This is a genomic window from Agrobacterium rubi TR3 = NBRC 13261 (assembly GCF_000739935.1).
GTDB lineage: Bacteria > Pseudomonadota > Alphaproteobacteria > Rhizobiales > Rhizobiaceae > Agrobacterium > Agrobacterium rubi.
The window spans coordinates 57672-115342 of sequence record NZ_BBJU01000004.1 but is presented as its reverse complement, the minus strand read 5'-3'; the positions used below and the strand labels follow the sequence as shown (position 1 = coordinate 115342).

Here is a 57671-nt window from a genome sequence, read left to right as displayed (position 1 = left end):
ACACGCTCGACCTGCCCTTCTGGCTGATGAAGCTGGAGGAATTCACCGAGGTGCTCTATCGCGGACGCAAGGCCGTGGCGGAAGAACTCGACGTTCTGCGCGATCTGATACCGGAGGCAAAGCGTGCCTTTCGCGGTGCGGAGAATTCCATCATGCGCCGCGCCTCGGAAAAATCCTCCCTGACAGCGGATACCCCCATTCCCTACCGAATCGCGGATCTGCTCGCACTGATCGATGAGCGCATCGGTCGGCTGGAAGGGCGTGATGAAAAGCCTGCACTGCGCAATCTCAAAATGCGCATCATGTCAGCCATCAACGATCCGCGTTACCATTTCATGTTTTCCAACAGCACCATCAGCGACACGATCATGGAAACGGTCGCGTATATTTTCCGCGTGCCGGGCGAAGGCAAGCCGATCTCGGTGTTTCAGCTGGCGGGCATCCCTTCGGAAGTGGTGAACTCGGTCGCGTCCGTTTTATGCCGCATGGCCTTCGAACTGGCGCTGTGGAGCCAAGGAGCCATCCACACGCTCGTCGTTTGCGAAGAAGCGCACCGTTATGTTCCCGCAGATCCCGCGCTCGGCTTTTTCCCGACCCGTCAGGCCATCGCCCGCATCGCCAAGGAAGGCCGTAAATACGGCGTGTCGCTGGGCATCATCACCCAACGTCCGGGCGAGCTGGACCAGACGATCCTGTCGCAATGCTCCACAGTTTTCGCTATGCGGCTTTCCAACGAAAACGACCAGGAGATCATCCGCTCGGCCATCCCCAATTCGTCGGTCTCCACCACCAGCTTTTTGTCCTCCATCGGCAATGGCGAGGCCATCGCGTTCGGTGAGGCGATCAACGTGCCGATGCGCATACGCTTCAACCGCGTGCCGGTTCACATCCTGCCGAAGGCCAATGGCGTTTCACATTCGGCCCTGGAAGATACACCCGATACGGTGGACCTTCGCTCCATCGTCAAGCGCATGCGCGCCGTCACCGGCCCCGATATCTCCGGTTTCCGCCAAAGCTACGACGCGAAGATCGCGCAGGACGCCGACGAGGAAGAATTCGAAAGCTGGAAGCGCGAATTCCACGAAAGCACCGGTACAGAGCCTTACCGCCCGGAAATGCTGCCGCGAAGCTCGGTGTTCTCAGCAAAGGCGCAGATGCCCGCAAACGCCGCGCCGACACGTGAGAGCTTGTTGAAGAAGCCGCTGAGCAGCCTGTACCGCAAGGATTGAGAGTTTGCTGCGCCCTACGGCACAACCCTCTCCCAATCGTCACCCATCTGATTGCGAAACCATGTCATCTGCCGCTTGGCATATTGCCGGGTGGCGGCCGCAGCCTTTTCGATGACCTCGGCCTCCCCCATCCGCCCCGCCAGCATCTCCGCAATCTGCGAAACGCCGATAGCTTTCATTGCCGTAGAATCCGGCGGCAGATCGAGCGCTAGAAGCGCCTTCACCTCTTCCACGGCCCCGCTCTGCATCATCCCGGCAAACCGCCTGTTGATGCGGTCATGCAGCACAGCGCGATCTGGCAGCACCACGAATTTCCGGGCGCGCGTCGGGTCGATGATCACAGGACCGCTGGCATTCTGAAATGTACGAATGGATTGCCCGGTTGCTTCCAAAACCTCAAGCGCCCGAACAATCCGCTGCCCGTCGGTGGGCTTTAGGCTAGATGTCGTCTGAGGGTCCCGAGCCGCTAATTCATCATACAGCCCCAATGATCCCTCTTCGAGCAACCGTGATCGGTAACGCTCGCGGATATCGGTGGGGATGGTCGGCATATCGGAAAGGCCACCCGTCAGCGCCTTGAAATAGAGCCCCGTCCCGCCGACGATGACCGGATGACGCCCCTCGCTGCGCAATATTTCCAGAAGCGCCGTGATCTCGCGCAGCCACTCACCCGTCGAGTAAAGCTGCGACGCCGGAACGTGGCCGTAGAGGTGGTGCGACACGCCTTCCATTTCTTTTGCCGAGGGGCGCGCGGTCAATACCTGCAACGTGTCGTAGACCTGCATGCTGTCGGCATTGATGACGACGCCGCCTCTGTCGCGCGCCAAGCGAAGCGCAAGCGCGGACTTGCCGCTTGCCGTCGGGCCGGTTATCAGGGTCGCATCGAATTCGTCATCAAGGTTGCTCATCATGGCTCTCGTTGCCACGCTTATCGCCAATCCGTCAAATCCTGTTCTGAATTCCACCATCGCAGAAAGCGCCGCCAAGGCGCTCGACGCGTCCGGCCTCTACTGGCTGGCGGATAGCATTGCCTGCGATCTGGTGCTGCGCGATGGCACGGATGTGGCTTCGGCAGAACGCGTGCTACGGATGGCCATCGTCGACAGACCCATCGACATCGCCATTCAGGATCAGGACAAGCGTCGCAAGAAAATCCTGATCGCCGATATGGATTCCACCATGATCCAACAGGAATGCATAGACGAGCTGGCCGCTGAAGTGGGTCTGAAGGACGAAGTTTCCACCATCACCGCCCGTGCCATGAATGGCGAGATCGCCTTCGAGCCCGCTTTGCGTGAGCGCGTGGCGCTGCTCAAGGGCCTGCCGATTTCGGTCGTGGACGATGTCATCGAAAAGCGCGTGACGCTCACCCCAGGTGGCATGGAACTCATCGCCACCATGAAGGCTAAAGGACATTACACCGCACTCGTATCCGGCGGCTTCACCGTCTTTACCAGTCGCATCGCCGCAACCCTCGGCTTCGATGAAAACCGCGCCAACATTCTGGGCGAAAAAGACGGCCTTCTCGACGGCACCGTGGCCGAACCCATTCTGGGCAAACAGGCCAAGATCGACGCCCTCAACTATATCGCTACAAAGCTGGGTCTTTCCCCGGAAGATGCCATGGCCGTGGGTGACGGCGCCAACGATCTCGGCATGCTGCATCTGGCCGGTTCTGGTGTTGCGCTGCATGCCAAGCCTGCGGTTGCCGCGGAGGCCAAAATCCGCATCGACCATAGTGACCTGACTGCCCTTCTCTACCTCCAGGGCTACAGAAAGTCCGACTTCGTTACACCATGATTGTCAGCGGAACACCAAGACTGATCCTTCGGGACTGGAAAGACACCGATCGCGAACTGTTTCGCGAGGTCAATTCCGATCCCGATGTCATGGAATTCTTTCCGCATAAGCGCAGCCACGCGGAATCAGACGCTGCGCTGAAGCACGTCAACGAGATGATCCATGCCACCGGATACGGATTTTATGCGGTCGAACTGCGCGAAACCGGCGAGCCCATCGGGTTCTGCGGCATCGCGCCCGCCAATCTGGAGGGCATATTTCCGCTCGGCACAATGGAAATCGGCTGGCGGCTGGCTGCCCGCTTCTGGGGCAACGGCTATGCCACCGAAGCTGCAAAGTCGCTGCTATCAATGGCATTCGATGAGAAAAAACTGCCGGAAATCGTGTCCTTTGCCGTAAAGGACAATTTGCGCTCGGTGGCCGTCATGAAGCGCATCGGGCTTATCCGCGCGCCGTCTCGCGATTTCTTGCACCCCCGCGTGCCGAACACCCACCCCCACCTCAAGCCGCACGTAACCTACGCGCTGACGCTGGAGCGATGGCAGGGTAAGTGATCCGGTTGGGAGCTTGTGTAAAAACTGCGAGATGATGTCCCGCTAGGCGACGCTAAGCGTCGTCCTCACCCTTATCGAGCTTGCCCTGATCGAGCGCGCGGTCGGCTTTGTCGTTCAATGCGGAGGTGAGGTTCTTTTCAGCCTTGGTTCGGCCAAAAGTCAGGCGGTTTTGCTCCGCCTGTTTGTCTTTTTCGGTACGTGCCTTCTGTTTGCGAAACTGGCGCAGATTTACGACATCGCCTGTCACGACCATCTCCCGTCTGCGCCAATCGCTTCAGACCATCACTTGTTTTTGCGGAAAGCGTCCAGAGAAACGACCGAACCGGCCTTCTTCTCTTCGTCCGGCTTGTCGTCGCTCGACGCGACCTTGTTTTCGGCAGGTGCTGGATATGCGGTGATTTCCGCTTCCACGACCTCTTCCTCTTCCGCCAAGGGAACATCGAATTCGAGTTCGAAATTCACCGAAGGATCGTAGAAGCCTCTGATGGCATTGAACGGCACGACTAGCTTCTCAGGCGTATCGGAGAAGGACAGGCCGATTTCGAACTGCGTATCGGTGACCTTCATGTCCCAGAACTGATGCTGGATGACGATGGTCATCTGCTCGGCATATTTCGCCTTCAGATGCTGCGAGATGCGCACGCCAGGTGCGCCGGTCAAAAAGGTGATGAAGAAATGATGGTCGCCGGGCAGCCTCGCCGTAGCAGCGACTTCGCTCAATACCTTGCGAATAACGCCGCGAAGGGCATCCTGTGCGAGAATGTCGTAACGGATATGATCCTGCCCCATACGGTCCTGTCTTTCCTTATGCATACGTATTTTATCGTATTATACGCAATGTCTTATACCGCAGCAACGGAAAAGCCCTGCTTGCCGCGAGTCATTTCACCTTATAGCCAATTGCGCCGAAATGGAGAAGGTGGAGGTTTCTGTTGCCAGGTACCTCCGAACCCCGCCTTACGGGGCTAACCGTAAGGGCTTAAGTCGGAATTCCCACACCGCCATTAGGCAGCGAGAGCGTATTCCTTAGCGTTGTTGTCATTTGCAACTACACTTGTGACCCGATAACGGCGGTATCATGCCGAGCAAAAGTTCGATCTTTACACCCTTGTCGATCCTATTTCGCCCCCATCAAAAGCCGGCCTTTGCAAGGTCCGCCGGTTTTTGGTGGAGGCGCCGGGTACCGCCCCCGGGTCCAATAGGCTTATTCCATCGACCGTTTATCGCCATAGCCGGATTTGCACCCGGCACGGCTCATATAGGCGCTTCGCGCGGCGGAGAAAAGGGGCTGGATGACATTTCGATGAAAGGTTGCGCGCAATTCTTGACGAGACTGCGGAGTTGTCACATCCTGCTTTATAAGAGGAACCTTAATTTAACGACGCAGCACTTGGGAGGATAGACCATGACGGACCATCTCGCAGATGTGAAAATATACGATGCCAATGCCGACGAAGCGGTGGTGAGCAAAATCGTCAGCCATCTCGGCATTGCCTTGCGCAATCGTGATTCGGCGCTCGTCTCCTCGTCAGATCCCGAAGAGTTGGCGCGAGTGAAAACGAACTGGTGCGGCAAAAAGCTCGGTGTCTCAGGTGCCCATGCCGATAAGGCCGTGGAGGACACGGTTGCGGCGATGAAAGGTGACAGAACGAAATCACGCGTGACATTCTATTACCTCGTGGCGAAACACCTCGGGAAACTGGAAACGCTCTGATTTCTGTGGGCCACTCTGGCACCTCACTGGTTCCGCCGTCGCAAACGCCCTATAATACGGCCTGTTTAGAATCGGCGGCGGACCACCATGAAGCAATATCTCGACCTTCTTCGGCATGTGATGGATACGGGCAGCGACCGTGGCGACCGCACCGGCACTGGCACGCGCTCCGTTTTCGGTTACCAGATGCGCTTCGATCTGTCGGAAGGCTTTCCCGTTCTCACTACCAAGAAGCTGCATCTGCGCTCCATCATCCATGAACTGCTCTGGTTCCTCAAGGGCGATACCAACATCGCCTATCTCAAGGAAAACGGCGTTTCCATCTGGGATGAGTGGGCCGACGAGAACGGCAATCTCGGCCCCGTCTATGGCGCGCAGTGGCGCTCATGGCCTGCCCCAGATGGCCGCCATATCGACCAGATCGCGCTTTTGATCGAGAGCCTCAAGACCAATCCCAATTCCCGCCGCCATATCGTATCGGCCTGGAACCCGGCACTGGTGGACGACATGGCGCTACCGCCCTGCCATTGCCTGTTCCAGTTTTATGTCGCGGATGGCAAACTGTCCTGCCAACTCTATCAGCGCTCGGCCGATATCTTCCTCGGCGTGCCCTTCAACATCGCCTCCTATGCGCTTCTGACCCTGATGGTCGCACAGGTCACAGGATTGAAGCCCGGTGATTTCGTCCATACGCTGGGTGACGCACATATCTACGCCAACCATTTCGAGCAGGCCAAACTGCAAATGCAACGCACGCCGAAAGCGCTGCCGACCATGCGCCTGAACCCTGCCGTCACCAGCCTCTTCGACTTCACCTTCGACGATTTCACGCTGGAGAATTACGAGGCCGACGCCTCCATCAAAGCACCGATTGCCGTATGACGCAGCCGCGCATCACCCTTATCGCCGCCGTTGCGGAAAACGGCGTCATCGGCCGCGATCTCGACATGCCTTGGAAACTATCGTCGGACCTGAAGCGCTTCAAGGCGCTGACCATGGGCAAGCCGATGATCATGGGGCGCAAGACGTTTCTGTCGGTGGGTGAGCGTCCCCTGCCCGGTCGTCCGCACATCATCATCAGCCGCAACCCGGATTATCGCCCCGATGGCGTCGATGTGGTTTCGTCGCTGGAGGATGCGATCTCGCTTGCCCGAGAGAAGGCCCGCGCCCTTGGCATGGACGAGATTTTTGTGGCTGGCGGCGGCGAGATTTACCGCCAGGCCATGCCCTTTGCCGATCAACTTTCCGTCACCCATGTCGAGGTGTCACTGGACGGCGATACTTTTTTCCCGGACATCGATCCGACGGTCTTTCTGAAAACCGAGGAAACGCCTTTGCCAGCGGGGGAAAAGGACAATTACGCGGTCAGATTTGCAACTTACCGTCGACATCACGGCGATCAGTGAACTATTTACCGTGATTGGGTATTAAGTTACCGCCTCTGCGTTGAAACGCACCGCTCTCCTACTTATAACTGAGACCACAGTCCCGCCTGATATGCGCGAGCATGATCAAGAGGGAGCGGGAGAGTTTTTTTAGCATAAGAGGTATGAATGCCCTGGAGCAATCAGAATGGCGGCGGCGGCCCTTGGGGCGGCGGCGGTAATAGCGGTGGCGGTGGAGGAAACAACCAGGGGGGACCTTGGGGTCAGGGACCAAACCGTCCGCGTGGCGGAGGCGGTGGAGGCGGCGGCAATGGTGGCCCACCGGATATCGAAGAGATCATCCGTCGCAGCCAGGACCGTTTCAAGAACTTGCTTCCGGGTGGAATCAACGGTGGCGTGGTTGCCATCCTCGCTCTCGTCATTCTCGCTTTTGTCGGTATCCAGTCCGTCTACACCGTTCGTCCGGACGAACTGGGCGTGGAAACACGCTTTGGCAAGCCCAAGGATGCGGTATCGACAGAAGGCCTGCATGTCATGCTGTGGCCGGTCGAATCCGTTGAAATCGTCAAGATCAGTCAGCAACAGCTGAACATCGGCGTCCGGTCGAACGCCAGCACAACGAGTTCTGCCGCCACGGGCGTTATGCTGACGGGCGACCAGAACATCGTCAACGTGCAGTTCTCCGTTCTCTATACGATAACCGATCCGAAGTCGTTCCTGTTCAACGTCGAAGCACCGAGCGAGACATTGCAGCAGGTTGCCGAAAGCGCAATGCGCGAGATCGTCGGTCGTCGTCCGGCCCAAGATATTTTCCGCGACAATCGCCAGCAGATTGCCATGGAAGTTCAGACAATCATCCAGAGCACGATGGACGGATATGGCGCCGGTGTCGCCGTCAATGCCGTTTCCATCGAAGATGCAGCCCCGCCGCGCGAAGTGGCCGATGCGTTCGACGAAGTTCAGCGTGCCGAACAGGACGAAGATCGCTTCGTCTCAGAAGCCAACCAGTATGCCAACCAGAAGCTTGGTGCAGCACGTGGTCAGGCCGCGCAGATCGTTGAAGAGGCGAATGGTTACAAGAGCCGCGTCGTCAACGAGGCAAGCGGTGAAGCACAGCGCTTCATCTCCATCTACGACCAATACAGCAGTGCCCCGGAAGTGACCCGTCAACGCATGTTCATCGAAACCATGGAGCAGGTCCTGAAAGGGTCCAACAAGGTCATCATCGACGAAAAGCAGGGCGTGATGCCGTATCTGCCTCTCAACGAGATCATGCGCAACAATCCGACTGTCGCACCACGGGGAGGCAACTGATATGACCAATCGTCTCACAGCCCTTCTCGTCGGCCTCGCTATCGTTCTGTTCTTCCTTTACAGCTCGATGTATATCGTCACGCCGCGTCAGCAGGCCGTCGTTCTGCGGTTCAACCAGATCCACGACGTCAAGAGCGATCCGGGCGTCTACTTCAAGATGCCATTCGCGTTCATGCAGTTTGATCGGGTGCAATATGTCGAAAACCGTGCACGTCGTCTCGATTACGAAAATATTCGAGCCCAGGTGTCCGGTGGTAAGTTCTACGAAGTGGACGCTTTCCTCGTCTATCGCATAACCGACGCACGTCGCTTCCTCGCGGCTGCGAGTGGTGTCCAGCAGGTCGCTGAAGATCGCCTGCGCACGCGCTTCAACTCTTCGCTTCGTCGTGTCTACGGTCTGCGTGGCTTCGAGTCCGCTCTGTCGGACGCACGTGCATCCATGATGCAGGAAGTGCGCGATGATTTGCGCCCGGATGCGGAAGCGCTGGGTCTGAGCATCGTCGACGTGCGCATCCGCCGGACCGATTTGAGCCAGGATGTTTCGCTCGACACGTTCAAGCGCATGCGCTCCGAGCGTTTGGCGGAAGCGGAATTGATCCGTGCCCGTGGTAACGAAGAAGCACAGCGTCGTCGCGCTATTGCCGACCGCCAGGTCGTCGAGCTCGAATCCGACGCGCGTCGCCAGTCGGAAGTGCTGCGCGGTGAAGGCGATGCCGAGCGTAACCGCATCTTTGGTGAAGCCTTCCAGCGCGACCCGAGCTTCTTCGAGTTCTACCGCTCGATGGGCGCTTATACGACAGCGTTGACCGGCACGGGCACAACGCTAGTCCTGTCTCCGGACTCGCCGTTCTTCCGTTATTTCAACGATATCAACGGCGCATCCCCACGGCCCACGCCGCCAGCAGCCCCAGCGGCTGCACCGGCAAACTGAATGCCATAAGACAATAAAAGGGCCGGTGGAAACATCGGCCCTTTTCTATTTAGCACTGGCAAACCAGCAGCTCAGTCCTGCATATGAGATCGATTTCTCAAACTGCGGAGACTGCGTTGAACATTACCGAAATTCCATTCGGCACAACCGATTGGTCGCTGATCGAGCCCACCCAACATGCCGGTGAAACCGGGACCGCCACCTGGCGCACCCAGCACTTCGGCAGTATCCGTGTTCGCATGGTGCAATACACGCCTGGCTATCTTGCCGACCACTGGTGTACCAAGGGTCACATCCTGCTGTGCCTAGAAGGTGAGCTGAGCACAGAACTCGAAGATGGTCGCAACTTTCTGCTCAAAGCCGGCATGAGCTATCAGGTCGCAGATAACGCAGAGCCGCATCGCTCGTCCACCTCGGTCGGCGCCAAGCTGTTTGTCGTTGATTGAGCGAAGTGCTTGCGCCGCGGCATCTTTGCTGTACGGCTTCGATTATCGTGGATGATGAGTGGATTTATGCGTCATTCACGAAAAGGTATTTTTACACTTCATCATTCCGCCTTATGCTTGGCTAGTTTACAGAACGCCATGTTTTGCAAGACGCGAGGACGCCGTATGCCCGTTTCTACTCTTTCGCCTTTCCGCAGCAGCATCGCCGCCATGGCAGGACTTGCCATCGTCGCAGGCGGGCTTGTTCCGGCAAGTGCCAGAGCACAAAGCGTCGGCCCGGCATCGGTCGCCGATCTGGCCGCACCGCTGCTGGATGCGGTGGTCAACATCTCCACCTCGCAGAGTGTCAAGGCGGAAGGCAAAGGCCCAACCCCTCCCCGCATTCCTGATGGCTCGCCCTTCCAGGAATTCTTCAAGGATTACTTCGACAATCAGGATTCCGAAGGCGGCGGCAAGGTCAGTTCGCTCGGTTCCGGCTTCGTCATAGACCCCGCCGGTTACGTGGTGACGAACAACCACGTCATCGAAGGTGCCGACGATATCGAAGTGATTTTCCCTAACGGCAACAAGCTGAAGGCCAAGCTGGTCGGCACCGATACCAAAACCGATCTTTCCGTGCTGAAAGTGGAGCCGAAAGCGCCGCTGAAAGCCGTGAAGTTCGGCGATTCCCGCGCCATGCGCATCGGTGACTGGGTGATGGCCATCGGTAATCCGTTCGGGCTTGGTGGCTCGCTGACAGTGGGTGTCGTGTCTGCACGTGGGCGCAACATCAATGCCGGCCCCTACGACAACTTCATTCAGACGGATGCGGCGATCAACAAGGGCAATTCCGGCGGCCCGCTATTCAACATGAAGGGCGAGGTCATCGGCATCAACACCGCGATCATTTCGCCCAGCGGCGGCTCCATCGGCATCGGCTTTTCCGTGCCGACCGAACTTGCGCAAAACATCGTGCAGCAACTGATCGAGTTCGGCGAGACCCGCCGCGGGTGGCTCGGCGTTCGCGTGCAGCCTGTCACCGACGATATCGCCGCAAGCCTTGGCATGGATCGCACGCGCGGCGCGCTGATCTCGGGCGTCGTGAAAGGTGGCCCGGTCGAGAACGGACCGATCCAGTCGGGTGATGTCGTGTTGACCTTCGACGGAAAGCCCATTCAGGAAATGCGCGATCTGCCGCGTGTCGTGGCTGAAAGCCCTGTGGGCAAGGAAGTCGATGTCGTCGTCCTTCGTGATGGCAAGGAGCAGACCGTGAAGGTCAAACTCGGCCAGTTGCAGGATAGTGCTGAACAACAGCAGCCGGGCGCAGGCAGCGAAGAGACGATGCCTGAGGATGGTGAAGGCGGCGAAATGGTCGAGCCGAACGAAAATGGCGGCACCGAACAGGACCCGCAGGCACCGGACCAGCGCGAAGCTGCTCAGACCGTTCTGGGAATGAATCTGGTCGCGTTGACAGCTGAGTTGCGCACCGAAAAAGGCATTGCCGACAGCGTCGAGGGTGTCTTGGTTTCAAGCATCGAGCCCGGCTCTGTCGCAGAGCAAAAGGGCATCAAGGAAGGCGACGTGATCGTCGAGGTCGGCCAGGACTTCATGGAGGTCCCAGGTGACGTTCTCGTGCGCGTCAACGGACTGAAATCTGCCGGCCGCAAGAACGCCCATATGATGGTTGCAGACGCCAAGGGCAACCTGCGCTTCGTCGCCGTTCCCCTGGAATAGTCTGAACGCGATTGTCTAAGGGACAGGTCGTTATCTGTGGTAACCTCCAGGCCCGTTATCGCGATCAAGGCAGAGCCGCGAGCTCGGGCAAGTGTGCTCTGAAACCAGCCGCACAAGGGGCCAATCGCTCCGATCAAGAGATTTTGCGCGGGCGGAACTTACCCGCGACAAGCGGCGTTAAGAGATGCCAGCATGTTTAAAGAAATTCAAAATCATAAGCTTACGCGCATTACATGAATCCGGCCGGCAGCGCGTTGAATCAGTTTGGAAAGACACAAATTTGATCCGCAAGCACTCCACAACGCTCCATGGGCACCGGACCAGCATCTCCCTCGAAGACGCGTTTTGGGATGAGCTTCGCACCATTGCCGAAAAACGAAAAATGAGCTTCGCCGCCCTTCTCGCCGAAATCGACGACAACCGCCCCGACGGCAGCAACCTGTCTTCCTCTTTGCGTGTCTATGTGCTGAATTGGTTGAAGAGCCAATCATAAGTGGAACGTTATCTGCCACGAAAGTCGTGACATTTTGCGGAAGCAATAAAGAAGGCTGGCGGCACCGCCACAATGACTGTATTTGAAGGCGCGTCTCACGATTTCTTTCTCAAGCCAGAGACAGTGCAGGCACGCGAGGCCTACAGGCTGGCCATTCAGTTCCTGATGTCGAGACTGAAAAACTGACCAACGAACCACACAAAGGCGCTGGATGAGTGACTTTATGCCACTCACCCCGTGCACTTTGTTCTCAAAAATACCTAGCGGATATTCTCTTCCGTCGGCGGTACCGTCAGCACGGGGCCAGGCTGCGGCTTGGGTTGCGCATCTTGCTGGCGCTGCAATCTGTCTTGCTCGGCTTTTTCGGCTTGAAGGCGCTCTTGGGCGAGATTGCGCAAGCGCTCTTCTTCCTGTTTGCGGGCCTGCTCTGCGGCGGCAGCGCGGTCTTTTTCGGCTTGACGTTCTGCTGCCGTGAACCGGAAGAGCGCGACTTCGCGGCGCAAACGTTGCTTTTCCATGATGCTGGCCTGCAAGGCTTCGACCCTACGCCGTTCTCGCTCAAAGGCGCGCAGCGACAGATATCCCGTCAGACCCGACACATCGGTGGTGAGGGCCGGTTGCGCAAATGGGCCGGTATAGTTGAGGCGAACGGATGGTGTCGCACCTGCTAGCTCTTCGGTGCCTGCGTTAAACACAAGGTCGATGCCGCCGGTCAGCGTCGTGTTTGCGAGATCCAGAATGAGATTCCCATCCAAAGCCAATTGCGGCGTCTTTGCTATCACATTCTGCATGCGCAGACTGCCATCGCTCACGGTGAATGGCATGGCCACTTCACCAAGCTGGATGTCACCCTGCCACAGATGGGCGTCCACAAGCGGGCGAACCTTGGCCGCATCGATCGTGCCTTGAAGTCCGTTCGCCGCCTGAAGCCAAGGCTGGAACGCGGCCTGGTTCAGCCCGCGCAGCACAAGACCGCCCGTGCGGATTTCCCCGGAGCCGCCTGCCGACGACAGCAGTTCGCTGACGCTCTTGCCGGTCGCCTCAGCCGTCAGATCCATAGCAAAGCGGCCGCTGGCGACAGGCGTCTGCCCGCTCTTCCACATGACGGTGTCAGGATTGACGCCAGACACTGCGATCTTGGTGCGGAAGATACCAGCACCCTCACCTGTCGACATCGAGAGGCGACCGGAAACCTTGCCGCCCATCCAGTCACCGCTCATATTGTCCAGAGACAGCATGCCGTTTGACTGGTTTAGCGTAAATGTCGTGCCCGTGACCGTGCCGTAAGCACCGGTTTCGAAATTGGCAGCTTTGACCGCAAGTGATGCTTCGAGCTTGGGAAATGCTGGAAGAGACACCGGCTTGGCGCTGAGAGCGCCGGATTCGGGATCGATCACAGGGCCGTAGATCGTATCCCCCAGCCAGGCCAGCTCGACCGTCTTGACGGAGAGATCGCCCGTGATCTTATGCGGTTGGGCAAGCAATGCAGACAGCGTGCCGGACACGGGATTTCCGCCCGCCTGCCCGGCTAGGTTGGCCAGCGTGGCCTTTTCCTTGTCTACGGTGAGAGATGCCGTGCCCTTGGCAGACATGCCGCCACCCAGTTGCGGCAACCCGACAGCATTCATGATAAGATAGGGCTCGATGTCGGCACTTTCCAGCGAGACATCCGCCGTGCCCTGCCCAAAACTCGCCGCCGCCAGCGAAAAGCTGCCATTGGCGGAAAAATGGGTGCGTTCGGTGGAAAAGCGGAAGTCCGTCTGCACCGGCGAACCCAGCGTGCCATTGAGCTTGAGCGACAGCAATCCTTCGCCATCAGCATCGAAGGGCAACGGATCAAGCCCGGCCTGGCCGAACAGGATCGCCGTAGACTGGTTCTTGAGAACGGCCTCCAGCGTTAGTGCCTTGTCTTCCGTGTTGGACAACACATCGGGAAGCTTTGCAACGGCTGAAACACGGCTGCCGTTGATGGTGCCGGAGATGGCCGCATTCGCCCCGCCATTGCTGCTATCAACCGAGAGATCAACGGCAATATCGGAATTGGCATACCAGGGCGCGCTCGCGACCAGCCGGTCGACCAGCGGGTGATGCGGCAGTTTCTGACGCAGCAAATTAAAGACCGGCTGCATGTCTGCGGCATGAAGATTGACGGTGCCCTTGCCGACAAAGTCCGAGAACAGGCCCTTGACCTGCCCCTTGGCCCGCACCTCTGCCCCGGCAATATCGCCCGCCGTCATGCTATCGAGAGCAAGAACACCATCCGTCAGCGTAAAGGCGGTTTCCACCCGGTTGGCGGTGACACCGGCCATGTTGAAACGATCTGCCTTGAACTTGGCGGCGATGCGATGATCGAGAACCGAGCTGCCAACCTGATCACCAAGCGCCAGTCCGCCCAGCGCTTTCAGGGCGTCCAGATCGATCTCGTCACCGGACAGCTCGATATCGATACTGGCGCCCTTGGCTTCCGCCTGGCGTACCAGACGACCCCGCAAGGACGCCTGCCCGATCGCCAGTTCCAGATTATCGAAACGCTGCGCCTGCGTCGTCAACGATACCGTGGAGGAGAACCCGGCGGCGTTCAGTTGCCGTATTGCCGGATCGACGGTGCCGGACAGCCAGTTGGCAAGGCCGGACGGCTGGTTGGAGGCGACCAGCAGATCGCCGTTGAACGCCGGGCCATTGGTCAGCGTCAAAGACCCCTTGGCTTCCAGTTGCGTCCGTCCGGGCAGCACTGCCACCGCATTTTCCACCTGCCATCCAGCACCGTTCGGCCGCACATCGAGACGGATATCGCGGATGGTGGTGTCGTCAGACACCAGAGCGGGAAGCCGGATGCTGGCTTTACCGGGAACCTGCGGCACGGGAATACGGGCAATGAGGCTGGCGAAGGCTTCGATGCGCTGGCGAAGGGACACCGTTGGGACGCGGGATGTTTTGCCCGTCTGGGCAGGGGCTGGCGCAAAACGGTTGAAATCGATCTGCTGGCCATCGGCCGTCAACAGAAACTCTGGCGCCGTTCCCGTATCGAGCGTGGCCTCTCCCGTCACGATATAGGGATTTTCCGCCCCGCCCAATTCCATGCGGTAGCTCGGTACACGCAAGCGTCCATTGGTCAGCTCGAAGCTGCCCCGGGTGCGCGGCGCGGTAAACAGGGATTGGCTGGCCTGCTGCTTCTGCTTGTCGTCCTGGCGGAAGTTGAAGGCGAAGGAACCGCTATAGACAGGTCGTCCTTCGGTCGCTGCAATCGCGCCATCCAGATCGATCTCGACCGGATGTTCATCTGGCAGCATGCGAAGACGAAGGCCCATGCGCCCTGCATTGGCTTCCGGCTCACCGCTGGAAAGAGAAAACGACCCCGCGTGACCATCGACCGCCGCGCGGCCATCCGCCCGCCAGGGACCGGCAAGCGACTTTGCCGACATATCGGCGGTCAGACCCGTAACGGTCCGGTTGCGACCGGATTGTTCATCGATGAACTCGATCTGCCCGCCTTCGATGCTGACATTTTCCAGTACGACGGTCTTTGCTGGAATGACGGCGCGGCTTCCGCGCGTCCAGTCCAGCGTTCCATCTTTCAACAGCCGGATCTTTGCCTTCGGCTCTTCGATGCGCATATCGAAGATACGGGCCTCGCCTGATAGAAAAGGCGCAAGTTCCGCATCCATGGAGAAGCGGGCGACTTGAATTTGCGGTGATCCATCGGCATCCGTACCAGCGCGCACGTCATGCAGCGTCACGGACGGGAACGGCAGAAGCCGCGCTTCGACGCGGCCATGCACGACGACTTTCTTGCCGATGATACGGCTTGCCTGATCTTCGAAGTTACGTCGAAAATCGGTCCAGTCGATGAAATAGGGAATGAGCAGCGCTGCAAACAGCGCTACGACCAGAAGTCCGCCCAGAAAAACCAATATGCGTCCGAGCACGACCCGACGTCTCCCTTAACTGACGATGAAAACTATCTTTTTTTCCCGACAGAGCAAGCATCATTTCGGCGTCAAAGATAGTCGCTTATACGTTATCGACGCGAAAAAGCTTACCCGGATTGAAAATATTATCCGGATCAAGTGACCGCTTGATGGCAACCATCGTATCCAGCGCCCCACCAACCTCTTCTGCCAGAAAGCTCATCTTGCCCTGGCCGATGCCATGTTCGCCGGTGCAGGTGCCATCCATGGCAATCGCGCGCCGGTTCAACCGAGCAACAAAGGCTTCGGTGGCGGCAACACTTGCTGCGTCTTTTCCGTCGAACAGGACCAGCACGTGGAAGTTCCCGTCACCCGCATGGCCGACGATGGGTGCCAGCATGGTGTTGTCGATAATGTCCTGCTGCGTCTCGGTGACACATTCTGCAAAGCGGGAAATCGGCACGCAGACATCCGTCGAGAGAGCATCGAGATGCGGCGCAAGCGCCTTGGACGCCCAATAGGCATCATGACGCGCCTTCCACAGCTTGGCACGCTCCTGCGCATCGCCAGTCCAGTGAAATTCGCCGCCGCCGCACTCGTCAACGATCTCGGAAAACTGCTGGGACTGAAGTGCGGTGGTCTCTTCCGTGCCGTGAAATTCCAGAAACAGCGTCGGCTTCTCTTCATAGGACAGGCCGGAATAGGCGTTGCAGGCACGTATCTGAACCGCGTCGAGAAGTTCGATACGCGCGACCGGAATGCCCATCTGCACCGTTATGATAACGGCATCGCAGGCCTGCTTGACCGTATCAAAGGTACAAATACCCCCGGCGATCTTCTCTGGAATGCCCTGGAGGCGCAACGTCACGGAGGTGATCAGCCCGAGCGTGCCTTCCGCGCCGACGAAAAGCCGTGTCAGATCGTATCCCGCAGACGATTTGCGTGCGCGTTGACCCGTACTGATCTCCTCGCCATTGGCCGTCACCACCGTCAGCGCCAGCACATTGTCCTTCATCGTCCCGTAGCGAACCGCGTTGGTGCCAGATGCGCGCGTGGAGGCCATGCCGCCAATCGAGGCATTGGCACCGGGATCGATGGGGAAGAACAGGCCTGTGTCGCGCAGATAGGTGTTCAGCTGTTCGCGCGTCACACCCGGCTCCACCGTGACATCGAGGTCTTCGGCATGAACGGAAATGATGCGGTTCATGCGACTGAAATCGACCGATATGCCACCCCTGGGGGCGTTGACCTGGCCTTCGAGTGAGGAGCCGACGCCAAAGCCGATCACGGGAACCTTGTGCGTGGCACAGGCCTTGACCACGGCTTTGACGTCATCGGTGGTGTCGGCAAAAACCACGCCATCGGGCAGTTGCGTGGTCAAATATGTCGTGGTGTGCGCATGCTGCTCGCGAAAAGACTGACCGGTCTGAAGCTTCTCACCCAGTTGCTGTTTCAGACTATCGAGAACGGCAGCAATACCCGCCTCGTTTCTCGTACCAGACACAACATCCTTCAAAGCCATGATCGTCTCCACTACACTGCAAACCGGACTCACCTGTCACGGCAAGCCCGGTTGGTATGTGACACGACTTTCCGTTTGTCCAGCACTGCCGTTTCGCGAACGGGAGGCTTGTTAGTACGTCATTCCGCCGCCAGCAGCGGCTTGTCTTCCTCGATGGCCCGGCGGCGAATGGCCGTTTCCAATTCGCGGTGTAAACGTATTTCGGCATCTGCCTGCGGCTTGGCAAAGCGCGCAAGCAGGAGGTAGGACACAGGCGTGATATACAGCGTGATCAGTGTCGCAAAACCCAAGCCGCCGACGATGACCCAGCCGAGCGCGATACGCGCTTCCGCGCCCGCACCTTGCGCCAGGACCAGCGGCACACCGCCCAGAATGGTCGCGATCATGGTCATCATCACGGGGCGCAGGCGAATGCTGCACGCCTTGTCGATCGCTTCGCGCACCGTTGCTCCCTGGTCGCGCAGGTGATTGGCAAATTCGACGATCAGAATACCGTTCTTGGCCATTACGCCCACCAGAAGCACAAGGCCGATCTGGCTGTAAACATTGAGGCTGGAGCCGGTAAAGAGCAATGCGATAACGGCGCAGGCCAGACCCAGCGGCACCGTCGACATGATGATAACGGAACTCAGAATGCTTTCGAACTGGGCTGCCAGAACCAGGAAGATGATGGCGATGGCAAAGCCAAAGGTCAGCAACATGCCGCTGGAATTTTCCTGTAATGTGGCGGCTTCGCCAAGCGGCAACAGACGCGCGCCTGCGGGCATGACGGCTTTGGCCATCTCGTTCACGCGGGTAACGGCTTCACCCAGCGAAACACCCTCCTTCAGGTTCGCCGTGAAGCCAACCGACGGCAATTGCTGTTCGCGATTGAGCTGCGGCGAAACGGCAGTTTCCTTCAAGGATGCGATGATCGACATCGGCACCATCCGCCCATCCTTGGCCTTGAGGAAGATGTTTTCCAGATCGGTCGGATCGTTGATCGGACGCGTGGACGACAGCAGCCGCACAGGGATAGCATCGCCATCCACGAAGACATCGACAATGGAGCGGCCTTCGAGAAGCGACTGCATGGCAGTCGAAAGCCCGGTGATGTCGATCCCCAGATCGGATGCCCGCTCGCGATTGATGGAAACGGACAATTGTGCCTGGTTGGGCTCGTTTTCGAAACGAGGCGTGTCGAACAGGCCGCTTTCTTCCATGGCCAGCAAAAGCTTCTGCGTGGATTCCGTCAGCGCCGCATAATTGGTGCCGATCATAGCCATGCTAAGACCGTTACCAGCGCCGCGAATGCGCAAGCTGTTGGGCTGTGACGCCGAGGCGCGAAGTCCGGGCACTGTTTGCGCCGCCACGTTGATGTCCTGCGCAATCTGGTTCTGCGTGCGCTCACGATCCGCCCATGCAGCAAGCGTCAGCACCACGAAGCCGGTGTTGGACGACCCGTTCATGCCGGTAATGGAGTAGATATTCTGGATTTCGCCGCTATCGCGAAGCGGCTGCAGGTTTTCCTCGATGCGCTGCAATTGGTCGCGCGTATATTCAAGGCTGACGCCCTGCGGAGCCGTGACACGCAACGTCACCGAAGAGCGGTCTTCGCGCGGCGTCAATTCGTTCTGCACCATGCCGAAGGCAATCCACGACACGCCGGCAAAAGCCAGTGCCACGATCACGACGACCAGCGGATTGTTAAGACAGGCAGACAGCGTGCTCTTGTAGGTCGAGGCGAACACGTTGCCGAACCAAGCCAGCGGCCCTGTCTGCTCCTTAACGCCGTTTTTCAACATGCGCGAGGCCAGCATTGGGCACAGCGTCAGCGCCACGATGGAAGACAGGCCGACGGCAAAGGCCAGCACGAAACCAAATTCACGGAAAAGACCGCCGAGCTGACCGGGCAGGAAGGACAGTGGAATAAACACGGCGGCAAGCGTTGCCGTCGTTGCGATCACCGCAAAGAAAACCTCCTGCGTGCCCAGGACGGCAGCGGCACGCGGTCCCATCCCTTCGGAGCGTCGGCGCACGATATTTTCCAGCACGACGATCGCATCATCCACCACCAGACCCGTGGCCAGAACGATGGCAAGCAGCGTCAGGATGTTGATCGAAAAACCAACCATGTAGATGGCAACGATCGTGCCGATCAGGGCCACCGGCATAGTGATCGCCGGAATCAGCGTCGCGCGCCAGTCGCGGAAGAAGAGATAGAGCACGACAACGACGATGAGCGCAGAAAGGCCCAGCGCCAGCTCCACCTCATGCAACGCGCCTTCGATGAATACGGCGTCATCGCTGGTAATCACGATGCGGGTGTTTTCAGGCAGGTTGGGCGCCATTGCCGCGACAGCTGCTTTCACGCCGGTCGATATGTTCAACGTGTTGGACTGCGCCTGGCGGATGACGCCGAGGCCCACACCCTGCACACCGTTGGACCGCAGGGACGTTGTTTCGTCATCCGCGCCCAGCATGACGCTTGCCACATCGCGAAGACGCACGCGGTCCTTAACGATAAGATTTTCGAATTCGGCAGGCGTCGTCAGGCTGGCAGTGGCGCGAACCACGATGTCCTGCGTCGAGCTTTTGAGCGATCCCGCGGGAACATCAAGTGCGGCCGTGCCAAGCGCATTTGCCACATCCGTTACCGTCAGGCCGCGGCTTGCAAGCGCGCCTTGATCGAGATCGATGCGGAAGACTTTCTCCTGGTCACCGTAAAGCTCGACATCGGCCACGCCATCCACGGCGGCCAGACGGTCGATGATCTCGTCATCGACCAGATTGGTCAGGTCTTCCATGCTGAGACTGGAGGAAGTGACGGCCAGACGCATAATCGGCTGACTATCGGAATCGGCCTTGATGATCTGCGGTTCGTCGGCATCATCAGGCATTTCGTTGGCGATGCGGCCGATGGCATCGCGCACATCGTTCGAGGCTACAGCAATATCGACCTTGTCGTTGAATTCCATCGTCACGCGGCTGGTGCCGAACTGCGATGCAGAGGAGATGGATTTGACGCCGCTCACCCGTGCGACGGCGCCTTCGATGGTCTGCGTTACTTCCTGGTCGATGGTCTGCGGCGATGCGCCGTCGTAGGTGGTACGGACGGTGATGACAGGACGGTCGACATCCGGCAATTCGCGCACATCGACGCCCACCAGTGCGGCCAGACCGGCGACCACGAGAAGCGTGTTGATCACCGCTGCCAGAATGGGACGACGGACGAAAAGTGCCGTGAAGGCCAGTTTGGAATCGGTTCCGCTCGGTGGCGTCTGCTCGGTCATCGGCTGGCGACCTCCGGTGTCTTCTTTTGACCAGCCGTGCGAACCGCCCCACCCTCACGCACACGCTGCAAACCTTCGATGACGATGGGATCATCCTGTGCAAGCTCAGCTTTGACCAACACGGAATCCGGGTTGCGCTGCACGACCTGAACACGGACCTTATGCGCCTTGTCATCCGTGACGCGCCAAACATAGGAGCCTTCGGCATCCCATTGAACAGCCAGAGGATCGACGGAAGGGTAGTTTTCGCCGGTAAAGCCCATAGTGACGGCAAAGGACATGCCTGCACGCAGGTCGTCCTTGGCATTGTCGAACACCGCACGAACGCGAATGGTGCGACTTGCCTCATCGACGCGGTTGTCGATGGCTTCGACCTTACCCTTGAAGGTCTCGCCGGGACGTGAAATCGACGTTGCCTCCACCGGCATGCCGACCTTGATGGCCGTGGTGAAGCGCTCCGGTGCCCAGAAATTGACGAGGATTTTCGAACGGTCGTCGATGCTGACGATGCTGGTCTGCGTCGTTGCGTTGTCACCGATGTTGATGGCAACGATACCGGCGATGCCATCGATGGGTGCCAGGATATCGCGGCGCTTGAAATTCAGCTCAGCGGTGCTGACGGCAAGCTTCGCGGATTCTTCCGCAATCTGCGCATCGAGCACATCCAACCGGGCAACGGATCGCAGATTCCTATAGGAGGTCGATTTCTCGACGGCACTGCGCAAGGACACCTGCGCCTTTTCGCGCTCGATGATCTGCTCGTCGTCATCCAACCGTGCCAGTACGTCACCCTTTTTGACGCTCTGGCCTGAAGACACGAGGATTTCGGAAATCAGCCCGGACGCCTGCGGTGTGACCACCACCGACTGGATGGCCTCACCATTGCCGATAGCGTTCAACCGGTCGTTGACAGTGCCTGTCTTGACAGGCGCAATGGAAACCAGCGTCGCATTGTTGCCGCGCGAACCGCTCTGCCCGCGCCCTGCACCGGCGGCGGGGGCACCAGCAGATTGGGCTGCAGGTTGTTCAGCGCTCGCAAGCCCGACTTTGGCAAGCATATTTTTGCCATCGGGCGACATGAACGCCCATAGACAAACCCCAGCGCCCACAACAGCCAGACTGACACCGACCTGCTTCCAAAGCTGCATATAGTTCTCCGACGTGAAACGCTTCGTTACCGCATATCTTGAGATTGCGGCCCCTTTTATAGTTGGCAGCAGTATCCTTGCTTGCCTTAAACAACGCAACGCACAAATCCGTTTCTTACATAATGGTGATTTGCGACGTTTTTCTAACGCTCGCCGCATCTTGCAACTTCACGTAGCCATGCCGTTGGTTACTGACGCAACGCTTATATAGAAAATGCCTTGGAATAGGCACTTTGGCAGTTGATACCGGAATAAAAGCAGAACACGGTTCTGGCCTTTCCATGCCGAATCACTACATTGGGCCGCATGAGCAACAGTTTCGACGATATGCCGTTCTTCGATGAAGAACCTTCCGAGCCACGCCGCCAGGCCGCAGTCCCTCCTGCTGCCGGTGGTCTGGGCATTGCTGCGCAGGCCATGGCAGCGCGCGATCAAGGCCGTGCCGCGCCCGATTATCTGGCGGGTCTCAACCCGGAACAGCGCGAAGCGGTCGAAACTCTGGAAGGACCCGTTCTGGTTCTGGCAGGTGCTGGCACCGGCAAGACGCGCGTTTTGACCACCCGCATCGCCCACATTCTGGCGACGGGCCGCGTCTACCCCAGCCAGATTCTCGCGGTAACCTTCACCAACAAGGCCGCGCGGGAAATGAAGGAACGCATCGGCGTCCTGGTCGGTGGCGCTGTCGAGGGCATGCCGTGGCTCGGCACCTTCCACTCCATCGGCGTCAAACTGCTGCGTCGCCATGCCGAACTGATGGGCTTGAAATCCGATTTCACCATTCTCGATACCGATGATGTGGTGCGGCTGCTCAAGCAGCTCATTCAGGCCGAAGGTCTCGATGACAAGCGCTGGCCCGCCAAGCAGTTTGCAGGCATGATCGATGGCTGGAAGAACAAGGGGCTGACACCGCCGGAAATTCCCGAAGGCGACAGTCGCGCTTTTGCCAATGGCAAGGGCCGTGAACTGTACGCTGCCTATCAGGCCCGTCTGAAAACGCTGAACGCGTGTGATTTCGGCGACCTTTTGCTGCACCCCATCACGATCTTCCGCAACCACCCGGATATTCTGAAAGAGTATCACCAGAAATTCCGCTACATTCTGGTGGACGAGTATCAGGACACGAACACCTGCCAATATATGTGGCTCAGGCTTTTGGCGCAGCGGCCCAAGGGCCAGCCGCAGAACGTCTGCTGCGTAGGTGACGACGACCAGTCGATCTATGGCTGGCGCGGTGCCGAAGTGGACAATATCCTGCGCTTCGACAAGGATTTCGTCGGTGCGAAGGTCATCAAGCTGGAGCGCAATTATCGCTCTACCGAACATATTCTGGGTGCTGCCGGTCATCTGATCGCCCACAATGAAGGCCGTCTCGGCAAGACACTGTTTACGGATCGCAGCGAACCGGACGACGAAAAAGTCGTGGTTCACGCCGCCTGGGATTCGGAAGAGGAAGCCCGTGCCGTTGGCGAGGAAATCGAACAGCTTCAACGCACCAAGCATCCGCTCAACAATATGGCCATCCTCGTGCGCGCCTCGTTCCAGATGCGCGAGTTCGAAGACCGCTTCGTCACGCTTGGCCTCAACTACCGCGTCATCGGCGGTCCGCGATTCTACGAGCGGCTCGAAATCCGGGATGCGCTGGCCTATTTCCGCCTCGTCTGCCAATCTGCCGACGATCTGGCGTTCGAGCGCATCATCAACACGCCAAAGCGCGGCTTGGGTGACACGACGGTGCGTAACCTGCATGATTACGCCCGCGCCCGCGATATCCCGATGCTGGCTGCCGCCGCCGACATCATCGAAACCGACGAATTGAAGCCGAAAGCACGCAAGGCACTGTTCGATGTCGTCCAGGATTTCCGCCGCTGGCAGAACCTGCTTGAAAACACCGAACACACGGTGCTGGCCGAACAAATTCTCGATGAAAGCGGCTACACCGCCATGTGGCAGGCGGATAAGACCGCCGAAGGTCCGGGCAGGCTTGAAAACCTGAAAGAACTCATCCGCTCCATGGAAGCGTACGAGAGCATGCGCAGCTTCCTTGAGCATGTCGCGCTTGTGATGGACACCGAAAAGAACGCGGAACTGGACGCCGTCTCGATCATGACGCTGCACTCTGCCAAGGGTCTGGAATTCGAAACCGTCTTCCTGCCCGGCTGGGAAGAAGGCCTCTTCCCGCACCAGCGTTCCCTCGACGAAGGCGGACGCTCAGGTCTGGAAGAAGAGCGCCGCTTGGCCTATGTCGGCATTACCCGCGCAAAACGCCGCTGCCACATCTGGTTCGTGTCCAACCGTCGCATTCATGGACTGTGGCAGGCCACCATCCCATCGCGCTTTCTGGAAGAACTGCCGCCCAACCATGTCGAGGTCTCGGCCTCGGAGAGCAGCTACGGTGGTTATGGCGGACGCGGCGGCTACGGCCAGTCCCGCTTCGATGCAGCGGACCCCTTTACCAACAATTACTCCACACCCGGCTGGAAGCGCGCGCAAGCCAACAAATCAGACGCCACCCGCGACAATTGGGGCAGCCGCTCCGGCCATTCCGTCGACAGGATCGGCTACGGCGAAAGCGGCCCGAAAAGCCGCACCATCGACGGAGAGTTGGTGGCAAAGTCCGTTGCCGACACGCCCTCGAAATTCTTCATCGGCGATCGGGTCTTCCACATGAAGTTCGGAAACGGCAACGTCGCCGCCATCGAAGGCAACAAACTGACGATCGACTTCGACCGCGCCGGGCAGAAACGGGTGCTGGATGGGTTTGTGGAGCGGGCGGAAAAGTCGGGCTGACGGAAATCGGGCCTGCCTGCTGACGCATTAAAGCCAACGCCTAGCATGTCTGCGTGGGCGCTGTATTTTTAAACAACCGGTCATTACTGCGCTATTGGTGTCTCGCCCGGCGTAAAGCCGATCAGGTAGACAGCAGCCACGATGATGGCCAGAATGAAAATCGAGATGACGAAAATTGTCATGCGGTTCAGGGGTTTGCGAGTCGTTTTCTTCATGGCGGGATAACAACCGAAGCCGGATTTGGTTCCGATAAAATGCTGCGGTGCGGAAAATCCGGGGTCATGCTTCAACGAAAATCATTTTCGCTTCAAACACATATCGACTACAGCTGAATCATATCCTCAGCATTCGGCGCATCATGACCAACAACACCCCCACCGGCCTCAACCCGCTCCACATCGTTGCGGCCTTCGCAAGCGGCTGCCTCTTGACCTTGATGGTGCATTTCAACGGCATGCTTGCCCATTACGGCAATGCGCTATTTTCATCCTGGACGGCACACGGCACCGGAACCGTCGCCGCCCTCCTCTATCTCGCTATTCTCTACAGAAAGCCCGTGGGAGAAAAGCCGAAGCGGCCGAAGGCGCCGGTCTGGGCCTATTGCGGTGGAGTCTTCGGGGCTGCCATCGTGATGCTGACATCGACTGCCGTCAATTCACCGCTGGCTTTGTCAGGCACCATTGCGCTTGGGCTTGGCGGTCAGGTGATCTTCAGTCTGCTGGCAGACCTTTGGGGGTTGTTCGGCCTGCCGAAACGCCGGCCTGATGTGACCGATCTCTGCGCGGTGGCACTCATTCTTGGCGGCAGCGCGCTCATCATTCTCGTGGGGAGATCGGCATGACGCTCTGGATTGCCATGGCCTTTGCGGGTGGCGTGTTCGTCTCGGTCAGCCGCCAGATCAACGGTCGCCTCAGCCTGTCGAATTCGCCACTGATCGCATCCTTCTGGAACCATATCGTCGGGTTTATAGTGCTGACATCGCTGGGGCTGCTGCTGGGCGGGCTGTGGCCGGAGGGTGTAGCCGATGCGCCGTGGTACGCCTTTATCGGCGGCCCCATCGGCGTCGTCTTCATTGCCTCGGGAAGCTGGCTCATTCCGCGCATCGGTGCGGTCAACACGGCCCTTCTGGTCATCAGCGGTCAGATGGTGTCCGGTGTGGTGCTCGATCTCTTCAGCGAGCAGCCACCGACATTATGGGCCAGTGCTGCAGGTATTCTGCTGATATTGTGTGGAATGGTGCTGACGCAGCGCAAGAGATAATCTGCGTTACGAATCCGTGCCGCGGTTGGCGAACATGCCAAACAGCGTCTTGCCATTGCCCTTCGTTGCGCCACCCGCCGTCATCGCAGGACGTCCGGCAAGCTTCGGCACCACAACGATACGCTTGACTTCGCCGCGCTTGAAGGCCGCCAGGAAGCGCGTGTAATCCTTGAACACAACGCAGCCGTTGGACTCGCCACGGCGGGCCAGCATGTAGGTATGAGCCAGAAGACCGTTACGGCCATGTGGATTGACGCCACTTTCCGGCGTCAGGCGAATGGCCTCAACACCGTGGAACAGCGACTCGCGCATCGTCAGCTTGTAGGTCGATGGAGGCGTGGCACCGCGCATTTTGACATGCACGAAATCCGGGTTGTCTCGCATCTTGCCGATGCCCGAATGGGCTTCCAACTTCTCGCCGCTTGGCAGATGAACAACGCCTGCGGAAATATCATAGATAGCCGTGCCATTGCCGCGATCTGGCCAGGGAACGGCATCCATCTTGGTTTCGCGCATCGGATTATCAGGCCGCGCGAAAGCTACCATATTGGTTGCCGGACGCTGCTGAACAGGTGCAGGCACGGGTGCAGGCGTCGGCGTAGCCGCCAATTGCTTCTCTACCAGAGATGGGGCAGCTGGACGCGGTGTCGGCTCGACATCTACTGCGCGCGCGATTTCCGGACGGAAGCTCGGCAGCGGAACGGTTTCCGGCAGCAGATCGATCTCGTTATCGGCTGTGGCCTGTGGTTTGCCAAGCGCGACTTCAAAGGCCGGGTGTTCCTTTGCCTGCGTTTCCAGCATGGCAAGTTCCGGATTGTCCGTTTCGCGACCCAGCGCCGAATCAACGATGGCAGATGGACGCAGAGCGGCCAGTGCCTGGACCGTCGCCTGCCCCTTGGCATTGATGGCGGCAGCTGCGCCGAAGCGGTCAGCAAACGCCTTGGCACCGATATGGTGCTCTGCCGCAAGACGGGTGCCTTTCAGGCTGCTCTGTCCATGGTCGGACAGGCGCGAAAATTTGCGGATATGAACGTTGCGCTCGGCTGCATCGGCCGAAGCCTGTCCCAGCCCGTCCAGATGCGCAACCAGCCTCGTGTCGAAGGGTTGCGTACCGTGCGAGGCTTGCGCCATGCCATGAAGCGAAGCAAATGCCGTGATGGCACACACGCTTGCAACCACTCCCCCGCTGATGAGAGCGGGAAGCCCACGCAGGCCTGAAGCCTGACGTTTCTTGCTGGGGGAAGCGCGGCCAACGCGCGTATCTTTATAAGCCACGACTGATGACGCCATGATACTCGTTACTCGAACCGTTTACGCAAAACCGGGACATTCCGGCGACAGTGTGTATGCCCAAAAAGCGACGCACGATGTGCGACGACTTTGGTGCAGACAGGTTCGAAGCATGACGAATTATGGTAACCAAAGTCTTTACAAGTCCCCTGAAAACGCAGTTCTTTGAAGCTTGCATGCTTTTCTCTTGGTCTCTACCGCCGATCGGCCACGCCAAAGAAGACGTGGACGCTTGGTTCAAGAGACTGACGAGACATTTCGATTTGGATATACGTGATTCCCCACCGACACTTGCTCCCCTAAATGTCGAGTTTGCCGAAAATTAGCTACAATTAAGGCGGCTTTGCGGCAGAGTTGACGCTACGTGACATCCGCGTGGATTTGCACTTGATAGCAGGCCTTCGGCTTGGCATCCTTCCGGTATCAAGTGGGAGAGAAAAAATGAAGGCGCTGCTGTTGATCGACATCCAGAACGGGTTCTGCCCGGGCGGACATCTTGCCGTAGCGGATGGAGACAAGATCGTCCCGATAGCCAATGCGCTGATCGAAAACGGCGGCTACGATCTCATCGTCGCCTCGCAGGATTGGCACCCGGCAAATCACGGCAGCTTTGCCTCCCAGCACCCCGGCAAACAACCCTTCGAGATGGGCGAATTGTCCGGCAAGCCCCAGGTTCTGTGGCCGGACCATTGCGTACAGGAAACCCCGGACGCCGAATTCCACCCGGACCTGAACACGGATGCCTTCGATTATGTCCAGCAAAAAGGTGAAAATCCTGCCGTGGATAGCTATTCCGCCTTTCGCGACAACGACCAGTTCGCCACGACAGGCCTTGCCGACTATCTGGAACGGCAAGGTGTGACGGTGCTGGATGTGTGTGGACTTGCAACGGACTATTGCGTCAGCTTCTCGGTCCTCGACGCGGTGGAAATGCTGCCGGACGTGAAGGTCCGCTTCATCGAGGACGCCAGCCGCGGCATTGATCCCGAAGGCATTCGAAAAGCCATTGCCGCGATGCGCGCCAAAGGCGTTGCCGTCGTCAACAGCAGCGATATTCTCAACGATTGAATTGCGATCCGCCCGGCTGTCCCGAGCGGATCGCGATCTCGACAGATACCGGTCGGACTGCTTACCTGCTGCCGATCAGGGCTCTTTGACCGATCGGATGCGTGATTGGCGTCATACGGCTGGCAAGCATTGAGCATATCCACAGCGTGACCAAGGCGACGAGAAGCCACGTTGCGACCGAGAACTGGTTGGCCATGACCGTTTCAAGACCGGTACCGTAAAACAGGTTCCAGAAGCCGAGATAGGCGATCATCGTCACGAAGAGCGCGCCACCGTAGCGGATCGGTATGCGAAGCGCGCGCTCCATCACAGGCCGATGCGACAGGCTGAGGATATCGCCGAGACGACCGTTACCCTTGGCAATCACAACCATCAGCGCGCAGATGATCGGGAAGTGCCCGACCAGATCAGTGCGACCGAAATCGAAGACGGCGGCGGTGAAGATGAAGAGCAGGACGAAGGCAGACAGGCGCGAAGAGACCTTTCCGCCCAGAACCAGCATCACAGCTGCTCCGAACTCCAGCCATCCGGCAAAGGCCAGAAACATCTCCGGCGTCATGCCCATGGTCAGATGTGGATACTCGTGCAGGAGGGGGATGGACCAGTTGGCAAACGCCCATTTCTCGATGGACGCCCACATCAGCGTCACCGCCATGGCACCGACGAGCATGTTGAGCCGCTGCGCCGCAAGCCACTGGGCGACAGGCTGGCTGGAATGGGCAGCACTGATCCCGATCAGATAGGCAGCGACTCCCATGAACAACGGATAGTCCATCAGATGATAGAGCCCATACTGTCCGGTGGCCGCGATCCACAGACCGAGAAGACCGATGCCCGTGACCCAGCTCGTGCGGGAAAACAGACAGAACCCGGCGAGACCAAGCTGCAACCACTGCACAGCGGGATTGTGCGCGACAAGTTCGGGCGTGAGCCAGATGGGCGATGGCAGCAACCAAAGCCATGACAACCAGACACCGACCACCAGCCGCATGATGGTATCGGCAGGAAGATCTATTCTGGAAATGACGGCGTGCAAAACGCTGGCAGGACGGGGAAACTCCGAAAGTCGGTCGATGGCAATGCATGCCCACACGGCGGGAATGCTGAGAAATAGCCCCAGGAGCCAGGGCCACATCTCCATGAAATGGCTGGGCGAGATGGGCGTATCAGCGATATTATAGGGCTGGAACCATTTGACATGAGCCTGCGCGATGGACGGCAAGGTCAGGGCGAGCGCAAACGATGTCAGACATAGGCTGGCTGGCCTGCATCGCAAGCCGAAAATACGGGAACGCAACATGTTTCACCTGCTAAAAAAAATGAACAAAAAATAAAAAGGTAAAAAATAAACGCCATAACGGCATGGGTATCTTGAAGTGTATTTTTTATTATTGCAACCAAAAAATGGAGCACTATCTCGGCCCGCCTAGCACCGTGGCACAGACCGCTCAAGCAGATCGATATCGGCGGCTGCATATTCCATGCGCTGAAGCACCGCCTCATGCGCGTCACGCAGACCCTTGTTGTAGAATACAGGCCCGATGACCTCGGCCAGATGGTCCACCAGCATATCGACCTGAAGCGCCCCGATATCGACATCCAGTTCATCGGTGAGAAAACTGCGCAGCGCTAAGACCACATCGGCCTTTTGCTGCTTTTCCAGCTTCAAATCTTTCATTGCAACCTCCTTGGGCTGCGGAAAACCTAATCGATACGTCAATGAAATCAATCCAACCTATTCCAGCAATTCGTTTGTCAGATGCGGTCAAGGACGCTAGGAGCAGGATCAAATTCGGAGCGTCTAACATATGTCAGATACGACCTTTCGGTCCGGCCTTAAACGCGGCCTACCCGTTGCCCTTGCCGTCTTGCCCTTTGGCGCCCTGTTTGGCGCAGTAGCCATTGATAATGGCCTGAGCATTTTCGAGGCGACCTTAATGAGCGGCCTTATTTACGCTGGCGCAAGCCAGCTTGTGGGTATCGAGCTGTTCAACCAAAACCTGCCCGCATGGCTGGTGGTGTTGTCGATCTTTGCCGTGAACTTTCGCCATGTCCTTTATTCGGCAGCGATGGTGCGCATCGTGCCGGAATGGTCGTTTGCGAAAAAAGCCGTCGGTTTCTTTTTCCTGGTCGATCCGCAATTTGCCGAATCTGTCAGGCTGAAAGAAACACAGGGAAGTGTCAGTTTCGCCTGCTATATCGGCTATGCCTTCGTCGTTTACGTCCTGTGGATGATCTCAACCGTTCTCGGCGCATCGCTCGGCAATCTGATCGGCGATCCGAAGGCCGCGGGTTTCGATGTGCTGCTGCCCGTCTATTTCATGGGCATGGTTTTAGGTTTTCGCACACGCGCCAACTTCTACCCCGTCATGTTGGCCAGTGCGGTGGGCGCCATCCTCGCCTTCCATTTCGTCGGCTCGCCATGGCATGTCAGCATCGGCGCGATGGCTGGCATCCTCGTTGCCGTCATCCTTCCGCCCGCTCGCAGCGATGATCAACCTGCGGTCTTGAACGAGGAGGTGGTGCGATGAACCCGTTCTTCGATCCGCAAACGCTGTTCATCATCTTTGCCGGTGCCGTCGCGACCTACATCACCCGTGTCGGCGGCTATGTGTTGATGACGCGCATGAAAACCATCCCTCCCCGCGTCGAGGCTGGCCTCAACGCCGTGCCGGTGGCGGTGCTGACGACCCTCGTCGCACCCGCCTTTTTCGAAGGCGGGTACGAGGTGAAGCTGGCGATGATTTTCGCGCTGGTGGTGGGCTTGCGCTTCCCCGGCCTGATCATGCTGGCATCAGGCTGGGCGCTTGTCGTGGCGATGCGGTATTTCTCTATCGCGTAAGCGGTTCGGTAGCGGCGGTCAGCCACTGCCGGACATCCGCATCCGCAATCAGCGGCGTCAGCTTTTCCCGAACCTGCGCATGGTAGGCGTTCAGCCAGTCCAGTTCCTCATCGGTCAACAGAGGCACGACGATAAGGCGCCGGTCAACGGGGCACCATGTCAGCGTTTCGAACGACAGCATCGGCAAATCACCGCCATCGATTATCTCCGCTTCCCGCACATAGACGAGGTTTTCGATGCGAATACCGAATGCGCCGGGGCGATAATAACCCGGCTCGTTCGACAGGATCATGCCGGGCAGAATTTCCTGCTGCGAGACGCGGGAAATGCGCTGCGGTCCCTCATGCACGGAAAGATAAGAGCCGACGCCGTGGCCTGTGCCATGCGCATAATCCGCACCCGCCTTCCACAGCGCGATACGCGCCAGCGGATCGAGATCACAGCCGCGCGTGCCGACCGGGAAGCGTGCAACGCTGATGGCGATGAAACCTTTCAGCACCAGCGTGAAGAAACGCTTCTGCTCGTCCGGCACAGTGCCGATGGCGACGGTGCGTGTGATATCCGTCGTGCCGTTGATATATTGCGCACCGGAATCGACCAGGAACATTTCGCCATCGTTCAATGTGCGGTCGCTATCGGTGGTGACGCGGTAATGCATGATGGCTGCGTTTTCGCCCGCGCCGGAAATCGTATCGAAAGAGATATCTTTCAGCGGGTTCTGCAACGTCTGCCCGACCCGCGCCCGTACGGCCTCGAGTGCCGTGACGGCTTTGATTTCGGTCATCGTGCCGGGCTTTTGTTCGTCCAGCCACGCCAGAAACTCCACCATGGCAGCGCCATCCTGCACGTGTGCTGCAGCCGAACCGGTGATTTCCGCTTCGTTTTTGCAGGCACGTGGCAGCTTGACCGGATCAACCGCTTCCACCACCTGCCCACCGGCTTCTGTGATGGAAAGCGTCAGCGCCACCGGCGTGACATCGACATCGGTCAGAATGCGTCCCGCCGCACTGGCAATCGCATGCAGACGCGCTGCAATCTCGCTTGGCGGCAACAGCGTCGCAAGCGGCGCGAGATAGGCCTTCACCTCCTCGCCGATCTTGCGTTCATCCACAAACAGATCGGCGCTGCCATCGGCATAGATGATGGCGCGCGCCAACGGATGCGGCGTGTGCGGCACGTCATTGCCGCGAATGTTGAATGTCCAGGCGATGGAAGACGGATCGGTCATGAGCACCGCATTGGCTTTGCGCGCTGACACGACTTCGCCAATGGTCGTGATCTTTAGCTGCGCAGGAATGCTCGTGACAGTGTCCGGCTGAATCGTGACCGGCTCCAGCGGTTCGGCCGGGCGATCTTCCCACAGCGGATCAAGCGGATTGCTCTCCAGAAGAACGACCGAACCGCCCTTGTCCGACAGCGCCTTTTCAAATCGCTTCAGTTCCGCCCCTGTGTGCAGCCATGGATCGATGCCGAGGCGAAAGCCGTCAGGCGCATTGTCGGACAACCACTTCGAAGGCGGCGCACCGACCAAGTCGCCACCCCTGAAGACAGCGGGATCAATCTGCGAAACAAGCTGCGTGGTATAGCGGCCATCAACAAAAACGATCGCTTCGAACCGCGTGACCAGCACGACGCCCGCCGAGCCTGTGAAGCCGGTAAGCCATGCCAACCGTTCCGCCGATGCAGGCACGTTTTCGCCCTGATACTCATCGGCGCGCGGCACGAGAAGACCGTCGATGCCGAGCGCGTCGAATGTCGCTCTGAGGGCTTCGACGCGGGCCTTGCCGAATTGCGGTGTGGATTTGTTTTCGAATGACTGGAACATGAGCTGCTTTCCGAATGCATGATTTCGGAGCGGACCTTATCGCGTCACACTTGCCAACGTCCAGATGAAAGGCGCGTGTTTCAATCCTTGCGCAGGTGGATCGTCACCCAGCCATTGCGCCACAGCGTGCGCACGTGGCTGAGGCGCATGCCGTTATAGGCAGCCAGAACCTTCCAGCGCTGCGATGCCAGAATACCCGACAAGATGACGGTGCCGCCGGGTGCCAGATGCGTGACAAGCTGCGGTGCCATCTTGATCAGAGGGCGGGCGAGAATATTGGCGATGATAAGGTCGAATGGCCCGTGCTTGCGGAAAGCATCCGAATGGAAACCAGGGGCTGTTTCTAGCGACATGCCGGAGACAATACCGTTCAGCCGCGCGTTTTCTTTTGCCACACGGATGGCGATCGGGTCTATATCCGTTGCCAGAACCGGCACCGGGCGCATCTTGGCGACAGCAATGGCCAGAACGCCACTGCCGGTGCCGAGATCGAGCGCATTGCGGATCGTGCGCGCCCGCAGCACCTGCTCTATCATCTCCAGGCAACCCGCCGTCGTGCCGTGGTGGCCCGTGCCGAAGGCCTGACCCGCCTCGATTTCGATGGCCAGATCGTTGATGCGAACCTTGTCACGGTCATGCGAGCCGTGGACGAGGAACCGCCCTGCCCGCACCGGTGTCAGGCCTTCCAGCGATTTGGCGATCCAGTCCACATCGGGAATGATCTCGCGCTCGATGGTGAGATGTGGAAACGCAGACGTCAGCGCGTCTGTTACGCGAGCGCGAACGTCGTCTTCATCATTGGCGTAGAGATAAACGGAGGTTTCCCAGATGTCGCGCTTCTCATCCACCTCGGTGTTGGCGATGGCGATGTCTTCTTCACCGAACACCTCCGACAGCAAATCCAGAACTTCGCCCGATTGAACTTCGGTGGTGGAGACATAAAGACGGATTTCGCTCACGGCTGAGACTTTCTATGCAGATGGTTCAACCGTCAGCCTTTGCCATAAAAGCAGGGATAGTCCAATGCACTTCGGGTGAGATTATAGCAGCGCTGTCAGCTCTTTGTCAGATTTTGCAGCTTTTGAACGGCAACATCCGTGTTCTCGCCATAGGCGATGGTGCCGGCAAAGCGGCCCTTTGCATCCAGAAGAATGACAGATGCGGTGTGATCCATGGTGTATTCGCCGTTCGGGTCCTTCTCATCCACCGGCACCTTCTTTGCGTAAATGCGGTAACCCTTCAGCGTCTCGGCAATCTTGTCAGGCGCACCAGTGACGCCAATGATGCGCTTGGAAACGTTCGAGACATATTGGTTGAGGATTTCAGGCGTATCTCGCTCAGGATCGACCGAGATGAAATAGGCCTGCATCTTGTCGCCTGCCGGATCGACCTTTTCCATCCAGCCATTCAGCTCGAACAGCGTCGTGGGGCAGACTTCCGGGCAATGGGTGAAGCCGAAGAACAGCGCGGTCGGCTTGCCCTGAAAAGCCTTTTCTGTGATCAGCTGGCCGTTCTGCGCAACCAGCTGGAAAGGCGTGCCGTAGACTTCCTCGACCATCTGGTCGCGGCTCTTGGTCAATTCGACCGTCAGCCAGCCCATGACGACCAGCAGCACGGCGACAGCGCCCCAAAGTGCAATACGGATATTTTTCATGCCATTCCCCGATCAGCCGTGAGCCAGCGTTGCGCCATCCTTCTAGCGCAAGCCGACGACCTTCGGCAATTCGTGAAAGGCCGGATTGCACCAGCCGCGCTGTTTTGTCTCAAACGGCAAAACTGCTCAAAAGCACCAGGCGACACCGCCCTGCACCGCCGCAAGAAAAATATCCGTGCCGTGCCGCATCCAGCCCTGAAAGGTGACAATAGCCAAAAGCGTGGCGCAGCCCGTGGCAACGGCAATACCAAGCATTTTCGTCTGACGCGTCACCAAATCTCTCATACCAACGATTATACGCTAAATCCGCATGCGCGAAACAGTCAATCTCTGGCTTATATTTGCATTTTCCGCGATATGTTAGGGAAAGTTTAAAGTGTTTTTGGAATGATGATCAAGAGCGGTCGCCCACGCGCACGACATGATGTCAACGGAACGTTTTCCGACGCCGCATTACCTTCCGAAATTGAAACGGCCAGCCAGAGAGCCGTGAGGACAAGTTCAGACCATGTCAAACGCCATCAAACAATCCGGCGCATATCTTGAAATCGTTTCCTTCCATCTCGGCGATCAGGAATTCTGCATAGACATCATGGCGATCCGCGAAATCCGCGGCTGGGCGCCGGTCACGCCGATGCCACACACACCGCCTTACGTTCTCGGCCTCATCAACCTTCGCGGTGCGGTTATTCCCGTCATCGACATGGCATGCCGTCTGGGCATGAAGATGACCGAACCATCCGAGCGCTCCGCCATCATCGTCACCGATATCGGCGGCAAGCTGGTCGGCCTTCTGGTCGAACAGGTCTCCGACATGATGACCATCAAATCCGAAGACCTTCAGCCTGCGCCAGAAATCATCCCCGAAGAGCAGCGCAACTTCTGCCGCGGCATCGTGGCCCTGGAAAAGAGCATGGTTTGCTTCCTCAACCTCGACACCGTCATCGCCGACGAGCTTTCGCGCGAAGCCGCTTGAGGCCAAATACAGTTCACAAATGCAAACGGCGAGCTTCACAGCTCGCCGTTTTTGCTTATGAGGCAGTCACCCCTACTCCGTCATACCGGGCCTGAACCGGTATCTAGCGACCGCGCGTCTGCGCTGTCAGAGGTATCTTTCGCGCCGCAGACGCGACGCTGCTGGATTCCGACTCAAGGCCGGAATGACGAAAGAGAACTCAAGGCTTACCCTTCGTCCACGTCACCGTCTGTCCATAAAGCGGCACCGTGGAAATCGCCATCTTGGCCGAACCATCCGTCAATTCGCGGGTGTGAACAAGGTAGATCAAGGTGTCGTTCGCCTTGTCATAGATGCGGTTGACGACCATTTTTTTCCACACCAGCGACATTCCTTGGCGAAACACTTCCTCGCCCTTGGTGCCGAGGTCGATATCGCCCACCTCGACCGGACCGGTCTGGCTGCAAGAAATCGCGTTGTTGGACGGGTCTTCGAACCAGTTGCCGTTTTTCAAACGGTCAATCACACCACGGTCGAAATAGGTGATGTGGCAGGTCACGCCCCTGACCTCAGGGTCCGCGACGGCCTCGACGACGATGTCGTTGCCGGTCCAGTCGACGCCAACCTTGCCGACCACCTGCGCAACTGCGGCAACCGGCAACAGGGCAAGGCCTGCAACTACGAGATAACGAAACGCTTTAGCCATAACCCAAACCCTCACATGAACTGCCATAGAGATAGGTCTGCGCGGGCGTACAACAAGACGTGATGTCAGCGTTTTCTCATGGTGCAGGGTGCATAGCCCGTTGCGTGAAGCCGCCCGGCCACCATGCCGATCTTTTCGGGGATGTGGTGGATGTGTTCGACGGCAAGTGCTTTGGCCGCCGCAATCGATGCCGCCGCGCAAACAACGGCATCTTCGGCAGCATTGTGGTGCACGAATCGCAATTGCAGATGATGGGCGATGATATTGAGCTTGTGCGATGGCAGCGACGGCCAGACGCGCTGGGACATCTTCACACTGCAAAAATAGGAAAGCTGCGGATAGCTCTGGCGATACTTGTCGAAACTCGCCCGCATGACGCTGAAATCGAAGGCCGCATTGTGGGCAATCATCGTCGAATCGCGGAGATCATCGATGAACTCGTCCATCACCTCGGGAAATTCCGGCGCATCTTCCACATCGCCGGGTCTGATGCCGTGGATCGCCACATTGAACGGCGAAAACCGCATATCCCTCGGGCGGATCAACCGCTCCTCCACCCGCACGATCCGACCATCCTCGATCCACGCCAATCCGACGGAGCAAGCGCTGCCACGCTCTTCATTGGCGGTTTCGAAATCGATGGCGATGGTCTTCAAGGGGTGATTCTCGTTTGCTCTTTGCACGGCATAAAGCAAACAAACGCGAAAATGAACCGCTCACAGGAATCGGGTGGTCACGCGCATGTGAGCGGATTACACAAAAGCCGCAATAAATTGGCGAGGAAACATCGAACGTGGCCGTGCATAAACAGATGAATGCGAGTGAATGGGCCCTGCTGGTTGCCTTGTCGATCCTGTGGGGCGGATCGTTCTTCTTCGTCGGCATCGCGGTGAAAGAACTCCCGCCCGTCACCATCGTGACATTGCGCGTCTCGATCGCAGCACTTGCCCTGCTCACCGTCTGCCGCATCATGGGCTATCGCATGCCCAAAGCGACTCAGGTGTTGCGCGCTTTCTTCGGCATGGGCCTGCTCAACAACATCATCCCCTTCTGCCTCATCGTCTGGGGCCAGACCCATATCGCCAGCGGCGTCGCCTCCATTCTCAACGCCACCACGCCGCTTTTCACCGTCATCGTCGCGCATCTGCTGACGAACGATGAAAAGCTGACCATCAACAAACTGGCAGGCATCATCATCGGTTTCGCCGGTGTCGCAACCATGATCGGCCCGGCGGCACTGACCGGCGAGAGTTCCAGCCTCTGGGGCCAACTCGCCATTCTCGGCGCGGCAATCTCATACGCCTTCGCAGGCATTTTCGGCCGTCGCTTCAAGGCCATGGGCGTACCACCGCTCGTCACCGCCACCGGCCAGATTTCCGCATCCTCCATCATGCTCATCCCGCTCGCCCTCATCATCGACCAGCCATGGACACTCGCCATCCCAAGCGGCGAAGTCTGCGCCGCCCTCCTCGGCATTGCCCTCCTCTCTACAGCCCTCGCCTACCTCATCTTCTTCCGCATCCTCTCCTCAGCCGGCGCTACGAACCTAGCCCTGGTCACCTTCCTCATCCCTGTCAGCGCCATTCTGCTGGGCTCTCTGGTCTTGGGAGAACAGTTGGAAGCGAAACATTTCATCGGCATGGCAATGATCGCCGGTGGGCTGGTGGCGATTGATGGGCGGGTGTTTCGCCGCAAGCTGGCTTAGCTATTTTCTAGGTGGTCGGAAAAGACTTCGCGAATGGTTCTGCGGGACCATTTGGCGAGGAGTGTTTCGTTGGAACGTTGTGCCGCAAGCGTGATCAACGCCTTCCATAACGCCCATCCACGTGCGCGCTGCCATGTTTGCGGATCGAGTGGAAGCAGATCGCGGAAGACGCGTCTGCTGTCTTTATCCAAAACGGTCCAGGCAAGGATGAGATCGGTGGAAGGATCGCCGACGGCAGAGCTGCCGAAATCGATGACCGCGACTAGGCGACCATTTTCCATCAGCAGATTGCCTTCGGCGATATCGCCGTGAACCCAGACCGGCGCGCCCTGCCACTCGCTGGCAACTGCTTTTGCCCAGATGTCACGGGCGACATCCGCATCGATTTCATCGGACAAGGCGATGATCGCGGCCTCGGTCTCGTCGCTGTAGACGTTCAACGACCCACCGCGATGGAAATTTTGAGACCCCGCAGCAGGGCCATTGGAGGCATCTACGGCTTGCAACGCCGTGAGGAAGCCAGCGACATCACGCGCAAGCAAATCGAGGTCCGTTTGGTGGAGCGTCAAGGCCAGAGGCGTACCGTCCAGCCAGCGATAAATGGACCAGTTCCAGGGAAAGCCCTGCCCGGGTTGCCCCAGCGCAAGCGGTTCAGGGATTGGCAGAGGAAGACGTGCAGCGAGATAGGGTAACCACCGCTGCTCTTTTTCCACCTGTGAGACATAGTGCATTGCGCTCGGTAAGCGAACGAGCATCGTTTCGCCCAGCCGGAAGCTACGATTGTCCCAGCCGCTATGCTCGACTGGCGTCACCGGCAAATGCGCCCATTGCGGAAACTGCTCTGTAACCAACGCAGCAACCGTCTCTGCCGAAACCTCTATGCGATCATCCATAACGTGCGTCCTCTTCGTCGCACACCATGTACGCACTGAGCGCGAAATGAATGTGACGGTCGCTACCCCGCAATCAGCGCCAGCCACTCGTCCTCATCCATCGTCTGCACGCCGAGTTCCCGCGCCTTGTCCAGCTTGGAGCCCGCACCCGGCCCGGCCACCACGTAGTCTGTCTTCTTGGACACGGAACCGGCCACCTTGGCACCGAGGCTTTCGGCACGGGCTTTGGCCTCGTCGCGGGTGAATTTTTCGAGCGCACCGGTGAAGACCACCGTCTTGCCTGCCACGGGGCTGCCGTCCGTCATCGGCTGTTCGGCTTCCTTCGGGCGCAGTTCCTTCATCAGCCTGTCGATGACGTCGAGGTTACGTGGCTCCTTGTAGAACTCCACGATGGCCCGGGCCACGACTTCGCCAATGCCGTCAATGCTGTTGAGCTCGTTCCAGGCATCGCCGGTCAGGTCGGCGGCGGCCTTCATCGCTTCTTCGAAATGCTGATAGGTGCCATAGCTGCGCGCCAGCAGTTTCGCCGTCGTTTCGCCCACATGGCGAATGCCGAGAGCGAAGATCAGCCGATGCAGGTCAATCTCACGGCGCGCATCAATGGCGTCGAAAAGCTTTTTGACGCTGGTCTTGCCGAAGCCGTCTATGTTCTCAAGCTTTGTGAGATGCGAGTCCTCCTGCCGCTTTTTGAGCGTAAAAATGTCAGGTGCGGTTTTCACCGAAAGGGCCGGATCTTCGCTTTCGAAGAAGAAGTCGATCTGTTTCGTGCCGAGGCCTTCGATATCGAAAGCGTTGCGCGAAACGAAATGCTTGAGATGCTCCATAGCCTGCGCACGGCACACGAAACCACCGGTGCAGCGGGTCACCGAATCCAGCTTGCCAGTTTTCTCATTGCGCTCACGCACGGCATGACTGCCGCAGACAGGGCATTTCTTAGGGAACTCATACGGCACTGAATCCGCCGCCCGCTTTTCCAGAAGCACATCCAGCACCTGCGGAATGACATCCCCCGCCCGCTGCACGATAACCGTATCACCCACCCGGATATCGTGATCCTCGGGGCGAATGCGCTCGCCATTATTGCCAATGCCTTCGATGTAATCGGCATTGTGCAGCGTGGCGTTGGTGACGACGACACCGCCGACCGTGATCGGCGTCAGCCGCGCAACCGGCGTCAAGGCACCGGTGCGGCCCACCTGTATCTCGATCTTTTCGACAGTCGTGAACGCCTGCTCTGCCGGAAATTTATGCGCGGTCGCCCAGCGCGGGCTGCGGGATCGGAAGCCGAGGCGTTCCTGCAAATCCAGCCGGTCGACCTTGTAGACGACGCCGTCGATATCGTAATCGAGATCAGGTCTAGCAATCCCGATTTCCTGATAATGTTCAATCAGTTGCTGGGCGGAGGTGAATCGCTTCATGAAGGGATTGACGGGAAAGCCCCATTCCCTGAATTTTTCCACGATGCCAAATTGCGTATCGGCAATGCGTGTCGGCTGACCGTTATCGGATACCTCACCCAAGGCATAGGCGAAGAAGCGCAACTTACGCCGCGCGGTCACAGTCGCATCCAGCTGCCGCAGCGAGCCGGAGGCCGTGTTGCGCGGGTTGACATAGGTCTGCTTGCCCTCGGCTTCCATCTGTGCGTTCAGCGCCAGAAAGTCGCTCTTGGCCATATAGACCTCACCGCGCACCTCCACCACGTCTGGCACGCCCTTGGGCAGGCTGTTGGGAATTTCCTTGATGGTCAGGATGTTGGCGGTCACGTTCTCGCCCGTCGTGCCGTCGCCGCGGGTCGCCGCTGTTGCCAGACGGCCACCCTCATAGCGGATGGACATGGAGAGGCCGTCGATCTTCGGCTCGGCGGTAAAGGCAATCGAATCATCCGGCAGGTTGCCGAGGAAGCGATAGACCGAAGCCACGAAATCCTGCACGTCTTCATCGGAAAACGCGTTGCCGAGCGATAGCATCGGGCGCGCATGGACGATGGGCGCGAAGGTGGGCAGAGGTGCAAAGCCGACCTTCTTCGATGGACTGTCCGCCCTCACAAGATCGGGGAACGCCGCTTCGATGGCGTCGTTGCGGCGCTTCAGCGCATCATATTCGGCATCCGATATTTCAGGCGCGTCATTGCCGTGGTACAGCGCATCGTGCCGCGCAAGCTCCGCTGCCAGAAAGGCAAGCTCGGCAGACGCCTCAAGCTCGGACAGTTTTTCGACGGGTGTCTGGTCTTGGGACATCGGGCTCGCCTCGTGCAGGAATCGAAGTTGTTTTTAACGCAGCCTGCCCACTTTTCAACGCCAAGCTTTCGCGTAATCTGATTTCCGGGAGTGAGCAGCAACGGGGATACAACCATGGACATGACGACGCTCATCGCATTCGCCGCCGCCTTCTTCGTTTTTGCCGCCAGTCCCGGCCCTGACAATATGACCATCGTCGCTCGCACGATAACCCACGGTGCGGCATCCGGCCTTGCCTATGGCGCCGGAACCGTCGCAGGCATCCTCATTTTCCTGACGCTGGCCGCCTTCGGCCTGTCCATCCTTGCCGCCGAAATGGGAACGGTGATGACGGTCCTGCGATATGCGGGTGCCGCCTATCTGATCTGGATGGGCGTCAAGTTGTGGACGGCAGAGCCCATCGTGCCCGAACTGCAAGCCGTGAAAGCGCGCGGCAACCTGTTGTCGATCTTTGCGACCGGCATGGCGCTCAATCTCGGCAATCCAAAAATGCCGCTGTTTTATGTAGCGCTGTTGCCGAACGTGGTTGGAGCCTCGCTGACGGTGGATCATCTGGCCGCGCTGGCAGGCGTCATTCTGGCCGTTGAAGCCCTCGTCATCGGCGGCCATGTCGCACTTGCCGTGCGCGCCCGCACATTGCTGCGCTCTGAAAAGATCGTGCGGCGCGTCAATCGTACCGCAGGTGGCGTGATGATCGGTTCCGGCGTGGCGGTGGCGGTCAGCCGTTAATCCTGCGCCGCCAGCAGTTTGGCAGCAGCCGCCCTCGCCTCATCCGTCACCGAGGCACCGGCCAGCATACGGGCGATTTCTTCGGTGCGGTGTTCGGGCTGCATGGTGGCAACGCGGGTCGCAATGCGTTCCGTGCCGTCGCCGGATGGTCCCTTTGAGATCAGCAAATGTGTGCCAGCGCGTGCCGCCACCTGCGGCGCGTGGGTGACCGACAGAACCTGAACGGTTTTCGAGAGGCGCTTCAACCGCTGGCCAATGGCATCCGCCACCGCACCACCAACGCCCGTGTCGATTTCGTCGAAGACCAACGTAGGCGCCGAACCCCGATCTGCCAACGCAACCTTCAGCGCCAGCAGGAAGCGGGACAGTTCACCACCCGACGCCACTTTCATGATTGGCCCGGGGCGTGTGCCAGGGTTGGTCTGGACATGGAACTCCACGACATCGATGCCGTCAGCCGTGCCGGAAGCTGCATCGCTGGTCACTTCCACGGTGAAACGCGCCCGCTCCAGTTTCAATGCCGGAAGCTCGGCCATCACGGCTTCAGAAAGCGCCGAAGCCGCGTTGTGGCGTTTTTCAGAGAGCGACTGCGCAGCCCGGTCGAAATCCGCCTTCACGACAACCAGATGCTTGTCCAGCTGGGCAAGCTTTTCCTCACCGGCATCGAGATCAGCAAGCTCGGCCACCATGCGTTCAGCCAGTGCCGGAAGCTCGGTGACGGGAACGGAATATTTGCGGGCAGCGGCGCGCAGGCCAAACAGGCGCTCCTCGACGCGCTCCAGCTCGCGCGGATCGAACTCGGTGCGGCGCAGAGCGCTTTCGACTTCCATCTGCGCGTTGGAAAGACTGTCGAGAGCAGCGTCAAGCAACTGCACGGTTTCTTCCAGCAAGCCTGGCGCTTCATGGCTCTTGCGCTCCAGACGCCGCATCATCGACGCGATGACGGGAACCGGCGAGGCATTGCCGTTGAGGAACTCGCTCGCTTCGGCAATGTCACCGGCAATGCGCTCAGACTTCTGCATCACCGCACGGCGCTCGGCGAGTTCGTCTTCTTCGCCATCCATCGGCGCCAAAATCTCAAGCTCTTCGACAGAGGCGCGCAAATAATCCGCCTCACGAGCCACAGCTTCTACCTTGGCGCGGTGAACCTTCAGTCCACGTTCAGCATCTTTCCAGGTGCGATACAGCGACTGTACCGACACGACCTCATCCGTCAAACCGGCAAAGGCATCCAGCAGCGTGCGGTGGGCATTGGTGTCGACCAGCGCACGGTCATCATGCTGGCCGTGAATTTCGACCATATGCTGGCCAAGCTGGCGCATCAGTTGAACGGAAACGGCCTGATCGTTGACATAGGCCTTGGTGCGGCCATCGGCGGATTGGACGCGACGGAAAATCAGATCGCCATCGTCATCGAGGCCATTTTCGCGAAGCATCAGACGGGCGGGATGCTCCATGCCGACTTCAAAGGTGGCAGTCACCTGCCCCTTGTCTTCGCCATGGCGCACAAGGCCACCATCGCCACGCCCGCCGAGCGCGAGCGACAGACTGTCGAGAAGAATGGATTTGCCCGCGCCCGTTTCGCCGGTCAGCACGGAGAGGCCGGCCTCGAACCCTAGGTCGAGCCGTTCGATCAGAACGATGTCGCGGATCGATAGCTGGACCAACATGTCTTATGCTCTGTTCTCAGGCACCCACAAGCTTCTTGCCGGCGCGGGAAATCCACGATTCCTTGTTTTCGCGTGGCTCAAGCCCCTGCCCCTTCAACAACTTGTAGGAATCATCATACCATTGGCTGTCGGGATAGTTATTACCGAGAACGGCAGCAGCGGTCTGCGCCTCATCCGTCAGGCCCATGGCGTAATAGGCTTCTGTAATACGTGCCAGCGCTTCTTCGATCTGGTTGGTGTTCTGATATTGTTCGATGACGATGCGGAAGCGCGACACGGCAGCAAGATATTCCTTGCGCTCGAGATAGTAGCGGCCAACCTGCATTTCACGACCAGCAAGCTGGTCACGAGCAAAGCGGATTTTCGCCTGCGCATCAGGCACATATTCGGATGTCGGATAATCGTTGACGACCTTGTTCATCGCCTCGATGGTGCGCTGTGCAGCACGCTGGTCCTGCGTCACGTCGGCAATCTGCTTGGAATAGGCAAGACCGATCATGTACTGAACGTAAGCGGCATCCTTGGCGCGTGGATATTGCTTGAGGAAGCGCGAACCCGATGCGATGGCGACTTCGTTCTTGTTTTGGCGCGTCGCGATGAAGGTGTTCATCACCAGCGCCTTCTGGCCCCATTCGGTAAATGGATATTGCTTGTCGATGGCGGAGAACTTGCGACCGGCTTCGGTCATGTTGCCAGCATTCATGTTGGCAAGGCCCTGCTTGTAGAGCACATCAGGGGGGTCGGTCTCGACGCCAAGCTTGGTGATGTCGATATCGGGATCAGACTGGCAGGCTGTTACCAGCGTTCCGGCGCCGATCAGCATCAGCGATACGAGCACTCCTCGCACCGTTCCATTCATCGCACCAGACACTACACGCTTCATTCGTCAGTTCCCACTTCCTGCGTCACTACAGAACATCGGCTTTACAGTGGCGTTTCTAGCCATAAAAGCGTCCGCAGGGCAACGCAATGATGACGCAATAACGCATTTTTATGGCATGAGGTCACGCAACTGGTGATTATCTTTACCGTAAAGCCGTCATTTTATTTTGCTTTTCAAAGTCCCATACGAAAAAGCCGCCCAGAAGGACGGCTTTTTGTTGAGTGATTTAAGAGATCACGCAGACCACGGTGCAAAGACCGGCTGCTGAACAGCAACGAATTCACGTACGCGAACGACGGGCTGGCGCACGGCCGGTGCCTCGACAATCTCGTAGGCGGATGGGTCGCTCAACAGGGCCTTCAGCGCGTTGGCATTGACTTTGTGGCCACCGCGATAGGACCGGTAGCAACCAATGAACTGAGCGCCTGCAAGGGCAAGATCGCCAACCGCATCCAGCGTCTTGTGACGCACGAACTCGTCCTTCTCGTAACGCAGGCCTTCCATGTTGATGACCGTGTTGTCGTCGGAAATGACGACCGAGTTTTCCAGCGACGAACCCAGCGCGTAACCGGCAGCCCAAAGGCGCTCGACATCACGCATGAAACCGAAGGTACGGGCACGGGACAGCTCGTTCTTGAATGTTTCCGGTGTCAGATCACCCTTCCAAACCTGACGGCCAATCAAGGGTGTGTCGAAATCGATCTCGACTTCGAAGCGCGTGCCGTCATAGGGGCGGAACTCAGCCCAGGATGCACCGGCATCGATTCGCACGGGCTTGATGACGCGGATATAGGGACGTTTCACGCCAAGGCTCTTGATGCCAGCTGATTCGATGGCTTCGATGAAGGGAGCAGAGCTGCCGTCCATGATCGGAACTTCAGGACCGTCGACTTCAACGATGAGATTGTCGATGCCCATGGCGTAGATGCCCGCCATGATATGCTCGACGGTCGATACGGATTGCGCAGCAGAACGTCCGATGACGGTGCACAGATCGGTGTTGCCGACGTTGGACGAAACAGCCTTGATGTCGACGGTGCTGCCATTTTCGTACTGGCGGCTAAAGACGATACCGGTACCCGCTTCCGCTGGCTGGAACGTCATGGACACAGGGTTACCGGAATGAACGCCAATGCCTTCAAGCTGAACAGAATTGGCGATAGTTGTCTGGAAACCGAGCAGTCCGATGGTCATGCTATTCAAGCCTTTACGTGTGGATCTGCCTTTGACACAGACACGATCCGAATTCAACCGAGGCAAATAAACGTCGCTTTATGTCCTCGTCTCATGGCCATACTTAAACCCAGTGCCGCGCTATCTCAAATCACTGTTGATTTCCTTTTGTAACAGACTCAACGCATTGAAAATGCTGGCGAACGGGCACCATTCTCCATGGCTTTAAAACAACGATACCCGGGCCTTTCGAGCCCGGGTATCGGTTGAATGCAGAATCACGAGGATCAGTTCGACTGGCGGCGAAGGAACGCCGGAATCTCGAGCTGATCGTCATCGTGCTGGCTGGCAGACGACGGTGTCTGACGGCCGTGATCGTCCAGATTGCCGCGACGCGGTGCGTAGAGGCTGGCTTCCTGAGACAGCGGACGACGCTGCTGAGTGGCCAGGCTTGGCGCATCCATCATCTCGGACGGAACGGTTTCTTCCTCTTCGCGGCGACCCAGCGAATTGGTTATGCGCTTCAGAAGACCCATTGGGCCACGCTCTTCCGGAACGGCAGAGGCCGGGTGGGCGCGGTGATCCATCTCGGCCTTAACAACCGGTGGGAAATCCTCGACCTTTGGCATGCGGACCGGCTCAGGCGCGCGGGCGACTGGAGCGGGCTCATGATAGACCGGAGCCGGAGCCTGCATGCGAGGAGCAGGTGCTGCCACCTGTTCTGGAGCATGGTAGGCAGGCGCAGGTGCGGTGGGCACCGGTGCTGCGGGGCGAGCAGCAACCGGTGCTTCCGCTGGAGCAGCTGCGAACAGCTTGCTCTGAGGCCGGAATTCGGCTTCTGCCTGGGCCTGACGAAGCCGCTGTTCAGCAGCTGCCAGTGCCATTTCCCGTTCCATGTCGGCGTCGCGAATGGTCTGGGCAATAGGGTCTACGGTCGTCTTTGGTGCCTGCATGACTGGGGCAGGCTGCACTGCGGCCGGAGCAGAAGCAACGGCCGCGGAAGGACGAATAAGCGGCTTTGCAGCAGCAGCCTGGCGAAGCTCTTCAGCGTTGCGTTCCATCTGGCCAGGAACGCGGTCGATGCCTGTGGCAACGACGGATACGCGGATGAGGCCTTCCAGAGCTTCGTCGAATGTCGCGCCGAGGATGATGTTAGCGTCCGGATCGACTTCTTCGCGAATACGGGTCGCGGCTTCGTCGACTTCGAACAGGGTCATGTCGCGACCACCGGTGATGGAGATCAGGAGGCCCTGTGCACCCTTCATCGATGTTTCGTCGAGCAGCGGGTTGGCAATCGCCGCTTCCGCAGCCTGCATGGCACGGCCCTGGCCGGAAGCCTCGCCGGTACCCATCATCGCACGGCCCATTTCGCGCATCACGGAGCGAACGTCGGCGAAGTCGAGGTTGATAAGACCTTCCTTCACCATCAGGTCGGTAATGCAGGCAACGCCGGAGTAGAGAACCTGGTCAGCCATCGCAAATGCGTCGGCAAACGTGGTTTTGTCGTTGGCAATACGGAACAGGTTCTGGTTTGGAATGACGATCAGCGTATCGACGGACTTCTGCAGTTCCTCGATGCCCTGTTCGGCCAGACGCATGCGGCGACCGCCTTCGAAGTGGAAAGGCTTGGTCACGACGCCAACCGTCAGAATGCCTTTGTTGCGGGCAGCCTGTGCGACGACGGGAGCAGCACCGGTACCGGTACCACCGCCCATGCCGGCAGTGACGAAGCACATGTGCGTGCCGTTCAGGTGGTCGATGATTTCATCGATGCACTCTTCGGCAGCAGCGCGGCCGACTTCCGGCTGCGAACCCGCGCCCAGACCTTCGGTAACGTTGACGCCGAGCTGGATAACCCGGTCGGCCTTCGTCATCGTCAGTGCCTGTGCATCCGTGTTGGCGACGACGAAGTCGACGCCCTGGAGGCCAGCCGTGATCATGTTGTTCACAGCGTTACCGCCGCCACCGCCAACGCCGAAAACGGTGATGCGTGGCTTCAGCTCGGTGATATCCGGCTTTTGCAGCTGTATCGTCATTTTAACATTCCTTCTTTCTCTGGCCGCATCGCCCCGCAGGCCAATTCTTAATAAACGTCACTCAGTCCCCTGCCCGATGGGCAGACAGAGGTCAGAAACTTTCCTTCAGCCATTGCCCTACGCGGGCTATCCGGCCACTACCTGTTCCGAACGGCGAGAACATTCCGTTCTGCGCCGCATGGATTTCGATGTCCGCGATCTGCGGATAAATCATCAGCCCGCAGGCTGTGGAAAAGGCCGGGCCTTTGGCCGCGACCGGCAGGCCGGACACGCCCATGGGGCGGCCGATGCGAACGTTGCGGGCAAGAATGCGCCGCGCCGTTTCCGGCAGGCCGGTCAACTGACTGGCACCTCCGGTCAGAACCACGCGCTTGCCGACGATCGGGGAAAAGCCCGATTTCTGGATGCGGTCGCGGATCAATTCCAATGTCTCTTCGATGCGAGCCCGAACAATGCGGCTGACGAGAGCACGCGACACCTGCGAAGGCTGGTCGCGGTCGTCCTCGCCAATCGGCGGAACGGCAATCATGTCGCGGTCGTCGGAACCGTTGGCCAGTGCCGAACCGTGAACGACCTTCAGGCGCTCGGCATCTTCGATACGGGTCGAAAGGCCACGCGCCAGATCGGTGGTGACGTGGTGTCCGCCAAGACCGATGGCATCGGTGTGAACCAGACGGCCCTCGGCAAAAACCGAAATCGTCGTCGTGCCGCCGCCCATGTCGATGGCCGCACAACCAAGCTCGACTTCATCGTCCACCAGAGCTGCGAGGCCGCTGGCATAAGGTGTCGCAACGATGCCTTCGACCGACAGGTGAGCGCGGTTGATGCACAGTTCCAGGTTCTTCAGCGCAGTGCGCTCGGCCGTCACCACATGCATGTCCACGCCCAGCATATCGCCATACATCGACAGTGGATCGCGAATGCCGCGCTCTCCATCCAGCGAGTAGCCGGTTGGCAGCGAGTGCAGAATGGCGCGATCCTGGCGCAGAGACTGCTGGCTGGCGGCAATCAGAACCTTGCGCAGATCGCCCGATTCGACTTCCTGGCCGCCCAGATCGATGCTGGCGGTGTAAATGTCGCTGGCGATGCGGCCTGCGGAAACATTGACGATCAGGCTATCGACGGTGAGACCTGCCATGCGCTCGGCTGCATCCACGGCCAGACGAATGACGCCTTCCAGCGCATCCAGATCGGCAATGACGCCGGATTTGACGCCGCGCGAACGCTGGTGACCGATGCCGATGACTTCGACCTTGTGGGTACGACCCGGCAGCACTTCGGTTTCCTCACGCGGTGTGAGACGACCGATCATGCAAACGACCTTGGTGGAACCGATATCGAGAACCGAAACCACATGGCTGCGCTTGGACGACAAAGGCTTCAACCGCGGGAGACCGAAGTGGGAAGAACCAAAAAAGCTCATGTGTTCTTCTCCGCCAACTTGATCGCTTTGGTGCGTGCTTCGACAGCCTTCTGGCGACGCTCGGCTGCACCTTCGGTCAGCTGCACGGTCGTGCGGTCCGAAAGACGCAGATCGACAGCAGCCACATCACGCGACAGAACCTTGTCTTCCATGTCCATGCGCGACAGCAGTTGCAGCGCCTTGGGCACGTTTTCTTCCGGCAGCTTGACGACGATGCCATTATCTAGATGCAGATCCCAGCGACGGCCAGCAACGCGAACATAGGCCCGCACGCGGTTGCGAATCTCTGGCCAGTCAGCGAGTTCATCAACGAAGCCAGCAGCACCCGTTTCGGCATCACGTCCGACGAACAGCGGCAGACCGGCATATTTATTGTCACGCAACGGCGCGATGACGCTGCCGCTCTTTTCGATCAGCGAAAGCTCCGTGCCATGCTGCCAGATGCCGAAGGCTTCACGCTCCTTGAGGCGCACTTCGATGGTCTTGGGATAAATCTTGCGAACATCCACATCTTCGACCCAAGGCAGTTCCGTCAGCTTCTTGCGCGCAGCATTCACATCGAGCGCGATCAGCGAGGTTGCACCATCGAGACCCAGAAGCTGGAACACATCGATTTCCGACGTCTGAATATTGCCGGAGACCTTTACGTCTTCGATTGCAAAGCCCGCAGCCGATGTCGTTGCCTGCGTCACCACATTCGTGTGACCGCCGAGCGACATGCCGTAGAGACCGACGCATGAAAAGAATGCAGCCGTTGCCAGTGTGCCGGTATGCGCGGGAATATGGACACGTCCCGTCGCCAGCGAAACGCCGAAGCGGAACACCTTGCGCAGCGGGCGCGGCAACACCATCCGCTCATCGACAGATGCCGAAGCGGATTGTTCGCGCTTTTTAACTGACGACTTTTTGCCTGTTATCGCGAACACGAAGCGTCCTCCACCATCCAGCGGACAAACTCACCAAAGGATTGTCCTGCATAAGCTGCCATTTCGGGCACGAGGGAGGTCGGCGTCATGCCCGGCTGAGTGTTTATCTCAAGCCAGATCAATTCGCCTTCTTCTGAGAAACGGTCGTCGTAGCGGAAGTCCGAACGGCTTACGCCACGGCAGCCAATCACCTGATGCGCCATGACCGCCAATGATTGGATTTTTTGGTAAATTTTTGGTGAAATTTCCGCAGGAATGACATGCTTTGAGCCACCTTTTGCGTATTTCGCGTCGTAATCGTAAAATCCGTGACCCAACGGTATCACTTCGGTCACGGCCATAGCCTCACCGTTCATGACCCCGCAGGTGAACTCGCGACCATGGATGTAGCGCTCGACCATTACGGAATCGCCGTAACGCCATTCGCTCGATCCCAGGATTTGCGGTGGATGCGACTGGTCTTCCTTGACCATCACAACGCCGAAGCTCGAACCTTCGCTGACCGGCTTGACCACGTAAGGCGGTGCAAGCGGATGCTCGTTGCCGATATCGAAACGGTTGAGAACTTTCTCGATGGCCACAGGAATACCGGCCGCAGCCGCTATCTTCTTGGACTGGGACTTGTTCATCGCAAGCGAAGATGCCGCGACGCCCGAATGCGTGTAGGGAATTTGAAGATATTCGAGAATGCCCTGAATGGTGCCGTCTTCGCCATAGGGACCGTGAAGCGCATTGAACACGACATCAGGGCGCAGCGCAGAAAGCGTCGCGGCAACATTCCGGTCCACGTCTACACGTGTCACCTGAAAGCCCTCGCCTTCCAGAGCCGATGCGCAAGCCTCTCCCGACGAGAGGCTGACTGGCCGCTCTGAAGAAAACCCACCCAAAAGAACAGCTACGTGTTTGCCGCTCATGACAACCTCTGACACCAAAATCACCTGAACGAGATCAGCCGAACATCAATCGGTTCTGCGATTCTCTCGTCCGCTCCGTTGCCAATCACTAAGCGCCATTAAGGTTAATGAAGTGTTTACTTTCGTTAACCGAATGCGCCGACGACATGATTTTTGTTAAAGAATCACTGAAGGCACGGATTCCTTCCTTGGAATCAGAGAGTTGCAGCCAATGCAAGATTCAGAATTTCAACGGGATGAAATAAAATCGTTGCGCGTGCTTCCGGCATCGGCCTGGAAAGCAAGTTCGATTCGTTAAGATTCACCGCTTTTCCCCAGCCATCTTCCGTGTGTTGCAGCTATGCGGCTGGCTCCATGCGGTAGCGACTTCGTCCTCAAATGACACAAGCGTGGAGCAGTGCAACGGCTCTCATCGAACCCAAATGAAAATCGTGCAACCGCAACTTGACAGGCAAACATCAGTTAACTTATGATTGCTATGCCTTATTAAGGCAACCTAAAGTAATAAGTTTATTTTTTCACACATTTTCAAAGGTGTTTTATCATGAAGATTATGTCTGCTTGTACCCTGCTGATTGCGCTGCTTTCTGCGCCAAATCTCATGGCAACCAACTCGTTTGCCAACGTCTGCAATCCCATCACGAAGAGCTGCTCGGGCGGTCATCCGGGATAATTCACTCGCTCAGCGGGACACCGTTGAACGATAAGGGCATCCCTCAATAACGAGGTAAGCGTGTCGCGGTCTGACCAAAGCGCGCTTACCTCACGTCTGCTGGAATGCGGGAAATTTCGCAACGCCAAGGCTGATCACGCAACCTGCTCAATTCGACCGTCAAAGCACCGCCCTATTCCTATAACGTCGCCCGTACATAAGTTTTTTCCAAGATATTGCGCTTTAACCGTTCCAAACGTTTGAAAATTGCTTTAACGCAACCTTAGCCCGGTAAAGGGTCATAAGTCTTACTTAACAATGGAACGAATATAATGTCCGACGCGATATCCAGAGTATCGCCGACCGCTGCAAATCCGAACGATGTAAAGACAAATTCGCCTGCACGAGTTCTTACTGCCAGCGTGGTCGGCACGACCATCGAGTTCTTCGACTTCTACGTTTATGCGACCGCAGCAGTGCTCGTGTTCCCGACGTTGTTCTTCCCCAACAACGACCCGATGACGGCGCTTCTGGCGTCTTTCGCCACCTTCTCCATCGCTTTCTTCGCCCGTCCGCTGGGTGCCGTGGTCTTCGGCCATTATGGCGACCGCGTGGGCCGCAAGACGACGCTCGTCGCTGCACTTCTGACCATGGGTGTTTCAACCGTCATCATCGGTCTGTTGCCATCCTATGAAACAGCTGGCGTTCTGGCGCCGCTGCTTCTGGCGCTGTGCCGTTTCGGTCAGGGCTTTGGCCTTGGTGGTGAATGGGGTGGCGCCGTGCTTCTGGCAACGGAAAACGCCCCTCCCGGCAAGCGCAGCTGGTACGGCATGTTCCCGCAGCTCGGCGCTCCACTCGGCCTCTTCCTTTCCTCCGGCGTCTTCTGGCTGCTGCTTCACCTGATGTCGCAGGAAGCCTTGCTCAGCTGGGGCTGGCGCATTCCCTTCGTCGCGTCGATCATCCTCATCGCCGTAGGTCTGTGGGTGCGTCTGTCGATCACGGAAACGCCTGCCTTCCAGAAGGCTATCGACAAGGAAGAGCGCGTCGCCGTACCCGTTGCCGAACTCTTCCGCCATCACAAGCGCAGCCTGTTGCTCGGCACCTTCGTGGCGCTGGCAACCTTCGTGCTATTCTACATCGGCACGGCCTATCTGCTGTCCTACAACGTCAAGGTTCTGAAAATTCCGTTCCTCGACGCACTGGAAGTTCAGCTCGTCAGCTCGGTCGTCTTCGGCATCTTCATTCCCATCGCCGGAAAGCTGGCCGAACGCTTCGGCCGTCGCGAAGTCCTGATTGCCACGACCGTGCTGATCGGTGCCTTCTCGTTCCTGCTGCCCGGCCTGATGACCGGCGGTGAAGGCTCGATCTTCCTCTTCGCAGCACTCGCCATGGCATTGATGGGCATGACCTACGGCCTCATCGGCACGGCCCTCGCAGCCCCCTTCCCGACGACGGTTCGCTACACGGGCTCGTCCATCACCTTCAACATGGCAGGCATCTTCGGCGCATCGCTGGCGCCCTACATCGCCACATGGCTGCAGGTAAATTACGGCATGGGCTACGTCGGCTACTACCTCTGCGTTGCCGCGCTGATCACCCTGCTGTGCATCATGCTGTCGCGCAAAGACGAAGTGTAAGCCGTCATCTTCACTTTTGAAATCAAAACAGCCGGATCAATCGTCCGGCTGTTTTCGTTTGTAGAGATCACCCGGCAAGACTTTGTTCGTCGTCTACGACAACATGATTGCGTCCAGATTGTTTCGCCCTGTAGAGCGCAACATCGGCACGGTGCATGACGTTCTCGAACGCCTCATCATTTCTGGGCGTCGAGATTCCAATCGAAATCGTGACATTGATGGAAACGCTCTCGGCCACAAAAGGCTGAGCCTCAACCGACTGTCGACAAGCCTCGCAATACGCAGAGAAATCGGCGAGCGGAATGTTTGACGTTGCAACCACGAACTCCTCACCGCCGAGCCTACTCAAAAGCGACGATGCCGGAAAGGCCTCAGCGATGCGCCGTGCGATGCCGGATATCACTGCATCTCCAGCAGCATGACCGTAATTGTCATTAATCGACTTGAAGTGATCGATGTCGAAGAAGGCTAGACAATAGTCCTCGTCCAGATGCTTTGCCTCGGCATGCAGCCCCGCCCGGTTCCGCAGACCTGTCAGACCATCCGTATGGCTGAGATGTTTGTAGCGCTCATGGGAAATGGAAAGACATTTTACCTGCTTGGCGATGATATGCGACAGCACGAAGGAGATCGGAAACGTGATGAAAACGGTCAAAGTGCTGCCAACCCATAAAGCTGTCTTGGGGTTGGGAACAAATCCTAGGACAATCAACGTGCTGAGTGCGGTTACGTTGAGGACAAGAGCGATCAACGTAACCGTTATTGAGAAAGCAGATGCAAAACGCAGCGGCTGGAGTGTAGTGCGATCTTTGGACGTGGCTAGACGAAACAAAAGCGGGGGCAACAGATAACTGCCCGGCATCGTTTCATTGTCAGCTACCAAGGAACGCCTCTACTTCTCTCCCCGGCATGAAAAGGCCGAGGCGCTTGATTTCCCACTCCAGGCGAATGCCTGCATGTTCGAACACGCGCTTGCGCACCGCTTCACCCAGATATTCCAGATCGTAGCCGGTCGCGTGACCGGTGTTGATCATGAAATTGCAATGCAGCGATGACATTTGCGCGCCGCCGATGACCATGCCGCGACCGCCAGCCTCATCGATGAGGCTCCAGGCCGAATGTCCTTCGGGGTTCTTGAACGTTGAGCCGCCAGTCTGCTCGCGGATCGGCTGAACCGTCTCGCGATGGTGGCGAACGGCGTCCATGTCAGCGCGGATTTTCGCCCGGTCTTCCGGGTGGCCTTCGAACAGGGCACCTGTGAAAATCAGATCCTTGGATGCTTCGGAGTGGCGATAGCTGTAGCCCATATCCGCATTGGACAGGGTGTGCTGATTGCCCTGACGGTCCACGGCGTAAACCTCGACGACACGATCCTTCGTCTCGCCGCCATTGGCACCGGCGTTCATGCGCAGCGCGCCGCCGATGGAGCCGGGAATGCCGTAGTAGAAATGGAAACCGCCGATGCCGTTATCCATGGCCATCGCAGAGATGTGCTTGTCCGGGCAGATCGCACCGGCCTTGATGCGGTTTTCGCCTGCCAGTTCCACCTGGCCGAAGCCTTTGGCGGACAGACGAACGACGACGCCGGGAATGCCGCCATCACGGACCAGCAGGTTGGAGCCGACGCCGACAACCGTCAGCGGAACGTCTTCCGGCAGGATTTTGAGGAAAGCGATGAGGTCATCCACGTCATGGGGCTGGAACATCAGTTCCGCCAGACCACCTGCCCTGAACCACGTTACGCGATCCATCGGCGAATCCGGCGTCAAACGTCCTCTGAGTTCCTTTACTCCGTCGCCGAGTTTCTCCAGCAACTTTACCCCATCCACCTGTCTCATGCAGACTTTCCTGAAATGCTATCCAATTCTGAGGGCAGCACTGCCGCCCACTGCGTAATATTACCAGCTCCCAAAAGAACCACGAAATCACCAGGTTTCGCAATGCCTGCAACTGTCTTTGCCAGATCGTCGCGGGAGGCGAGATGACGCGCATCCCGATGGCCCGCAGCTCTTGTGGCTGAAACGAGCGTCTCGGAGTTCACACCCTCGATGGCATCTTCGCCCGCCGCATAGACCGGAGCAAGAAGAATTGTGTCGGCATCGTTGAAACAATGCGCAAAATCTTCAAACAGGCTGGAAAGGCGCGAATAACGGTGCGGCTGGTGCACAGCGATGATGCGACCGCTGCATGCTTCACGCGCGGCCTTCAACACGGCTTTGATCTCGACGGGGTGATGGCCGTAATCGTCGAAGACCTGCACGCCGTTGGATTCGCCCGTCAACGTGAAACGGCGTTTGACGCCACCGAAGGAGGCCAGCCCCTTCTTGATGTCTTCGACAGAAATGCCGAGGCGATTGGCGACCGCAATAGCCGCCGTCGCATTCGAGACGTTGTGACGACCGGGCATTGGCAGCACGAGGTCGGTGAAAGTGAATATCTTGCCGGTGCGGCGACGGCGGATTTCCACGTCGAAAATCGACTTGGTTCCATCAATGCGCACATTGGAGAAGCGCACGTCGGCCTGTGGATTTTCGCCGTAGGTGATGACCTTGCGGTCTTCGATCTTGCCCACCAGCGTCTGCACTTCGGGATGGTCGATACACAACACGCCGAAACCATAGAAGGGCACGTTTTCCACGAACTGGCGGAATGCGGCCCGCACAGCGTCGAAATTGCCGTAATGGTCCAGATGCTCCGGGTCGATGTTGGTGATGACGGCGACATCGGCGGGCAGTTTCAGGAAGGTGCCGTCCGATTCGTCGGCCTCCACCACCATCCACTCGCCCTCACCCATGCGCGCATTGGTGCCGTAAGCGTTGATGATGCCGCCATTGATGACGGTTGGGTCGAGATTGCCTGCTTCCAACAGCGTTGCGACCATGGAGGTCGTCGTGGTCTTGCCGTGCGTGCCGCCAATGGCGATGGCATTACGGAAGCGCATCAGCTCGGCCAGCATTTCGGCACGGCGAACAATCGGCAGGTGCTTTTCACGTGCTGCCGCAAGCTCCGGGTTGTTCTTCTTGATCGCCGTGGAAACCACGACCACTTCGGCATCGCCGAGGTTTTCCGCAGCCTGTCCGACGAAGACCTCGATGCCCTTGTCACGCAGACGCTGCACATTGGCGCTGTCTGCCTGATCGGAGCCCTGCACGCGGTGGCCGAGATTGTGAAGCACCTCGGCAATGCCGCTCATGCCGATGCCGCCGATTCCGATGAAATGGACGAGTCCTATGGCTTTCGGCATCTTCATGGATGCACTCCTTCTTTATTTTTTGCTTTAAATTGCTGAACGGACTGACCAGCGGCAATCGCTTCCACCAGATCGGCCAGACGCTGCGCCGCATCCGGCTTGCCGGTGGCTTTGGCAGCCGCCGCCGTGTTGGCCAGACGATCAGGATCGTTCATGGCATCGCTCAGCAGGGATGAAAGTTTTTGCGGAGACAGTTCGGACTGCTTGATAACGCTTGCACCACCCGCTGCCGAAAGGGCTGCGGCATTGGCGGCCTGATCGTGGTCGAGAGCATGCGGATAAGGCACCAGCACCGACGGACGCCCGATGACGGAGAGTTCCGACACAGTTGACGCACCCGAACGACTGATGACGAGATTGGCACCCGCGATCCGCTCAGCCATGTCGCCAAAGAAGGGCGAGACGTCCGCTTTCACACCCAGCTTGGCATAGGAGGCGATGACACTGTCCTTGTCTTCCGGGCGCGCCTGTTGTGTCAACGAAATGCGAGAACGCATCTCGTTCGGCATCAGGCAGATGGCGGCGGGCACGGCGCCGGAAAAGAACTGCGCGCCCTGACTTCCACCAAACACGACGAGCTGGAACGGCTCACCGGCTCCAGACGGCGCGTAAGCCACGTCGGCAGCCGTCAGCACGGCGGGACGAACGGGGTTGCCGGTCGTCACGGTCTTGTCGGCATAATCGCCCTTGTTTTCCGGCAGAAAGCCACCGGCGATCGCCTTCACACGCTTGGCCAGCGCCTTGTTGGCGCGGCCCATCACAGCGTTCTGCTCATGGATGATCGACGGCACACCAAGACCCGTGGAAGCCAATAGCGGCGGCACTGTGGGATAGCCACCAAAACCGACGACGGCGACCGGCTTCAACTTTGTCACCAGACGGCGCGCAGCGCGAAGGCCGGTCCACAGCTTCAGCAGCGCCTTGGCAACGGAGATAGGGTTCTTTGAGCCGATGGTGGCGGATGGCACCACGTGAATTTCATCGGCTGGGAATTTGCCCGCGTAACGTTCAGCACGACTGTCGGTCACCAGATGCACGGAATAGCCGCGCGCCTTCAACTCATATGCCAGCGCCTCTGCCGGAAACACATGGCCGCCGGTTCCCCCGGCGGCTAGCAGAACGATGCCTTTGCTCATACTCTTTACTCCGCAGGAAGGCCTGCATTGACCCGGAAGAAACTGCGCTCCTGCGCACGTTTTTCAGGGCGATGGCGGGTCAGCGCCAGAAGAAAACCAGCCGTCACACAAATCGCCATCATGGAAGAGCCACCATAGGAAATCAGCGGCAGCGTCATGCCCTTGGCAGGCATCAGTTCCAGATTGACGCCGATATTGATCATCGACTGCATGCCGATCTGCAACACCAGACCAGCGACCGCAAAGCGGACGAAATCGTCCTTTTCCTTGAAGGCGTGGCTGAGGCCCCGCAGCACGATGAAGGCGAAGATCATGACCAGCAGCATGCAGAACAGAATGCCGAATTCTTCCGCCGCAACCGAGAAGATAAAGTCGGTGTGGCTATCGGGAATGATTCGCTTGACGATACCTTCGCCCGGACCCTGACCGAACCAGTTGCCGCGAATGATGGCTTCGCGCGCCGTATCCACCTGAAACGTGTCGCCCTCGCCCGTCCAGAATCGGTCGATACGACCGGCAACGTGCGGCAGCATCAGATAGGCGGTGATGATGCCACCGACGCCAAGGCCACCCAGCATGATGATCCAGAAC

Annotated in this window: 52 protein-coding genes and 1 other RNA gene (2 of these 53 cut by a window edge); 22 read left to right on the top strand and 31 right to left on the bottom strand. The window is 58.3% G+C overall.

The window, feature by feature from the left end; genetic code table 11:
• Positions 1-1229 carry the 3' portion of an ATP-binding protein gene (locus RRU01S_RS03550; RefSeq protein ID WP_045228881.1) on the top strand. It extends 673 nt beyond the left edge of the window, so 1229 of the gene's 1902 nt are visible here — the last part of the coding sequence; its start codon lies off the left edge, out of view; it ends in the stop codon at positions 1227-1229.
• 14 nt (positions 1230-1243) lie between these two features.
• Here the strand turns inward: RRU01S_RS03550 and miaA are convergent, their stop codons facing one another.
• Positions 1244-2140: a tRNA (adenosine(37)-N6)-dimethylallyltransferase MiaA gene (miaA, locus tag RRU01S_RS03545; protein ID WP_045228880.1), complete on the bottom strand. Its 897-nt coding sequence runs from the start codon at positions 2138-2140 to the stop codon at positions 1244-1246.
• On the opposite strand from miaA, the gene serB reads away from it, so the two are divergent.
• Both serB and RRU01S_RS03535 read left to right on the top strand, forming a co-directional pair.
• Positions 2139-3029 (top strand): phosphoserine phosphatase SerB, encoded by an 891-nt coding sequence (gene serB, locus RRU01S_RS03540; RefSeq protein ID WP_045228879.1) that lies wholly within the window; start codon positions 2139-2141, stop codon positions 3027-3029. The genes miaA and serB overlap by 2 nt on opposite strands.
• Complete coding sequence (locus RRU01S_RS03535; protein ID WP_045228878.1) at positions 3026-3583, top strand: GNAT family N-acetyltransferase; 558 nt, start codon at positions 3026-3028, stop codon at positions 3581-3583. Before serB ends, RRU01S_RS03535 begins: the two co-directional genes overlap by 4 nt.
• A 52-nt stretch (positions 3584-3635) precedes the next feature.
• Here the strand turns inward: RRU01S_RS03535 and RRU01S_RS03530 are convergent, their stop codons facing one another.
• The 3 genes from RRU01S_RS03530 to ssrA all read right to left on the bottom strand — a co-directional run bounded on the left by RRU01S_RS03530 (position 3636) and on the right by ssrA (position 4871).
• The gene (locus tag RRU01S_RS03530; protein WP_108722555.1) at positions 3636-3830 is read right to left on the bottom strand and encodes a DUF4169 family protein; all 195 of its coding nucleotides are present in this window, start codon (positions 3828-3830) and stop codon (positions 3636-3638) included.
• A 35-nt stretch (positions 3831-3865) separates the two neighbouring features.
• Positions 3866-4372: an SspB family protein gene (locus RRU01S_RS03525; protein ID WP_045228954.1), complete on the bottom strand. Its 507-nt coding sequence runs from the start codon at positions 4370-4372 to the stop codon at positions 3866-3868.
• A 129-nt stretch (positions 4373-4501) separates the two neighbouring features.
• Positions 4502-4871: a transfer-messenger RNA gene (ssrA, locus tag RRU01S_RS25225) on the bottom strand.
• 117 nt (positions 4872-4988) lie between these two features.
• Here ssrA and RRU01S_RS03520 point away from each other — a divergent pair.
• From RRU01S_RS03520 to RRU01S_RS03485, 8 genes are all read left to right on the top strand, one after another.
• Entirely contained in the window at positions 4989-5297 is a 309-nt protein-coding gene (locus RRU01S_RS03520) for a DUF2853 family protein (RefSeq protein ID WP_045228876.1), read from the top strand.
• Between the two features lie 87 nt (positions 5298-5384).
• The gene (locus RRU01S_RS03515) at positions 5385-6179 is read left to right on the top strand and encodes a thymidylate synthase (protein ID WP_045228875.1); all 795 of its coding nucleotides are present in this window, start codon (positions 5385-5387) and stop codon (positions 6177-6179) included.
• Complete coding sequence (locus RRU01S_RS03510; RefSeq protein ID WP_045228874.1) at positions 6176-6703, top strand: dihydrofolate reductase; 528 nt, start codon at positions 6176-6178, stop codon at positions 6701-6703. The genes RRU01S_RS03515 and RRU01S_RS03510 overlap by 4 nt, the downstream gene beginning before the upstream one ends.
• Positions 6704-6850: 147 nt before the next feature.
• Positions 6851-7996, top strand: coding sequence for an FtsH protease activity modulator HflK (hflK, locus tag RRU01S_RS03505; protein ID WP_045228873.1), 1146 nt, complete (start codon positions 6851-6853; stop codon positions 7994-7996).
• A gap of 1 nt (position 7997) precedes the next feature.
• On the top strand, positions 7998-8927 hold the full coding sequence (gene hflC / locus RRU01S_RS03500) for a protease modulator HflC (RefSeq protein ID WP_045228872.1): 930 nt from the start codon (positions 7998-8000) through the stop codon (positions 8925-8927).
• 116 nt (positions 8928-9043) lie between these two features.
• Positions 9044-9373, top strand: coding sequence for a DHCW motif cupin fold protein (locus tag RRU01S_RS03495; RefSeq protein WP_045228871.1), 330 nt, complete (start codon positions 9044-9046; stop codon positions 9371-9373).
• A 165-nt stretch (positions 9374-9538) separates the two neighbouring features.
• Positions 9539-11086: a Do family serine endopeptidase gene (locus RRU01S_RS03490; RefSeq protein ID WP_045228870.1), complete on the top strand. Its 1548-nt coding sequence runs from the start codon at positions 9539-9541 to the stop codon at positions 11084-11086.
• A gap of 280 nt (positions 11087-11366) precedes the next feature.
• Positions 11367-11579, top strand: coding sequence for a ribbon-helix-helix domain-containing protein (locus RRU01S_RS03485; RefSeq protein WP_045228869.1), 213 nt, complete (start codon positions 11367-11369; stop codon positions 11577-11579).
• Positions 11580-11839: 260 nt separating this feature from the next.
• Here the strand turns inward: RRU01S_RS03485 and RRU01S_RS03480 are convergent, their stop codons facing one another.
• The 4 genes from RRU01S_RS03480 to RRU01S_RS03465 all read right to left on the bottom strand — a co-directional run bounded on the left by RRU01S_RS03480 (position 11840) and on the right by RRU01S_RS03465 (position 21429).
• Positions 11840-15505 carry an AsmA family protein gene (locus RRU01S_RS03480; protein ID WP_045228868.1) on the bottom strand — a complete coding sequence of 1222 codons (3666 nt, stop codon included), beginning with the start codon at positions 15503-15505 and terminating at the stop codon, positions 11840-11842.
• 85 nt (positions 15506-15590) lie between these two features.
• Entirely contained in the window at positions 15591-17009 is a 1419-nt protein-coding gene (locus RRU01S_RS03475) for an FAD-binding oxidoreductase (protein ID WP_045228867.1), read from the bottom strand.
• A gap of 119 nt (positions 17010-17128) precedes the next feature.
• Positions 17129-20281: an efflux RND transporter permease subunit gene (locus RRU01S_RS03470; RefSeq protein WP_045228866.1), complete on the bottom strand. Its 3153-nt coding sequence runs from the start codon at positions 20279-20281 to the stop codon at positions 17129-17131.
• On the bottom strand, positions 20278-21429 hold the full coding sequence (locus tag RRU01S_RS03465; protein ID WP_045228865.1) for an efflux RND transporter periplasmic adaptor subunit: 1152 nt from the start codon (positions 21427-21429) through the stop codon (positions 20278-20280). Before RRU01S_RS03465 ends, RRU01S_RS03470 begins: the two co-directional genes overlap by 4 nt.
• Before the next feature lie 306 nt (positions 21430-21735).
• On the opposite strand from RRU01S_RS03465, the gene RRU01S_RS03460 reads away from it, so the two are divergent.
• The gene (locus RRU01S_RS03460) at positions 21736-24216 is read left to right on the top strand and encodes an ATP-dependent helicase (protein WP_045228864.1); all 2481 of its coding nucleotides are present in this window, start codon (positions 21736-21738) and stop codon (positions 24214-24216) included.
• A gap of 83 nt (positions 24217-24299) precedes the next feature.
• Here the strand turns inward: RRU01S_RS03460 and RRU01S_RS26675 are convergent, their stop codons facing one another.
• On the bottom strand, positions 24300-24431 hold the full coding sequence (locus RRU01S_RS26675; RefSeq protein WP_268753555.1) for a hypothetical protein: 132 nt from the start codon (positions 24429-24431) through the stop codon (positions 24300-24302).
• A gap of 143 nt (positions 24432-24574) precedes the next feature.
• Here RRU01S_RS26675 and RRU01S_RS03450 point away from each other — a divergent pair, with 143 nt between their 5' ends.
• Together RRU01S_RS03450 and RRU01S_RS03445 are read left to right on the top strand one after the other, a co-directional pair.
• Entirely contained in the window at positions 24575-25057 is a 483-nt protein-coding gene (locus RRU01S_RS03450) for a DMT family transporter (RefSeq protein ID WP_045228862.1), read from the top strand.
• Positions 25054-25476, top strand: coding sequence for a DMT family transporter (locus RRU01S_RS03445; RefSeq protein WP_045228861.1), 423 nt, complete (start codon positions 25054-25056; stop codon positions 25474-25476). Before RRU01S_RS03450 ends, RRU01S_RS03445 begins: the two co-directional genes overlap by 4 nt.
• 6 nt (positions 25477-25482) lie before the next feature.
• Here the strand turns inward: RRU01S_RS03445 and RRU01S_RS03440 are convergent, their stop codons facing one another.
• Positions 25483-26766, bottom strand: coding sequence for a DUF2778 domain-containing protein (locus RRU01S_RS03440; protein ID WP_045228860.1), 1284 nt, complete (start codon positions 26764-26766; stop codon positions 25483-25485).
• A gap of 441 nt (positions 26767-27207) precedes the next feature.
• Between RRU01S_RS03440 and pncA the strand changes: the two genes are divergently transcribed.
• Positions 27208-27834: a bifunctional nicotinamidase/pyrazinamidase gene (pncA, locus tag RRU01S_RS03430; protein WP_045228858.1), complete on the top strand. Its 627-nt coding sequence runs from the start codon at positions 27208-27210 to the stop codon at positions 27832-27834.
• Between the two features lie 61 nt (positions 27835-27895).
• Here the strand turns inward: pncA and RRU01S_RS24955 are convergent, their stop codons facing one another.
• Together RRU01S_RS24955 and RRU01S_RS03420 are read right to left on the bottom strand one after the other, a co-directional pair.
• On the bottom strand, positions 27896-29134 hold the full coding sequence (locus RRU01S_RS24955; RefSeq protein WP_052815932.1) for a hypothetical protein: 1239 nt from the start codon (positions 29132-29134) through the stop codon (positions 27896-27898).
• A 126-nt stretch (positions 29135-29260) separates the two neighbouring features.
• The gene (locus RRU01S_RS03420) at positions 29261-29512 is read right to left on the bottom strand and encodes a DUF2164 domain-containing protein (protein WP_045228857.1); all 252 of its coding nucleotides are present in this window, start codon (positions 29510-29512) and stop codon (positions 29261-29263) included.
• 130 nt (positions 29513-29642) lie between these two features.
• On the opposite strand from RRU01S_RS03420, the gene RRU01S_RS03415 reads away from it, so the two are divergent.
• Positions 29643-30365: an AzlC family ABC transporter permease gene (locus tag RRU01S_RS03415; RefSeq protein ID WP_045228856.1), complete on the top strand. Its 723-nt coding sequence runs from the start codon at positions 29643-29645 to the stop codon at positions 30363-30365.
• Positions 30362-30676, top strand: coding sequence for an AzlD family protein (locus RRU01S_RS03410; RefSeq protein ID WP_045228855.1), 315 nt, complete (start codon positions 30362-30364; stop codon positions 30674-30676). The genes RRU01S_RS03415 and RRU01S_RS03410 overlap by 4 nt, the downstream gene beginning before the upstream one ends.
• On the opposite strand, the gene RRU01S_RS03405 is transcribed toward RRU01S_RS03410, so the two are convergent.
• The 3 genes from RRU01S_RS03405 to RRU01S_RS03395 form a co-directional block, all read right to left on the bottom strand.
• Positions 30666-32501: an aminopeptidase P family protein gene (locus RRU01S_RS03405; protein WP_045228854.1), complete on the bottom strand. Its 1836-nt coding sequence runs from the start codon at positions 32499-32501 to the stop codon at positions 30666-30668. The two genes, RRU01S_RS03410 and RRU01S_RS03405, sit on opposite strands and share 11 nt — an antisense overlap.
• Before the next feature lie 80 nt (positions 32502-32581).
• A complete protein-coding gene (locus tag RRU01S_RS03400; protein ID WP_045228853.1) occupies positions 32582-33460 on the bottom strand; it encodes a 50S ribosomal protein L11 methyltransferase in 879 nt (292 codons plus the stop codon).
• A 95-nt stretch (positions 33461-33555) separates the two neighbouring features.
• Positions 33556-34155: an SCO family protein gene (locus RRU01S_RS03395; RefSeq protein WP_045228852.1), complete on the bottom strand. Its 600-nt coding sequence runs from the start codon at positions 34153-34155 to the stop codon at positions 33556-33558.
• An 18-nt stretch (positions 34156-34173) separates the two neighbouring features.
• Between RRU01S_RS03395 and RRU01S_RS26035 the strand changes: the two genes are divergently transcribed.
• Positions 34174-34530: a hypothetical protein gene (locus tag RRU01S_RS26035; RefSeq protein ID WP_131367754.1), complete on the top strand. Its 357-nt coding sequence runs from the start codon at positions 34174-34176 to the stop codon at positions 34528-34530.
• A 133-nt stretch (positions 34531-34663) separates the two neighbouring features.
• On the top strand, positions 34664-35131 hold the full coding sequence (locus tag RRU01S_RS03390; RefSeq protein WP_045228851.1) for a chemotaxis protein CheW: 468 nt from the start codon (positions 34664-34666) through the stop codon (positions 35129-35131).
• Between the two features lie 199 nt (positions 35132-35330).
• Here the strand turns inward: RRU01S_RS03390 and RRU01S_RS03385 are convergent, their stop codons facing one another.
• Together RRU01S_RS03385 and RRU01S_RS03380 are read right to left on the bottom strand one after the other, a co-directional pair.
• Entirely contained in the window at positions 35331-35816 is a 486-nt protein-coding gene (locus RRU01S_RS03385) for a CreA family protein (protein ID WP_045228850.1), read from the bottom strand.
• Between the two features lie 65 nt (positions 35817-35881).
• Positions 35882-36472, bottom strand: a complete 591-nt coding sequence (locus RRU01S_RS03380) for a 3'-5' exonuclease (RefSeq protein ID WP_045228952.1) — start codon at positions 36470-36472, stop codon at positions 35882-35884.
• A 155-nt stretch (positions 36473-36627) separates the two neighbouring features.
• Between RRU01S_RS03380 and RRU01S_RS03375 the strand changes: the two genes are divergently transcribed.
• Positions 36628-37521, top strand: a complete 894-nt coding sequence (locus tag RRU01S_RS03375; protein WP_081879981.1) for a DMT family transporter — start codon at positions 36628-36630, stop codon at positions 37519-37521.
• Here RRU01S_RS03375 and RRU01S_RS03370 read toward each other — a convergent pair.
• Together RRU01S_RS03370 and ligA are read right to left on the bottom strand one after the other, a co-directional pair.
• Positions 37518-38414, bottom strand: coding sequence for an aminoglycoside phosphotransferase family protein (locus RRU01S_RS03370; RefSeq protein WP_045228848.1), 897 nt, complete (start codon positions 38412-38414; stop codon positions 37518-37520). The genes RRU01S_RS03375 and RRU01S_RS03370 overlap by 4 nt on opposite strands.
• A 62-nt stretch (positions 38415-38476) precedes the next feature.
• Positions 38477-40651 carry an NAD-dependent DNA ligase LigA gene (ligA, locus tag RRU01S_RS03365; protein WP_045228847.1) on the bottom strand — a complete coding sequence of 725 codons (2175 nt, stop codon included), beginning with the start codon at positions 40649-40651 and terminating at the stop codon, positions 38477-38479.
• 114 nt (positions 40652-40765) lie between these two features.
• On the opposite strand from ligA, the gene RRU01S_RS03360 reads away from it, so the two are divergent.
• A complete protein-coding gene (locus tag RRU01S_RS03360) occupies positions 40766-41380 on the top strand; it encodes a LysE family translocator (RefSeq protein WP_045228846.1) in 615 nt (204 codons plus the stop codon).
• Here RRU01S_RS03360 and recN read toward each other — a convergent pair.
• The 7 genes from recN to RRU01S_RS03325 all read right to left on the bottom strand — a co-directional run bounded on the left by recN (position 41377) and on the right by RRU01S_RS03325 (position 50405).
• Positions 41377-43050 (bottom strand): DNA repair protein RecN, encoded by a 1674-nt coding sequence (gene recN, locus RRU01S_RS03355; RefSeq protein ID WP_045228845.1) that lies wholly within the window; start codon positions 43048-43050, stop codon positions 41377-41379. The two genes, RRU01S_RS03360 and recN, sit on opposite strands and share 4 nt — an antisense overlap.
• A 16-nt stretch (positions 43051-43066) precedes the next feature.
• Complete coding sequence (locus tag RRU01S_RS03350) at positions 43067-43933, bottom strand: outer membrane protein assembly factor BamD (protein WP_045228844.1); 867 nt, start codon at positions 43931-43933, stop codon at positions 43067-43069.
• Positions 43934-44167: 234 nt separating this feature from the next.
• A complete protein-coding gene (lpxC, locus tag RRU01S_RS03345) occupies positions 44168-45127 on the bottom strand; it encodes a UDP-3-O-acyl-N-acetylglucosamine deacetylase (protein WP_045228843.1) in 960 nt (319 codons plus the stop codon).
• Between the two features lie 266 nt (positions 45128-45393).
• Positions 45394-47142, bottom strand: coding sequence for a cell division protein FtsZ (gene ftsZ, locus RRU01S_RS03340; protein WP_045228842.1), 1749 nt, complete (start codon positions 47140-47142; stop codon positions 45394-45396).
• A 91-nt stretch (positions 47143-47233) separates the two neighbouring features.
• Entirely contained in the window at positions 47234-48565 is a 1332-nt protein-coding gene (gene ftsA, locus RRU01S_RS03335) for a cell division protein FtsA (protein ID WP_045228841.1), read from the bottom strand.
• Positions 48562-49491 carry a cell division protein FtsQ/DivIB gene (locus RRU01S_RS03330; RefSeq protein ID WP_045228840.1) on the bottom strand — a complete coding sequence of 310 codons (930 nt, stop codon included), beginning with the start codon at positions 49489-49491 and terminating at the stop codon, positions 48562-48564. The genes ftsA and RRU01S_RS03330 overlap by 4 nt, the downstream gene beginning before the upstream one ends.
• Positions 49479-50405 carry a D-alanine--D-alanine ligase gene (locus RRU01S_RS03325; protein ID WP_045228839.1) on the bottom strand — a complete coding sequence of 309 codons (927 nt, stop codon included), beginning with the start codon at positions 50403-50405 and terminating at the stop codon, positions 49479-49481. Before RRU01S_RS03325 ends, RRU01S_RS03330 begins: the two co-directional genes overlap by 13 nt.
• Positions 50406-51389: 984 nt before the next feature.
• Between RRU01S_RS03325 and RRU01S_RS03320 the strand changes: the two genes are divergently transcribed.
• On the top strand, positions 51390-52694 hold the full coding sequence (locus RRU01S_RS03320) for an MFS transporter (RefSeq protein WP_045228838.1): 1305 nt from the start codon (positions 51390-51392) through the stop codon (positions 52692-52694).
• 67 nt (positions 52695-52761) lie between these two features.
• Here RRU01S_RS03320 and RRU01S_RS03315 read toward each other — a convergent pair whose 3' ends face one another.
• From RRU01S_RS03315 to ftsW, 5 genes are all read right to left on the bottom strand, one after another.
• Positions 52762-53349 carry a GGDEF domain-containing protein gene (locus RRU01S_RS03315; RefSeq protein ID WP_052815930.1) on the bottom strand — a complete coding sequence of 196 codons (588 nt, stop codon included), beginning with the start codon at positions 53347-53349 and terminating at the stop codon, positions 52762-52764.
• 217 nt (positions 53350-53566) lie between these two features.
• Complete coding sequence (murB, locus tag RRU01S_RS03310) at positions 53567-54532, bottom strand: UDP-N-acetylmuramate dehydrogenase (RefSeq protein WP_045228837.1); 966 nt, start codon at positions 54530-54532, stop codon at positions 53567-53569.
• Entirely contained in the window at positions 54529-55944 is a 1416-nt protein-coding gene (murC, locus tag RRU01S_RS03305) for a UDP-N-acetylmuramate--L-alanine ligase (protein WP_045228836.1), read from the bottom strand. Before murC ends, murB begins: the two co-directional genes overlap by 4 nt.
• Positions 55941-57080 carry an undecaprenyldiphospho-muramoylpentapeptide beta-N-acetylglucosaminyltransferase gene (gene murG, locus RRU01S_RS03300; RefSeq protein ID WP_045228835.1) on the bottom strand — a complete coding sequence of 380 codons (1140 nt, stop codon included), beginning with the start codon at positions 57078-57080 and terminating at the stop codon, positions 55941-55943. Before murG ends, murC begins: the two co-directional genes overlap by 4 nt.
• 5 nt (positions 57081-57085) lie before the next feature.
• Positions 57086-57671 carry the 3' portion of a putative lipid II flippase FtsW gene (gene ftsW / locus RRU01S_RS03295; RefSeq protein WP_045228834.1) on the bottom strand. It continues 569 nt past the right edge of the window, so the window shows 586 of its 1155 coding nt (coding positions 570-1155); its start codon lies off the right edge, out of view; the stop codon is at positions 57086-57088.

What these genes read in the sequence shown, in the direction of transcription:
- hflC (WP_045228872.1), top strand. Translation starts at nt 7,998, where the DNA reads ATGACCAATCGTCTCACAGCCCTTCTCGTCGGCCTCGCTATCGTTCTG.
- RRU01S_RS03325 (WP_045228839.1), bottom strand. Translation starts at nt 50,405, where the DNA reads ATGAGCGGCAAACACGTAGCTGTTCTTTTGGGTGGGTTTTCTTCAGAG.
- RRU01S_RS03525 (WP_045228954.1), bottom strand. Translation starts at nt 4,372, where the DNA reads ATGGGGCAGGATCATATCCGTTACGACATTCTCGCACAGGATGCCCTT.
- RRU01S_RS03405 (WP_045228854.1), bottom strand. Translation starts at nt 32,501, where the DNA reads ATGTTCCAGTCATTCGAAAACAAATCCACACCGCAATTCGGCAAGGCC.
- RRU01S_RS03350 (WP_045228844.1), bottom strand. Translation starts at nt 43,933, where the DNA reads ATGAAGCGTGTAGTGTCTGGTGCGATGAATGGAACGGTGCGAGGAGTG.
- RRU01S_RS03440 (WP_045228860.1), bottom strand. Translation starts at nt 26,766, where the DNA reads ATGGCGTCATCAGTCGTGGCTTATAAAGATACGCGCGTTGGCCGCGCT.
- ftsZ (WP_045228842.1), bottom strand. Translation starts at nt 47,142, where the DNA reads ATGACGATACAGCTGCAAAAGCCGGATATCACCGAGCTGAAGCCACGC.
- serB (WP_045228879.1), top strand. Translation starts at nt 2,139, where the DNA reads ATGGCTCTCGTTGCCACGCTTATCGCCAATCCGTCAAATCCTGTTCTG.
- RRU01S_RS03395 (WP_045228852.1), bottom strand. Translation starts at nt 34,155, where the DNA reads ATGAAAAATATCCGTATTGCACTTTGGGGCGCTGTCGCCGTGCTGCTG.
- RRU01S_RS03535 (WP_045228878.1), top strand. Translation starts at nt 3,026, where the DNA reads ATGATTGTCAGCGGAACACCAAGACTGATCCTTCGGGACTGGAAAGAC.
- RRU01S_RS03490 (WP_045228870.1), top strand. Translation starts at nt 9,539, where the DNA reads ATGCCCGTTTCTACTCTTTCGCCTTTCCGCAGCAGCATCGCCGCCATG.
- RRU01S_RS24955 (WP_052815932.1), bottom strand. Translation starts at nt 29,134, where the DNA reads ATGTTGCGTTCCCGTATTTTCGGCTTGCGATGCAGGCCAGCCAGCCTA.
- RRU01S_RS03460 (WP_045228864.1), top strand. Translation starts at nt 21,736, where the DNA reads ATGAGCAACAGTTTCGACGATATGCCGTTCTTCGATGAAGAACCTTCC.
- RRU01S_RS03375 (WP_081879981.1), top strand. Translation starts at nt 36,628, where the DNA reads ATGAATGCGAGTGAATGGGCCCTGCTGGTTGCCTTGTCGATCCTGTGG.
- hflK (WP_045228873.1), top strand. Translation starts at nt 6,851, where the DNA reads ATGCCCTGGAGCAATCAGAATGGCGGCGGCGGCCCTTGGGGCGGCGGC.
- ftsA (WP_045228841.1), bottom strand. Translation starts at nt 48,565, where the DNA reads ATGAGCTTTTTTGGTTCTTCCCACTTCGGTCTCCCGCGGTTGAAGCCT.
- RRU01S_RS03475 (WP_045228867.1), bottom strand. Translation starts at nt 17,009, where the DNA reads ATGGCTTTGAAGGATGTTGTGTCTGGTACGAGAAACGAGGCGGGTATT.
- ligA (WP_045228847.1), bottom strand. Translation starts at nt 40,651, where the DNA reads ATGTCCCAAGACCAGACACCCGTCGAAAAACTGTCCGAGCTTGAGGCG.
- RRU01S_RS03385 (WP_045228850.1), bottom strand. Translation starts at nt 35,816, where the DNA reads ATGGCTAAAGCGTTTCGTTATCTCGTAGTTGCAGGCCTTGCCCTGTTG.
- RRU01S_RS03520 (WP_045228876.1), top strand. Translation starts at nt 4,989, where the DNA reads ATGACGGACCATCTCGCAGATGTGAAAATATACGATGCCAATGCCGAC.
- pncA (WP_045228858.1), top strand. Translation starts at nt 27,208, where the DNA reads ATGAAGGCGCTGCTGTTGATCGACATCCAGAACGGGTTCTGCCCGGGC.
- RRU01S_RS03415 (WP_045228856.1), top strand. Translation starts at nt 29,643, where the DNA reads ATGTCAGATACGACCTTTCGGTCCGGCCTTAAACGCGGCCTACCCGTT.
- RRU01S_RS03510 (WP_045228874.1), top strand. Translation starts at nt 6,176, where the DNA reads ATGACGCAGCCGCGCATCACCCTTATCGCCGCCGTTGCGGAAAACGGC.
- murB (WP_045228837.1), bottom strand. Translation starts at nt 54,532, where the DNA reads ATGAGACAGGTGGATGGGGTAAAGTTGCTGGAGAAACTCGGCGACGGA.
- RRU01S_RS03515 (WP_045228875.1), top strand. Translation starts at nt 5,385, where the DNA reads ATGAAGCAATATCTCGACCTTCTTCGGCATGTGATGGATACGGGCAGC.
- RRU01S_RS03360 (WP_045228846.1), top strand. Translation starts at nt 40,766, where the DNA reads ATGGACATGACGACGCTCATCGCATTCGCCGCCGCCTTCTTCGTTTTT.
- lpxC (WP_045228843.1), bottom strand. Translation starts at nt 45,127, where the DNA reads ATGACCATCGGACTGCTCGGTTTCCAGACAACTATCGCCAATTCTGTT.
- RRU01S_RS03465 (WP_045228865.1), bottom strand. Translation starts at nt 21,429, where the DNA reads ATGCAGCTTTGGAAGCAGGTCGGTGTCAGTCTGGCTGTTGTGGGCGCT.
- RRU01S_RS03450 (WP_045228862.1), top strand. Translation starts at nt 24,575, where the DNA reads ATGACCAACAACACCCCCACCGGCCTCAACCCGCTCCACATCGTTGCG.
- RRU01S_RS03370 (WP_045228848.1), bottom strand. Translation starts at nt 38,414, where the DNA reads ATGGATGATCGCATAGAGGTTTCGGCAGAGACGGTTGCTGCGTTGGTT.
- miaA (WP_045228880.1), bottom strand. Translation starts at nt 2,140, where the DNA reads ATGATGAGCAACCTTGATGACGAATTCGATGCGACCCTGATAACCGGC.
- murG (WP_045228835.1), bottom strand. Translation starts at nt 57,080, where the DNA reads ATGAGCAAAGGCATCGTTCTGCTAGCCGCCGGGGGAACCGGCGGCCAT.
- murC (WP_045228836.1), bottom strand. Translation starts at nt 55,944, where the DNA reads ATGAAGATGCCGAAAGCCATAGGACTCGTCCATTTCATCGGAATCGGC.
- RRU01S_RS03445 (WP_045228861.1), top strand. Translation starts at nt 25,054, where the DNA reads ATGACGCTCTGGATTGCCATGGCCTTTGCGGGTGGCGTGTTCGTCTCG.
- RRU01S_RS03410 (WP_045228855.1), top strand. Translation starts at nt 30,362, where the DNA reads ATGAACCCGTTCTTCGATCCGCAAACGCTGTTCATCATCTTTGCCGGT.
- RRU01S_RS03470 (WP_045228866.1), bottom strand. Translation starts at nt 20,281, where the DNA reads ATGACCGAGCAGACGCCACCGAGCGGAACCGATTCCAAACTGGCCTTC.
- recN (WP_045228845.1), bottom strand. Translation starts at nt 43,050, where the DNA reads ATGTTGGTCCAGCTATCGATCCGCGACATCGTTCTGATCGAACGGCTC.
- RRU01S_RS03390 (WP_045228851.1), top strand. Translation starts at nt 34,664, where the DNA reads ATGTCAAACGCCATCAAACAATCCGGCGCATATCTTGAAATCGTTTCC.
- RRU01S_RS26675 (WP_268753555.1), bottom strand. Translation starts at nt 24,431, where the DNA reads ATGAAGAAAACGACTCGCAAACCCCTGAACCGCATGACAATTTTCGTC.
- RRU01S_RS03420 (WP_045228857.1), bottom strand. Translation starts at nt 29,512, where the DNA reads ATGAAAGATTTGAAGCTGGAAAAGCAGCAAAAGGCCGATGTGGTCTTA.
- RRU01S_RS03320 (WP_045228838.1), top strand. Translation starts at nt 51,390, where the DNA reads ATGTCCGACGCGATATCCAGAGTATCGCCGACCGCTGCAAATCCGAAC.